General features: G+C 68.2%; 64 protein-coding genes and 1 tRNA gene (1 of these 65 cut by a window edge). 37 read left to right on the forward strand and 28 right to left on the reverse strand.

Translation table 11 applies throughout. From position 1 onward, the window contains the following. Positions 1 to 913: pitrilysin family protein (locus QZ814_RS13430; RefSeq protein ID WP_294333020.1), on the reverse strand; the 913-nt coding region annotated here is incomplete at its 3' end. Positions 914 to 1071: 158 nt separating this feature from the next. Between QZ814_RS13430 and QZ814_RS13435 the strand changes: the two genes are divergently transcribed. From QZ814_RS13435 to QZ814_RS13485, 11 genes are all read left to right on the forward strand, one after another. Continuing rightward, complete coding sequence (locus tag QZ814_RS13435; RefSeq protein WP_294333021.1) at positions 1072 to 2199, forward strand: glycoside hydrolase family 43 protein; 1128 nt, start codon at positions 1072 to 1074, stop codon at positions 2197 to 2199. Positions 2200 to 2281: 82 nt separating this feature from the next. Beyond that, positions 2282 to 2929, forward strand: a complete 648-nt coding sequence (locus QZ814_RS13440; protein ID WP_294333023.1) for a queuosine precursor transporter — start codon at positions 2282 to 2284, stop codon at positions 2927 to 2929. A gap of 20 nt (positions 2930 to 2949) precedes the next feature. After that, positions 2950 to 3849 (forward strand): acetylglutamate kinase, encoded by a 900-nt coding sequence (gene argB, locus QZ814_RS13445; RefSeq protein WP_294333026.1) that lies wholly within the window; start codon positions 2950 to 2952, stop codon positions 3847 to 3849. A 78-nt stretch (positions 3850 to 3927) separates the two neighbouring features. Continuing rightward, the gene (locus QZ814_RS13450; RefSeq protein ID WP_294333374.1) at positions 3928 to 4233 is read left to right on the forward strand and encodes a YggT family protein; all 306 of its coding nucleotides are present in this window, start codon (positions 3928 to 3930) and stop codon (positions 4231 to 4233) included. Next, positions 4234 to 4542, forward strand: coding sequence for a DUF167 family protein (locus tag QZ814_RS13455; RefSeq protein WP_294333028.1), 309 nt, complete (start codon positions 4234 to 4236; stop codon positions 4540 to 4542). Further along, the gene (gene folD, locus QZ814_RS13460) at positions 4532 to 5407 is read left to right on the forward strand and encodes a bifunctional methylenetetrahydrofolate dehydrogenase/methenyltetrahydrofolate cyclohydrolase FolD (RefSeq protein WP_294333029.1); all 876 of its coding nucleotides are present in this window, start codon (positions 4532 to 4534) and stop codon (positions 5405 to 5407) included. Before QZ814_RS13455 ends, folD begins: the two co-directional genes overlap by 11 nt. Next, entirely contained in the window at positions 5404 to 6027 is a 624-nt protein-coding gene (locus tag QZ814_RS13465; protein ID WP_294333032.1) for a MarC family protein, read from the forward strand. The genes folD and QZ814_RS13465 overlap by 4 nt, the downstream gene beginning before the upstream one ends. Before the next feature lie 303 nt (positions 6028 to 6330). Then, positions 6331 to 6669, forward strand: a complete 339-nt coding sequence (gene yajC / locus QZ814_RS13470) for a preprotein translocase subunit YajC (RefSeq protein ID WP_294333034.1) — start codon at positions 6331 to 6333, stop codon at positions 6667 to 6669. Next, positions 6669 to 8255, forward strand: coding sequence for a protein translocase subunit SecD (secD, locus tag QZ814_RS13475; RefSeq protein ID WP_294333036.1), 1587 nt, complete (start codon positions 6669 to 6671; stop codon positions 8253 to 8255). The genes yajC and secD overlap by 1 nt, the downstream gene beginning before the upstream one ends. Positions 8256 to 8267: 12 nt before the next feature. Further along, positions 8268 to 9236 carry a protein translocase subunit SecF gene (gene secF, locus QZ814_RS13480; RefSeq protein WP_294333039.1) on the forward strand — a complete coding sequence of 323 codons (969 nt, stop codon included), beginning with the start codon at positions 8268 to 8270 and terminating at the stop codon, positions 9234 to 9236. Between the two features lies 1 nt (position 9237). Next, positions 9238 to 9609 carry an Mth938-like domain-containing protein gene (locus tag QZ814_RS13485; protein WP_294333041.1) on the forward strand — a complete coding sequence of 124 codons (372 nt, stop codon included), beginning with the start codon at positions 9238 to 9240 and terminating at the stop codon, positions 9607 to 9609. A gap of 149 nt (positions 9610 to 9758) precedes the next feature. Here QZ814_RS13485 and QZ814_RS13490 read toward each other — a convergent pair whose 3' ends face one another. Beyond that, positions 9759 to 10970 (reverse strand): hypothetical protein, encoded by a 1212-nt coding sequence (locus tag QZ814_RS13490; RefSeq protein ID WP_294333043.1) that lies wholly within the window; start codon positions 10968 to 10970, stop codon positions 9759 to 9761. 337 nt (positions 10971 to 11307) lie between these two features. Then, complete coding sequence (gene tgt, locus QZ814_RS13495) at positions 11308 to 12432, reverse strand: tRNA guanosine(34) transglycosylase Tgt (RefSeq protein ID WP_294333046.1); 1125 nt, start codon at positions 12430 to 12432, stop codon at positions 11308 to 11310. A gap of 46 nt (positions 12433 to 12478) precedes the next feature. Here tgt and QZ814_RS13500 point away from each other — a divergent pair, with 46 nt between their 5' ends. Both QZ814_RS13500 and QZ814_RS13505 read left to right on the forward strand, forming a co-directional pair. Beyond that, positions 12479 to 13120: a cupin domain-containing protein gene (locus QZ814_RS13500; RefSeq protein ID WP_294333049.1), complete on the forward strand. Its 642-nt coding sequence runs from the start codon at positions 12479 to 12481 to the stop codon at positions 13118 to 13120. A gap of 11 nt (positions 13121 to 13131) precedes the next feature. Then, positions 13132 to 13293 carry a hypothetical protein gene (locus tag QZ814_RS13505; protein ID WP_294333052.1) on the forward strand — a complete coding sequence of 54 codons (162 nt, stop codon included), beginning with the start codon at positions 13132 to 13134 and terminating at the stop codon, positions 13291 to 13293. 136 nt (positions 13294 to 13429) lie between these two features. Here QZ814_RS13505 and QZ814_RS13510 read toward each other — a convergent pair whose 3' ends face one another. From QZ814_RS13510 to QZ814_RS13525, 4 genes are all read right to left on the reverse strand, one after another. Further along, positions 13430 to 14683, reverse strand: a complete 1254-nt coding sequence (locus QZ814_RS13510; RefSeq protein ID WP_294333054.1) for a nucleoside transporter C-terminal domain-containing protein — start codon at positions 14681 to 14683, stop codon at positions 13430 to 13432. A gap of 116 nt (positions 14684 to 14799) precedes the next feature. Next, positions 14800 to 15909: a hypothetical protein gene (locus tag QZ814_RS13515; protein WP_294333056.1), complete on the reverse strand. Its 1110-nt coding sequence runs from the start codon at positions 15907 to 15909 to the stop codon at positions 14800 to 14802. 114 nt (positions 15910 to 16023) lie between these two features. Next, a complete protein-coding gene (gene fixJ / locus QZ814_RS13520; RefSeq protein WP_294333057.1) occupies positions 16024 to 16638 on the reverse strand; it encodes a response regulator FixJ in 615 nt (204 codons plus the stop codon). Further along, a complete protein-coding gene (locus QZ814_RS13525; RefSeq protein WP_294333060.1) occupies positions 16635 to 18149 on the reverse strand; it encodes a PAS domain S-box protein in 1515 nt (504 codons plus the stop codon). The genes fixJ and QZ814_RS13525 overlap by 4 nt, the downstream gene beginning before the upstream one ends. A 64-nt stretch (positions 18150 to 18213) precedes the next feature. Between QZ814_RS13525 and QZ814_RS13530 the strand changes: the two genes are divergently transcribed. The 6 genes from QZ814_RS13530 to QZ814_RS13555 all read left to right on the forward strand — a co-directional run bounded on the left by QZ814_RS13530 (position 18214) and on the right by QZ814_RS13555 (position 23867). Then, positions 18214 to 18396 carry a hypothetical protein gene (locus QZ814_RS13530; protein ID WP_294333062.1) on the forward strand — a complete coding sequence of 61 codons (183 nt, stop codon included), beginning with the start codon at positions 18214 to 18216 and terminating at the stop codon, positions 18394 to 18396. A 62-nt stretch (positions 18397 to 18458) separates the two neighbouring features. Then, positions 18459 to 19349 (forward strand): ROK family protein, encoded by an 891-nt coding sequence (locus QZ814_RS13535; protein WP_294333063.1) that lies wholly within the window; start codon positions 18459 to 18461, stop codon positions 19347 to 19349. A gap of 58 nt (positions 19350 to 19407) precedes the next feature. Continuing rightward, positions 19408 to 19484: transfer RNA gene (locus QZ814_RS13540), tRNA-Pro, on the forward strand. A 103-nt stretch (positions 19485 to 19587) separates the two neighbouring features. Then, positions 19588 to 20154, forward strand: a complete 567-nt coding sequence (hslV, locus tag QZ814_RS13545) for an ATP-dependent protease subunit HslV (RefSeq protein ID WP_294333065.1) — start codon at positions 19588 to 19590, stop codon at positions 20152 to 20154. 128 nt (positions 20155 to 20282) lie between these two features. Next, positions 20283 to 21575, forward strand: coding sequence for an ATP-dependent protease ATPase subunit HslU (gene hslU, locus QZ814_RS13550; RefSeq protein ID WP_294333067.1), 1293 nt, complete (start codon positions 20283 to 20285; stop codon positions 21573 to 21575). A gap of 174 nt (positions 21576 to 21749) precedes the next feature. Continuing rightward, entirely contained in the window at positions 21750 to 23867 is a 2118-nt protein-coding gene (locus tag QZ814_RS13555) for a S9 family peptidase (protein ID WP_294333069.1), read from the forward strand. 151 nt (positions 23868 to 24018) lie between these two features. Here QZ814_RS13555 and QZ814_RS13560 read toward each other — a convergent pair whose 3' ends face one another. The 6 genes from QZ814_RS13560 to QZ814_RS13585 form a co-directional block, all read right to left on the reverse strand. After that, complete coding sequence (locus QZ814_RS13560; protein ID WP_294333071.1) at positions 24019 to 24420, reverse strand: hypothetical protein; 402 nt, start codon at positions 24418 to 24420, stop codon at positions 24019 to 24021. A 2-nt stretch (positions 24421 to 24422) separates the two neighbouring features. Then, positions 24423 to 24818, reverse strand: a complete 396-nt coding sequence (locus QZ814_RS13565; protein ID WP_294333074.1) for a hypothetical protein — start codon at positions 24816 to 24818, stop codon at positions 24423 to 24425. A gap of 42 nt (positions 24819 to 24860) precedes the next feature. After that, the gene (gene gloB / locus QZ814_RS13570; RefSeq protein WP_294333078.1) at positions 24861 to 25595 is read right to left on the reverse strand and encodes a hydroxyacylglutathione hydrolase; all 735 of its coding nucleotides are present in this window, start codon (positions 25593 to 25595) and stop codon (positions 24861 to 24863) included. Between the two features lie 4 nt (positions 25596 to 25599). Next, complete coding sequence (locus tag QZ814_RS13575) at positions 25600 to 26034, reverse strand: VOC family protein (RefSeq protein ID WP_294333081.1); 435 nt, start codon at positions 26032 to 26034, stop codon at positions 25600 to 25602. Between the two features lie 66 nt (positions 26035 to 26100). Then, on the reverse strand, positions 26101 to 26934 hold the full coding sequence (locus tag QZ814_RS13580) for a hypothetical protein (RefSeq protein ID WP_294333084.1): 834 nt from the start codon (positions 26932 to 26934) through the stop codon (positions 26101 to 26103). Then, positions 26910 to 27635 (reverse strand): alpha/beta hydrolase, encoded by a 726-nt coding sequence (locus QZ814_RS13585; RefSeq protein ID WP_294333086.1) that lies wholly within the window; start codon positions 27633 to 27635, stop codon positions 26910 to 26912. The genes QZ814_RS13580 and QZ814_RS13585 overlap by 25 nt, the downstream gene beginning before the upstream one ends. 106 nt (positions 27636 to 27741) lie before the next feature. Here QZ814_RS13585 and QZ814_RS13590 point away from each other — a divergent pair, with 106 nt between their 5' ends. Then, entirely contained in the window at positions 27742 to 27876 is a 135-nt protein-coding gene (locus QZ814_RS13590) for a hypothetical protein (RefSeq protein ID WP_294333088.1), read from the forward strand. Position 27877: 1 nt separating this feature from the next. On the opposite strand, the gene QZ814_RS13595 is transcribed toward QZ814_RS13590, so the two are convergent. The 3 genes from QZ814_RS13595 to QZ814_RS13605 are packed head-to-tail and all read right to left on the reverse strand — an operon-like array spanning position 27878 to position 30993. Continuing rightward, on the reverse strand, positions 27878 to 28939 hold the full coding sequence (locus tag QZ814_RS13595; RefSeq protein WP_294333091.1) for a M48 family metallopeptidase: 1062 nt from the start codon (positions 28937 to 28939) through the stop codon (positions 27878 to 27880). Between the two features lie 12 nt (positions 28940 to 28951). Next, entirely contained in the window at positions 28952 to 30037 is a 1086-nt protein-coding gene (locus tag QZ814_RS13600; protein WP_294333095.1) for a YjgN family protein, read from the reverse strand. Positions 30038 to 30096: 59 nt separating this feature from the next. After that, entirely contained in the window at positions 30097 to 30993 is an 897-nt protein-coding gene (locus QZ814_RS13605; protein ID WP_294333099.1) for a neutral zinc metallopeptidase, read from the reverse strand. Positions 30994 to 31106: 113 nt separating this feature from the next. On the opposite strand from QZ814_RS13605, the gene QZ814_RS13610 reads away from it, so the two are divergent. The 4 genes from QZ814_RS13610 (at position 31107) to QZ814_RS13625 (ending at position 35064) form a co-directional block, all read left to right on the forward strand. Next, positions 31107 to 32255, forward strand: coding sequence for a patatin-like phospholipase family protein (locus tag QZ814_RS13610; protein WP_294333101.1), 1149 nt, complete (start codon positions 31107 to 31109; stop codon positions 32253 to 32255). Positions 32256 to 32270: 15 nt separating this feature from the next. Continuing rightward, positions 32271 to 33056, forward strand: a complete 786-nt coding sequence (locus QZ814_RS13615; RefSeq protein ID WP_294333103.1) for a 3-hydroxybutyrate dehydrogenase — start codon at positions 32271 to 32273, stop codon at positions 33054 to 33056. Further along, entirely contained in the window at positions 33053 to 33679 is a 627-nt protein-coding gene (locus QZ814_RS13620; RefSeq protein WP_294333105.1) for a DUF4893 domain-containing protein, read from the forward strand. Before QZ814_RS13615 ends, QZ814_RS13620 begins: the two co-directional genes overlap by 4 nt. Positions 33680 to 33744: 65 nt before the next feature. Continuing rightward, complete coding sequence (locus tag QZ814_RS13625) at positions 33745 to 35064, forward strand: amidohydrolase (RefSeq protein ID WP_294333107.1); 1320 nt, start codon at positions 33745 to 33747, stop codon at positions 35062 to 35064. A gap of 161 nt (positions 35065 to 35225) precedes the next feature. Here QZ814_RS13625 and QZ814_RS13630 read toward each other — a convergent pair whose 3' ends face one another. After that, complete coding sequence (locus QZ814_RS13630; RefSeq protein WP_294333109.1) at positions 35226 to 35852, reverse strand: hypothetical protein; 627 nt, start codon at positions 35850 to 35852, stop codon at positions 35226 to 35228. A 144-nt stretch (positions 35853 to 35996) separates the two neighbouring features. On the opposite strand from QZ814_RS13630, the gene QZ814_RS13635 reads away from it, so the two are divergent. Further along, positions 35997 to 36155, forward strand: coding sequence for a hypothetical protein (locus QZ814_RS13635; protein ID WP_294333111.1), 159 nt, complete (start codon positions 35997 to 35999; stop codon positions 36153 to 36155). 387 nt (positions 36156 to 36542) lie between these two features. On the opposite strand, the gene QZ814_RS13640 is transcribed toward QZ814_RS13635, so the two are convergent. The 3 genes from QZ814_RS13640 to QZ814_RS13650 all read right to left on the reverse strand — a co-directional run bounded on the left by QZ814_RS13640 (position 36543) and on the right by QZ814_RS13650 (position 38548). Beyond that, positions 36543 to 36959 (reverse strand): globin, encoded by a 417-nt coding sequence (locus QZ814_RS13640; RefSeq protein WP_294333113.1) that lies wholly within the window; start codon positions 36957 to 36959, stop codon positions 36543 to 36545. 92 nt (positions 36960 to 37051) lie between these two features. After that, positions 37052 to 37720 (reverse strand): opacity protein, encoded by a 669-nt coding sequence (locus QZ814_RS13645; protein ID WP_294333115.1) that lies wholly within the window; start codon positions 37718 to 37720, stop codon positions 37052 to 37054. Between the two features lie 183 nt (positions 37721 to 37903). Further along, the gene (locus tag QZ814_RS13650) at positions 37904 to 38548 is read right to left on the reverse strand and encodes a DUF4893 domain-containing protein (RefSeq protein WP_294333118.1); all 645 of its coding nucleotides are present in this window, start codon (positions 38546 to 38548) and stop codon (positions 37904 to 37906) included. Positions 38549 to 38806: 258 nt separating this feature from the next. Here QZ814_RS13650 and QZ814_RS13655 point away from each other — a divergent pair, with 258 nt between their 5' ends. The 4 genes from QZ814_RS13655 to QZ814_RS13670 all read left to right on the forward strand — a co-directional run bounded on the left by QZ814_RS13655 (position 38807) and on the right by QZ814_RS13670 (position 42634). Then, complete coding sequence (locus tag QZ814_RS13655; protein WP_294333120.1) at positions 38807 to 39343, forward strand: superoxide dismutase family protein; 537 nt, start codon at positions 38807 to 38809, stop codon at positions 39341 to 39343. Between the two features lie 116 nt (positions 39344 to 39459). After that, the gene (locus tag QZ814_RS13660) at positions 39460 to 39930 is read left to right on the forward strand and encodes a low molecular weight protein-tyrosine-phosphatase (protein ID WP_294333123.1); all 471 of its coding nucleotides are present in this window, start codon (positions 39460 to 39462) and stop codon (positions 39928 to 39930) included. Between the two features lie 21 nt (positions 39931 to 39951). Then, positions 39952 to 41079 carry a zinc-binding dehydrogenase gene (locus QZ814_RS13665; protein ID WP_294333124.1) on the forward strand — a complete coding sequence of 376 codons (1128 nt, stop codon included), beginning with the start codon at positions 39952 to 39954 and terminating at the stop codon, positions 41077 to 41079. 244 nt (positions 41080 to 41323) lie between these two features. Then, on the forward strand, positions 41324 to 42634 hold the full coding sequence (locus QZ814_RS13670) for a methyl-accepting chemotaxis protein (protein WP_294333125.1): 1311 nt from the start codon (positions 41324 to 41326) through the stop codon (positions 42632 to 42634). 15 nt (positions 42635 to 42649) lie between these two features. Here QZ814_RS13670 and QZ814_RS13675 read toward each other — a convergent pair whose 3' ends face one another. Beyond that, complete coding sequence (locus QZ814_RS13675) at positions 42650 to 43120, reverse strand: DUF4188 domain-containing protein (RefSeq protein WP_294333126.1); 471 nt, start codon at positions 43118 to 43120, stop codon at positions 42650 to 42652. Between the two features lie 56 nt (positions 43121 to 43176). Here QZ814_RS13675 and QZ814_RS13680 point away from each other — a divergent pair, with 56 nt between their 5' ends. After that, the gene (locus QZ814_RS13680; RefSeq protein ID WP_294333127.1) at positions 43177 to 43737 is read left to right on the forward strand and encodes a TetR/AcrR family transcriptional regulator; all 561 of its coding nucleotides are present in this window, start codon (positions 43177 to 43179) and stop codon (positions 43735 to 43737) included. On the opposite strand, the gene thpR is transcribed toward QZ814_RS13680, so the two are convergent. Then, positions 43719 to 44255, reverse strand: coding sequence for an RNA 2',3'-cyclic phosphodiesterase (gene thpR / locus QZ814_RS13685; RefSeq protein WP_294333129.1), 537 nt, complete (start codon positions 44253 to 44255; stop codon positions 43719 to 43721). The two genes, QZ814_RS13680 and thpR, sit on opposite strands and share 19 nt — an antisense overlap. Before the next feature lie 160 nt (positions 44256 to 44415). On the opposite strand from thpR, the gene QZ814_RS13690 reads away from it, so the two are divergent. From QZ814_RS13690 to QZ814_RS13700, 3 genes are all read left to right on the forward strand, one after another. Beyond that, positions 44416 to 45183, forward strand: a complete 768-nt coding sequence (locus tag QZ814_RS13690) for a Bax inhibitor-1/YccA family protein (protein WP_294333131.1) — start codon at positions 44416 to 44418, stop codon at positions 45181 to 45183. A gap of 138 nt (positions 45184 to 45321) precedes the next feature. After that, positions 45322 to 45690 (forward strand): hypothetical protein, encoded by a 369-nt coding sequence (locus tag QZ814_RS13695; RefSeq protein ID WP_294333134.1) that lies wholly within the window; start codon positions 45322 to 45324, stop codon positions 45688 to 45690. Positions 45691 to 45701: 11 nt separating this feature from the next. Then, complete coding sequence (locus QZ814_RS13700) at positions 45702 to 46643, forward strand: cation diffusion facilitator family transporter (protein WP_294333137.1); 942 nt, start codon at positions 45702 to 45704, stop codon at positions 46641 to 46643. A gap of 39 nt (positions 46644 to 46682) precedes the next feature. Here QZ814_RS13700 and QZ814_RS13705 read toward each other — a convergent pair whose 3' ends face one another. Further along, positions 46683 to 47054, reverse strand: coding sequence for a response regulator (locus QZ814_RS13705; protein ID WP_294333139.1), 372 nt, complete (start codon positions 47052 to 47054; stop codon positions 46683 to 46685). A 136-nt stretch (positions 47055 to 47190) separates the two neighbouring features. Between QZ814_RS13705 and QZ814_RS13710 the strand changes: the two genes are divergently transcribed. Next, positions 47191 to 47376: a hypothetical protein gene (locus tag QZ814_RS13710; RefSeq protein WP_294333142.1), complete on the forward strand. Its 186-nt coding sequence runs from the start codon at positions 47191 to 47193 to the stop codon at positions 47374 to 47376. A 72-nt stretch (positions 47377 to 47448) separates the two neighbouring features. Here QZ814_RS13710 and QZ814_RS13715 read toward each other — a convergent pair whose 3' ends face one another. Together QZ814_RS13715 and QZ814_RS13720 are read right to left on the reverse strand one after the other, a co-directional pair. Further along, positions 47449 to 48159, reverse strand: a complete 711-nt coding sequence (locus tag QZ814_RS13715) for a hypothetical protein (protein ID WP_294333144.1) — start codon at positions 48157 to 48159, stop codon at positions 47449 to 47451. A 6-nt stretch (positions 48160 to 48165) separates the two neighbouring features. After that, entirely contained in the window at positions 48166 to 49374 is a 1209-nt protein-coding gene (locus tag QZ814_RS13720) for a toxic anion resistance protein (protein WP_294333147.1), read from the reverse strand. Between the two features lie 325 nt (positions 49375 to 49699). On the opposite strand from QZ814_RS13720, the gene typA reads away from it, so the two are divergent. Then, positions 49700 to 51541: a translational GTPase TypA gene (gene typA, locus QZ814_RS13725; RefSeq protein ID WP_294333150.1), complete on the forward strand. Its 1842-nt coding sequence runs from the start codon at positions 49700 to 49702 to the stop codon at positions 51539 to 51541. 199 nt (positions 51542 to 51740) lie between these two features. Here the strand turns inward: typA and QZ814_RS13730 are convergent, their stop codons facing one another. After that, positions 51741 to 52268, reverse strand: coding sequence for a rhodanese-like domain-containing protein (locus tag QZ814_RS13730; RefSeq protein ID WP_294333152.1), 528 nt, complete (start codon positions 52266 to 52268; stop codon positions 51741 to 51743). After that, positions 52265 to 52576: a metalloregulator ArsR/SmtB family transcription factor gene (locus QZ814_RS13735; RefSeq protein WP_294333155.1), complete on the reverse strand. Its 312-nt coding sequence runs from the start codon at positions 52574 to 52576 to the stop codon at positions 52265 to 52267. The genes QZ814_RS13730 and QZ814_RS13735 overlap by 4 nt, the downstream gene beginning before the upstream one ends. A gap of 65 nt (positions 52577 to 52641) precedes the next feature. On the opposite strand from QZ814_RS13735, the gene QZ814_RS13740 reads away from it, so the two are divergent. Beyond that, the gene (locus tag QZ814_RS13740; protein ID WP_294333158.1) at positions 52642 to 52986 is read left to right on the forward strand and encodes a carboxymuconolactone decarboxylase family protein; all 345 of its coding nucleotides are present in this window, start codon (positions 52642 to 52644) and stop codon (positions 52984 to 52986) included. Here the strand turns inward: QZ814_RS13740 and QZ814_RS13745 are convergent. Further along, a complete protein-coding gene (locus QZ814_RS13745) occupies positions 52968 to 53639 on the reverse strand; it encodes a glutathione S-transferase family protein (RefSeq protein ID WP_294333160.1) in 672 nt (223 codons plus the stop codon). The genes QZ814_RS13740 and QZ814_RS13745 overlap by 19 nt on opposite strands. A 116-nt stretch (positions 53640 to 53755) precedes the next feature. Between QZ814_RS13745 and QZ814_RS13750 the strand changes: the two genes are divergently transcribed. Continuing rightward, positions 53756 to 53845 carry the start of a hypothetical protein gene (locus tag QZ814_RS13750; protein WP_294333376.1) on the forward strand. Its footprint extends 528 nt past the window's final position, so only the first 90 of its 618 coding nucleotides appear in the window; it begins with the start codon at positions 53756 to 53758; its stop codon lies beyond the right edge, outside the window.

The following is a 53845-nucleotide window of genomic DNA, read 5'->3' on the forward strand; positions in this document are numbered from 1 at the left end:
CTGCACTGTCCTTGTCGTTCAGGCCCGGCACCGCCCAGTTGCGCGACAGCATCACCGCCGCGACGCGGTCCTTCAGCGTCACCGTCTTCGCCGCGGGCAGCGTGACCACCGGCGCGACCGGCAATTGGCTCTTGGGGCCCGGCTTGATAGCACCGAAATACTTTTCGACCAACGGCTTGGCGGTCGCGGCATCGATATCGCCCGACAGCACCAGCACCGCATTGTTCGGGCCGTAGTGGCTGCGGAACCAGTTCTTCACCGTCTCCAGGCTGGCGGCGTCGAGGTCCGCCATCGAACCGATCGTGTCGTGGCCGTATGGATGCGTCGTCGGGAACAGCCCCTCGGTCACCGCATAATCGAGCAGGCCATAGGGGCGGTTGTCGCCCTGGCGCTTTTCGTTCTGGACGACGCCGCGCTGCTCGTCGAGCACGCCTTGCGTGATCGCCGGGGTGAGCCAGCCCATCCGGTCGCTTTCGAGGAACAGCGCACGTTCGAGCGCCGGCTTGGGCACCGTCTCGAAATAATTGGTGCGATCGAAATAGGTGGTGCCGTTGAGGTCGGTTGCGCCGACCTGCTTCAGCGGCTCGAAGAAGTCGCCCGGCGCGTTCTGCGAGCCGTTGAACATCAGATGCTCGAACAGATGCGCGAACCCGGTCTTGCCGGCAGGCTCGTGCTTCGAGCCGACATCGTACCAGACCGACAGCGCGACGACCGGCGCCTTGCGATCGGTATGGACGATCACCCGCAGGCCGTTCGAAAGGGTGAACTGCTCATAGGGCAGCTTGACCTGATCGACGAGCGTGGCGAGCGGCGCCCGCGCGGTGGCGGCGGGCGCCTGCTGGGCGAAGGCGGGCAGGGCAGGCGCGGCCAGCGCGACGAGCGCGGTCGTGCAGAGCAAACGAATGGACGGCATCGAGAACGGATCCCCCGGACTAGTGACGCGGTATACCATAGCCGCGCGCGCCGGTCCGGCAAGCGGTGCCAAAGCCCTTGCCCCGGGCGCGCGGCGAATGGTAGCGCTACCGGAAGGCGGCATCGACTGCATCGACACAGAAAAGAGAGGATAGGCTGTTGCGTCTTTCGCTGGAATTTTCGACGGCTGTGGCCGCGCTGGCGCTGCTTGCGGGCTGTTCCACCGGTGGCCCCGCCAAGAACGAGACCGCCTCGAATGCGGCGGCGCAGGCCGATGCCGGCGGCGACGCCCGCAGCCCGGACGGCAAGCGCTATCTCGCCCAGCCGCTGGTCAAGGACCTGTTCTTCGCCGATCCGTCCGCGCACGTGTTCGACGGCAAGATCTATGTCTATCCCAGCCACGACGTCGACATGGGCATCCCCGACGACGATCTCGGCAGCCAATATGCGATGCACGACTATCAGGTGCTCAGCATGGATCGCCCCGGCGGGCCGGTGACGGTGCACCGGGTCGCGCTCGACCTGAAGCAGGTGCCCTGGGCGTCCGAAAAGGCCTGGGCGCCGGACGCGGCGTTCAAGAACGGCACCTATTATCTCTATTTCCCGGCCAAGGATAAGCAGGGCGTGTTCCGCATCGGCGTCGCCACGTCCACGTCGCCGGTCGGTCCGTTCAAGGCCGAGCCGCAGCCGATCCAGGGCAGCTATTCGATGGACCCGGCGGTCTTCACCGACGACGACGGGCAGAGCTATCTCTATCTCGGCGGCATCTGGGGCGGCCAGCTCCAGCGCTGGGCGACCGGCAAATACGATCCCAAGGCCGGCGATACCGATCTCAAGAAGGACGACCAGCCCGCGCTCACCGGCAAGGTCGCGCGTCTGGGGCCGGACATGAAGAGCCTCGCCGAGCCGCTCCGCGACGCGGTAATCCTCGACGAAAAGGGCAAGCCGATCCTCGGCGGCGACCATGATCGCCGCTTCTTCGAGGCGGCCTGGATGTTCAAGCGCGACGGCAAATATTATTACATGTACTCGACCGGCGACACGCACTTCCTCGCCTATGCCATCGGCAAGAGCCCCTATGGCCCGTTCACCTATACCGGGCGGATCCTCGAGCCGGTGCAGGGCTGGACCAGCCATGGCTCGGTGTTCGCATTCCAGGGCAAATGGTATCTGGCGTACCACGACACCCAGCTGACGAATAAGAACCACCTCCGCTCGGCCAAGATCACCGAACTGACCTTCCGCCCCGACGGGACGATCGTCACGCTCAAGCCGTTCAAGGACTGACGAGAGCGCCGCGCGGTCTGCGGGACAGCCCGTGGTCGCGCGGCATCTTCCACCGGCCGCGCTTTGGCGCTAGCACCCGGCGATGGATACCCCCAAGCTCGCCATCCCCCGTTCGCTGTTCGTCTATGCCATTCTCTATGGCGGCATGGTCTGCATGGCGGGCGTGCTGGGGGTGAAGCAGGTGGCGCTCGGGCCGCTCGCGGTGGAGGCGGGGATCTTCGCCTTCCTGCTGCTCGTCGTGCTGTCGAGCGCGGTCGCCGAGCTGCACGGCCAGGCGATCGCCACCGGACTGGTGCGGCTGGGCTTCGTGCCGCTGCTGATGTCCGCCGCGCTGATCCAGCTGGTGCTGATCCTGCCGACCGATCCGGGCATGTACCCGCCGGCCGTCGCCGCCTTCCCGATCGTGGTGGGGCAGGGGATGCGGATGATGCTGGCGGGGTTCATCTCCTACGGCACGTCGCAGACGCTCAACGTGTTCATCTTCAACAAGCTGCGCGGCCAGGCAGGCACCGGCGGGCTGGTCTGGTTCCGCGGCATGGTGGCGAGCGTGGTGTCGCAGATCGTCGACACCGTGCTGTTCATCAGCATCTCCTTCCTCGGCGAGCGGCCGATCCTCGAGCTGATGGCGGGGCAGATGCTCACCAAGGTGGTGCTGTCGATCGTGCTCGTGCCGTTCCTGATCACCGGCGCGGTGGCGCTGGGGCGCGCTCTCGATGGACGTAGGGCGTAAGCGGCACTAAAGGGCCGCGCATGACCGACCACGCTCCCCATCCCGCGCTGCTCGCCAAGGCCGAAACTCTCACCGAGGCGCTGCCCTATCTGCAGCGCTATGCCGGCGCCACCTTCGTCGTGAAATATGGCGGCCACGCCATGGGCGACCCCGAGCTGGCGCGCGATTTCGCCGAGGACGTGGTGCTGCTGAAGGCGGTGGGGATCAACCCGATCGTCGTCCATGGCGGCGGCCCGCAGATCGGCCGGATGCTCAAGCGGCTCGGCGTCGAGTCCACGTTCGTGGGTGGCCTGCGCGTCACCGACAAGGCGACCGCCGAGATCGCCGAGATGGTCCTGGCCGGCTCGATCAACAAGGAAATCGTCGCCTGGATCGCGGCGGCCGGCGGCAAGGCGGTGGGCATCTCGGGCAAGGATGCGGGCCTGGTCCGCGCCGAGAAGGTGCAGCGCAGCGAGGCCGATCTGCTCCAGGGGATCGAGCGGCATGTCGACCTCGGCTTCGTCGGCGAGCCGGTGGCGGTCGATATTTCCATCCTCCAGTCGCTGGCGGCCTCGGGCTTCATCCCCGTGGTCTCGCCGATCGCGCTGGGCGCGGACGGGCATACCTACAACATCAACGCCGATACCATGGCCGGCGCGATCGCCGGGGCGTGCGGCGCCAAGCGCTTCTTCCTGCTCACCGACGTGCCGGGCGTGCTCAGCAAGTCGGGCGACCTGCTCACCGATCTCGACGCGGCGCGCGTGCAGGCGCTGAAGGACGACGGCACGATCTCCGGCGGCATGATCCCCAAGGTGGAGACCTGCGTGAACGCGGTCGCGGCCGGCGTCGACGCGGCGGTGATCCTCGACGGGCGGATCCCGCACGGCATGCTGCTGGAAATCTTTACCCGCCAGGGCGTAGGCACGCTCGTCCATAGCTGAGCCATCGGCGGATTGTCCGCCGAGCGATCCATCCTATATCGCACCTGAAACGGTGTCGCGGAGAGTGAATTGACCCAGATTGGCCTGATGTTGCTGCAGATCGTGCAGGTAGTGCTGACCGTCGTCTGGTGGATTATCGTGGTCCAGGCGGTGCTCTCCTGGCTGATCGCGTTCAACGTCATCAACACCCACAGCGATTTCGTCCGCTCGGTGTGGACCGCGCTGCAGCGGATGACCGAGCCGCTCTACCGCCCGATCCGGCGCATCCTGCCCGATTTCGGCGCGCTCGACATCTCGCCGATGATCGTGCTGCTGATCCTCTACATTCTGATGAACATCGTGATCCCGCGCATCTACGTGATGGTCGCCGGCGCCGGGGTGTAAGTGCCTGCCTGGCGGCCCAGCGCCACGGGAATCGAGATTGCCGTGCGCGTGACGCCCCGGGCGTCGCGCGACGTGCTGGCGGCGGGCACGCAGGAGCATTTCGCCGCCCGCCTCGCCGCCCCGCCGGTGGAGGGCGCCGCCAATGCCGCGCTGGTGCCGCTGGTCGCCAAGACCTTCGGCGTGGCCAAGCGCGACGTGACGCTGATCGCGGGCGAGACCGCGCGGCTCAAGCGACTTTCGATCGCCGGAGACGGTGCGGCGCTGGAACAAATCGCCCGCAGCCTCTATGGCGAGGGGCATGACGGCTGAGATCATCGACGGCAAGGCATTTGCCGCGGGCCTGCGCGCCCGCATCGCATCCCTGGTTCCTGCATTCGAAGCGGCGGCGGGGCGCGTGCCCGGCCTCGCCGTGGTGCTGGTGGGCGAGGACCCCGCCTCCGCCGTCTATGTCCGCTCCAAGGGCAAGCAGACCCGCGAGGCCGGCATGGCGAGCTTCGAGCACAAGCTGCCCGCCGACACCACGCAGGCGGACCTGCTCGCGCTGGTCGACCGGCTCAATGCCGATGCCAGCGTCGACGGCATCCTCGTCCAGCTGCCGCTGCCCAGGCATATCGACGAGCAGGAAGTGCTGCTGCGCATCCATCCCGACAAGGACGTCGACGGCTTTCACCCGGTGAACGCCGGCCGCCTCGCCACCGGGCTGGACGGCTTCGTGCCCTGCACCCCGCTCGGTTGCCTGATGCTGCTCCAGGACAAGCTCGGCAGCCTGTCCGGCCTCGACGCGGTGGTGATCGGCCGTTCGAACATCGTCGGCAAGCCGATGGCGGCGCTGCTCACCAAGGCGAGCGCGACCGTGACGGTGGCGCATTCGCGCACCCGCAACCTGCCGCATTACCTCCGCCACGCCGACATCGTCGTGGCGGCCGTGGGTATTCCGCATTTCGTCAAGGGCGAGTGGCTCAAGCCCGGCGCGACGGTGATCGACGTCGGCATCAACCGCACCGAGAACGGGCTGGTCGGCGACGTCGACTTCGACAGCGCGGCGAGCGTCGCCGGCGCGATCACCCCGGTGCCGGGCGGCGTCGGCCCGATGACGATCGCCTGCCTGCTGCGCAACACTTTGGTCGCCGCGCACCGCAATGCCGGGGTGCCGCTCGAGGCAGACGCGATTTGATCGAGCTCTACGTCTCCTCGCTTGTCACCTTCTTCGTCATCATCGACCCGCCCGGCTGCGCGCCGATCTTTGCGGGGCTGACGGCGGGGACGAATTCGGTGCATCGCCGCGCGATGGCGGTGCGGGCGGTGATGGTCGCCTCGATCATCCTGCTCGGCTTCGCGCTGTTCGGCGAGGCGCTGCTCCACGCGCTGGGGATCAGCCTCAACGCCTTCCGCATCGCCGGCGGCATCATGCTGTTCCTGATCGCGCTGGAAATGGTGTTCGAGAAGCGCACCGAGCGCCGCGAGGACCGCGCCGAAAAGGTGAAGGCCGAGGATCCGGTCGACATCTCGATCTTCCCGATGGCGATGCCGATGATCGCCGGGCCGGGATCGATCGCCTCGGTGATGCTGCTGATGTCTAAGAGCAACGGCATCGAGCAATCGGCGACCGTGCTGGCGGCGATGTTCTCGATCCTGCTGCTCACCCTCGTTGCGCTGCTCGCGGCCGGCCCGATCATGCGGATCGTGGGGGCGAAGATCGAGGCGGTGGTTTCGCGCCTGCTCGGCGTGCTGCTCGCGGCGCTGGCGGTGCAGTTCGTGATCGACGGCATCCGCGCCGCGCTGGCGGCGGGGTAAGATCCGCTAGCGCGGTGAACACCCCTCACGCTGCCTCAAGCGTCACCCCGGCGAAGGCCGGGGTCCATTGGGGTCTCGTTATCCGCACGTGCTGATACGGAGCGGCGAATGGATCCCGGCTTCCGCCGGGATGACGGCAAAGGGCGTGAGCGCGCACCTTGGCGTACGCGTCGTACCCGCTGCCATCCAGCGGCGGGATTCGGCGCGCATCCCGGATGGTTGCGCCCCAACCCTGCGCATGGTAGCGCCCGCGGCTTGAATGGGACCATTCCGCGTCCCTATTTTCAGGCTTTTCGGGAACCCATGTTCGCCACTCCAGCATATGCACAGGCCGCAGGCGCGGCTGGCCAGGGTAGCACCCTCGCCGGGATCGTATCGGTTGCACCGCTCGTCCTGATCTTCGTCGTCTTCTACTTCCTGATGATCCGCCCGCAGCAGAAGCGCATGAAGACGCTGCAGGATTCGCTGAAGGCGGTGAAGAAGAACGACACCGTCGTCACCGCCGGCGGCCTGATCGGCAAGGTGAGCAAGGTCGACGAGACCGAGGTCGAGATCGAGCTCGCGCCGAACGTGAAGGTCCGCGCGGTCAAGTCGACGCTCGCCGAAGTGCGCCCGCACGGCGCCAAGCCCGCGAACGACTGATGCTGGATTTCCCGCGCTGGAAGGTCTGGTCGATCTCGCTCGGCCTCGCCATCATGGTCCTGCTCGCCGTGCCGAGCTTCGTGCCGGAGAACATCCGCAACACCTGGCCCAGCTGGGTGCCGAAGTTCGCCGTCAACAAGGGCCTCGACCTTGCCGGCGGCTCGTCGCTGCTGCTCGAGGGCGATGTCAGCGACGTGCAGCAGAGCAAGCTCGAGCAGATGCGCGAGCAGGTGCGCATGGCGATGCGCCGCGATCCGCGCGTGGAAATCGGCGACGTCTCGATCGCGGGCGGCAAGCTCAGCTTCATGGTCCGCGATCCCGGCAAGGTGGACGCGGCGCGCGAGAAGCTGTTGCCGATGACCAACGGCGTCGGCACTACCGGCCAGCGCGACTGGGAAATCCAGGTCGTCGATTCGACCCGCTTCGTGCTCACCCCCACCCAGGCGGGGCTGAACCAGCAGATCGAAACCGCGATGGGCGATGCCCGCGAAGTGGTCGACAAGCGCATCAACGCGCTCGGCACCCGCGAGCCGACCGTGATCCGCGAAGGCACCAACCGCATCGTCGTCCAGGTGCCGGGCCTGCAGGATCCCAGCCAGCTCAAGGAACTGCTCGGCAAGACCGCCAAGCTCGAGTTCAAGCTGGTCGACACCACCGTCACGCCGCAGCAGATCGCCAGCGGCGACATTCCCGTCACCTCGCAGGTGCTGCAGTACGAGAATGGCGCGCCGATCGTGGTCAATCGCACCGCGATGATCACCGGCGACATGCTGGTCGACGCCAAGCAGAGCTATGACGAGCAGGGCCGTCCCGACGTGACGATCCAGCTCGACGGCGCCGGCGCCAAGCGCTTCGCCCGGGTGACCCAGGAAAATACCGGCAAGCCGTTCGCGATCATCGTCGACAACAAGGTGATCTCGGCGCCGAACATCAACACGCCGATCCTTGGCGGCAGCGCCTCGATATCGGGTGGCTTCACCGTCGACAGCGCCAACCAGCTGGCGGTCGCGCTGCGCTCGGGCAAGCTGCCGATCAACCTCAAGGTCATCCAGGAATCGACCGTCAGCCCCGAACTGGGCGCCGATTCCATTCGCGCCGGCGTCACCGCGTCGATCATCGCGATCGTGGCGGTGGTGGCGTTCATGGTGCTCACCTATGGCCGCTTCGGCGTCTATGCGAACATCGCGGTGGTCATCAACGTGCTGATCATCCTGGCGCTGATGGGCCTGATCAGCGCGACGCTGACGCTGCCCGGCATCGCCGGATTCGTGCTGACCATCGGTACCGCGGTCGACGCCAACGTGCTGATCAACGAGCGCATCCGCGAGGAACGCCGCCGCGGCCGCAGCGTGATGCAGGCGGTGGAGCTGGGCTACAAGGAAGCCAGCCGCACCATCTTCGAAGCCAACGTCACCCACGCGATCGCCGGCCTGATCATGCTCGTGCTCGGCTCGGGCCCGATCCGCGGCTTCGCGGTGGTGCTGCTGTTCGGTATCGCCAGCTCCGTCTTCACCGCCGTGGTGTTCACGCGCATGCTCGTCACGCTCTGGTTGCGCAAGAAGCGCCCGAGCGAGATCCACATTTAAGGAAGCGCCGACATGCGGCTCCTCAAGATCGTTCCCGACAACACCAATATCGGCTTCGTCCGCGTCCGGTTCATCGCCTTCGCGATCACCGCGCTGCTGACGATCGCCGCGATCGGTCTGGTCGCGGCGCACGGCCTCAACTTCGGCGTCGACTTTGTCGGCGGCGTGTCGATCGAAGAGAAGTTCACCACGGTGCCCCCCACCGACGAACTGCGCTCGACGATCACCGCGCTCGGCTATGGCGAATCGACCATCCAGGGCACGGGCAAGAACACCGTGACCATCCGCCTGCCGGTGCCGCATTCGAACGACCCGGCGGCCACCAACACCATGGTGGAAAAGGTGAAGGGCGCGCTGGCGGCCAAGTTCCCGGGTGCGACCTTCTCCACCTATTCCACCGTCTCGGGCAAGGTATCGGGCGAGCTGATCCGTAACGGCGTGCTCGCCGTGCTGCTCGCGATCATCGGCATCGCGATCTTCTCGTGGCTGCGCTACGAATGGCAGTTCGGCGTCTCCACGGCCGTCGCCATCCTCCACGACGTGCTGATGACGCTGGGCTTCTTCGCGGTGACCGGCATGGTGTTCGACCTGAACATCGTAGCAGCCGTGCTGACGATCATCGGCTATTCGATCAACGACAAGATGGTGATCGACGACCGCATCCGCGAGAACATGCGCAAGTACCGCAAGATGGGGATGAGCGAGCTGATCGACCTGTCGGTCAACGAGACGCTGCCGCGTACCGTGATGACCTCGCTCACCATCCTGATCGCGCTCGCCTCGCTGCTGGTGTTCGGCGGCGAAGTGCTGCGCGGCTTCACCGCGGCGATGATGCTCGGCATCGTCGTCGGTACCTATTCGTCGATCTACGTCTCGTCCTCGCTGCTGATCACGCTGGGCCTCAAGCCGGGCGTGAAGCCGGAAAAGGCGGACTCGATCGCGAACAATGCCGAGCGCGTGGGTCCGCGCGAGCGCCCTTAAGATGAAGATCGAACGGCGCAGCGCCGAGGGGCCGCTGATCTCCGGATTTTCCGGCGGCGGCTTCCGCGTCGACGAGAATGTCTATCACGGCCTGATCATCACGCCGCAGCGTGCCGATGGCTGGTCGCCGCCCTCGGTCGCCGCGCTGACCGAGGCGGACCTGGCGCCGGCCCTGGCGCTGGATCCGCAGCCGGAATTCCTGCTGCTCGGCACCGGCGCGACGCTGGTGCGGCCGCCACTTGCGCTGGTGAAGGCGCTCGAGAAGCGCGGCATCGGCATCGAGGCGATGGACAGCCGCGCGGCGGCACGCGCCTGGGGCGTGCTCCGCGCCGAGCTGCGCTGGGTCGCCGGCGCGCTCTACCCGTTAAGCTGAGCCTCGCCACCTCTTAGCCGTCACCCCGCCCCCTAAGCCGTCACCCCAGCGAACGCTGGGGTCTCTCATGGCTGGGCGATACCGAACAGCGCATCTGCGGGAGATGCCAGCGTTTGCTGGCATGACGGGATGGGGGCGTCGATCCTCCCTCAAACCGAGGCTGTTCTATCGACCCCGAACAGCGCGGGCAGCGTCTGTGTGAGCCAGCCGAGCGCGCCTTCCCACCGGTCCGGATCGACCGGCCGCGCGATCCGCGCGAGCACATCGGCCTGCGGGCCGGTCGCATCGAACGCGTCGTTGAGCAGGCACTGAGCGAACCAGAGCTGCGCATCCCCGGCCGCCGGGGCGCGGGCGGTACCCGCGGTGACGGCATCGAGGAACGCCGGCAGCTCGGCATAGGCGTTGAGCCAGCCGCCGGTCGCAAAGCGGGTCTGGCGGAGCATCGGGACGCCGAAAAAGGCGGCCAGCGCGAAGGTCTTCGAATCGCCGAGCAGCATGCCGTCGGCATGGCGCGCGATCGCCAGCGTCGCCGGATGCGCGCCGATGCCCGGCGGCAGCAGCACCGCATTGGGGCAGGCGGCGATCGTGCCCAGCAGCGCATCGGCATCGACATGCAGGTCGTTGAGCGGATGGTTGGTCACCGCCAGCGTGGCGCGGTCCCCCACCTGCTCGGAAACCGCGCGGACCAGCGCCGAATTGGGCTTCGGCCCCACCCGGTGCATCGCCAGGAAATTGTCCTCGGTCTCGCATTCCAGCGGCAGCAGCAGCACCGGGCGGTCCTGCGGGATGCCGAGCCGGTCGAACAGCGCCGCGCGCTCGCCGGACGGCGGGGCGAGGCGCTGCTGGAGCCGGTCCCAGGCGGGGGCGATCAGTGCGCGCAGCCGGTCCTGCTGGTCCGGATCGAGCGCGGCCGGCAGGCCGTAATCGTGGGGCCGCTCGGCCAGCAGGATCCAGCGGGGCGGCGGCGCGAAGGGCTCGAACCGCCCCTCCATCAGCAGCCGCACGATGCCGGGGAAGCGGGCGGCGGTTGCGTAATCGGCGGTGCGGCACAGCACGACATCGGGTGCGAGGCTGTGGACGAAGCCGATCAGCCCCTCGGCATCCTCGGGCACGGTGCGGGTGCTCGGATGATCGGGGCCGTCCATGAGGTACCAGCGCACGTGCGGCAGGTCGGTGCAGCGCGCCAGCTCCTCGGGCCCGAGCCCGGTGCCGCACCAGGGCGCGGGCGCGAGGACGTGAACCTCGTGGCCCTCCTCGGCGAGGCGGCGGAGCAGCGGCTCGACGATCTGGACGAACCACCAGTTCGTCACCATCGGCAGGTAGAACAGCACCCGCTGCGGTCGGTCGAGGGAAAGCGGCAAGCGAGGCTCCGGGCGACGATGGTCCTTCCCGGATTATAGGATGGGCGAAGGGGCGGGCGGGGCAGGGCGGCAAGTTTTGCCTAGTGGGAGCGAGCTAGGCCGCGTCTGTTGCGCGAGGTGAACGGCTGACATCGGGTGGTTCGTTGCCGATATCGAGGCGGCAATTCTACCAAGCGTCACCCCAGCGAAAGCTGGGGTCTCTCGGGGGCTTGGCCAGAACAGGACGGCACTGCTGCGGGAGATGCCAGCGTCCGCTGGCATGACGATCATGGGGTGAGGGGCCGTCCACGCAGCTTGGTGGAACGCCCAGCGTTTGCGTCCGGCCCGTCCCTTATCCCTACTTCGCCTGATACTTCGCCCGGAAATCATTCGCGAACGCCGTGAGCCGCTGCTCCTCGATCGCCGCGCGCAGGTCGGCCATCAGGGTCTGGTAGAACCAGAGATTATGCTCGGTCATCAGCATCGCGCCGAGGATCTCGCCGGCGCGGACGAGGTGGTGGAGATAGGCGCGGCTCCAGGTGCCGCAGACCGGGCAGGGGCAGGCGGGGTCGAGCGGGTCCTGGTCCTCGGCGAACTTGGCGTTGCGGATGTTGATCGGGCCGGCCCGCGTGAACGCCTGGCCGGTGCGGCCCGAGCGGGTGGGCAGCACGCAATCGAACATGTCGATACCGCGCTCGACCGCGCCGACGATATCGTCGGGCTTGCCGACGCCCATCAGGTAGCGCGGTTTGGTCTCGTCGAGCTGGCCCGGCGCATAGTCGAGCACGCCGAACATCGCCTCCTGACCCTCGCCCACCGCGAGGCCGCCGACCGCATAGCCGTCGAAGCCGATATCCTTCAGCGCGTCGGCGCTGGCCTTGCGCAGCCCTTCGTCGAGCGCGCCCTGCTGGATGCCGAACAGCGCGGCGCGGGCGGCATGCTCCTCGCCCGAATCGAAGCCGGCGCGGCTGCGCTTCGCCCAGCGCATCGAGCGCTCCATCGCCTTGGCCTGCACCTCGCGGGTCGAGGTGGTCGGCACCAGCTCGTCGAACGCCATGACGATGTCGGACCCCAGCAGTCGCTGGATTTCCATCGAGCGTTCGGGGCTCATCATGTGGCGCGAGCCGTCGAGGTGCGAGGCGAAGGCGACGCCTTCCTCGCTGCGCTTGGTCAGCTCGGACAGGCTCATCACCTGATAGCCGCCCGAATCAGTGAGGATCGGGCGATCCCAGCCCATGAACTTGTGCAGGCCGCCCAGCCGCGCGACACGCTCGGCGGTGGGGCGCAGCATCAGGTGATAGGTGTTGCCGAGCAGGATGTCGGCGCCGGACGCGCGCACGTCCTGCGGCTTCACCGCCTTCACCGTGGCGGCGGTGCCGACCGGCATGAAGGCAGGCGTGCGGATCTCGCCGCGCTGCATCGCGATGGTGCCGCGACGCGCCTTGCCGTCGGTGGCGTGGATGGTGAACTGGAAACGGGGCATGGAGCGCTATTGGCGCGTTTGGGGCCGGAATCCAAGGGAGGGCCGTGTGGCGGAACAGGACGACGAACTGCGCGCGATGGCAACGCACCGCGGGCTGAAGCTGGTCAAGTCTCGGCGGCGCAAGGCCGGCGGCGACTTCGGGCTGTACGGGCTCAAGGATGCGAGCGGGGCGGAGGTGTTCGGCTTCGGCGCGGAGGGGCTCACCGCGGATGCGGAGGCGATCCGCGATTTCTTGCGCGGCGGCATGCGGAACGACTGGAGTACGTCGGTGGAAACCACACCCGGCCCGAAGCGGGTGTCGAAGCCGAAGCCTGCACCCAAGCCAAAGCCTGCGCCGCCGCCGCCGTCCAGGCCGCGCTTCCAGCCGGCGGTCGCCAATCTGCTGCGCGACCTGCCCGAGGCGAAGGCAGACGAGGCATTCGACGATCTGCTCCAGCGCCCCGGCATCCGCATCGAGCGCATCGTCTCGCGCGGCCAGGCGACGCCCGAAGACGCGCCGATGGTGCAGGGCTGGGACGAATGGGTGGTGCTGCTCGAAGGCGCGGCCGGGATCCGGATCGAGGATTCGGCCGAGGTGCGGCTGGGCCCGGGCGACCATCTGCTGATCAAGGCCGGGCAGAAACATTGGGTGACATGGACCGCGCGCGACCGGCCGAGCGTTTGGCTGGCCGTACATCTGGGCGAATAGGAGCAGGACCCATGGCCGAACCCACCCATCCCGGCGACGAAGCCGCCCCCGGTACGCCGGGTACCGGCGAGAACTGGTGCCGCACCTGCGGCGGATCGGGCCGGATCGAAACGGGCGCGTGCCCGGATTGCGGCGGGACCGGCAAGGTCGTGGAGGGGATCGGCGGGGCCTGAGCGTCGAACCGCGCTCCTGTGTTCCTAGTGCCCCTGCGAAAGCAGGGGCCCAGGGTCGCGGGCGACTCGCTTTCCTACCCTGGGCTCCTGCTTTCGCAGGAGCCCTAGGAGGGCAGTGGCGACCTTCCCTGCCGGTTTACGGCAGCAACAGACCCGCCAGCGCCGCCGACATCAGGTTGGCCAGGCTGCCCGCGATCAGCGCTTTCACGCCCAGCCGTGCGATCACCGGGCGCTGGTTGGGCGCGAGGCTGCCGGTGGTGGCCATCTGGATCGCGATCGAGCTGAAATTGGCGAAACCGCACAGCGCGAAGGTGATGATCGCGCGCGAACGCGGGGCCAGGTCGGTCACCTTGCCCAGCTCGATGAAGCCGACGAACTCGTTGAGCACCACCTTGGTGCCGAACAGGCTGCCGGCGGTGAGCGATTCGTGCCAGGAAATGCCGAGCAGGTACATGACCGGCGCGAAGATCGTGCCGATGATCGCCTGGAAGCTGAGGCTCGGATAGCCGAACCAGCCGCCGACCATGCCGAGCAGCCCGTTCGCCAGCGCGACGAGTGCGACGAAGGCGAGCACCATCGCGCCGACGGCCACGGCGATCTTCACGCCGGTCGACGCGCCGTTGGCCGCCGCCATGATGATGTTGGCGGCGCGTTCTTCCTGGAGGTCGCCCTCGGCGACGCGGATCACCTCGTCCTCGCCGGACATCGGCGCGTCGAGCGCGGTGGGCTCGTCCGGCATGATGATCTTGGCCATCATCAGCCCGCCCGGCGCGGCCATGAACGAGGCGGCGAGGAGGTAGGGCAGCGAGGCCGGGCCGAGCAGACTGGCATAGGCGGCGAGGATCGTCCCTGCGACGCCCGACATGCCGACGCTCATCACCGCGAACACCTGCGAAGGCGAGAGGCGGGCGAGATAGGGGCGGATCACCAGCGGCGCCTCGCTCTGGCCGACGAAGATGTTCGCCGCCGCGCACAGCGATTCGACCTTGCTGACCCCGGTCACCTTCTCGATCGCGCCGCCGATCCAGCGCACCACCTGCTGCATGATGCCGACATGGTAGAGGATCGAGACGAGCGCGGCGAAGAAGATGATCACCGGCAGCGCGGCGATGGCGAGGCTCTGGCCGCCCAGCTCCGGCTTGGCGAGGTTGCCGAACAGCAGGCTGGTGCCGGCGCTGGCATAGCCGAGCAGCGCCGAGACGCCGTTCGCCATGCTGTGCAGCGCCACCTGGCCCCACGCGGTGCGCAGGACAATGATCGCCATGCCGGCCTGGAGCAGGAAGGCGGGCCCGACGATGCGCAGGCGGATCGCGCGACGGTTGCTCGAAAGCAGGAAAGCGATCGCCAAAATCGCCAGCACCCCGAAAATGCCGATCGGGAAATGAGTCATTCTGAAGTCGTACGTCCCCACGCCGGCGGTATCCCGGCCAGCAAACCCATCGACCATACACGGGATGGCGCCACTTGCCAGCCGCTAGCGTGTATGGCGGCGGGACAGGGGGCGGGTCAGCTGTGGGTAACCAGCCGTTTCAGCATCGCATCGGCGGTCGCCTGGGAAAGCGGGGTCACCGTGGGATTGTAGGTCGCGCTCGACTTCACCGTCTTGGCATATTCGTGCGGACGCCCGGCATAGGCGCGCACTTCGCGGCGCAGCTGCTCCATCGTCCCGAACGCCTCGGCCGCGTGCGCCATCGACAGGCCGTGGTCGATCGCGTTGAGATATTGCGCGAACTGGGTGCGATCGGTGGCGCTGAGGTTCGACATTACGAAGAAATGGGTGAGCAGCCAGGCGTGATAGGGCGTCCAGTCCATCCGCTTCGACGGCGCGTGGAGATAGCTGCCGGTGATCACCGCCCTCGTATCCAGCCGGCCATAGGCGCGCAGCATCGGCGTGAGGTTGGCCGGCTGCTCGCCATATTCGATCGAGCCGTCATGCTTGAACACGACGGTCGAGAAGATCGCGCCGATCCCGTCGAAATACCAGCGCGGATAGGCGTTGGGCACATAGTGCAGCATCAGATGCTGGGCATAGGCGCCGTAGAGGATCGACTCCCAGCTGCGGGATACCGGCGGGTGGTTGAGCGGCTTGCCGATGCAATCCGAGGCTGCGTCCGATTCGCCGTCATTGTCGGCCGCGCCGGTGTCACCGCAATCGGCGGCGTTGGCCTTGGCGGTGTCCGTGTCGATCACCTGATCGGCCCGCGCGATCGCCAGCACCGCGCCGCTCGGGCGCGGGTCGTAGAAGCGCTGGCCGACGAACGGCTTGGCGAAGGGCCCCTCGTCCGCGCCGATGTTGCGCAGGCCGCTGTCGCGCAGGTCCTTGGCGGTGCTGAACAGCACGATCTCGATCCGCGGCGGCTCGGCGGTGCGGCTGCGCACGCGGTAGAGCCGGTCGAGCAGCGCGTGGAGCTTCTCGAGGTTGGTGGCGATGCGCCGCAACTGGCCCTCATCGCCTTCGGAATAGACGACGACGTCGTCCGCTTCGGCCCGCTTCCAGCGGCTCATCGGCTCGCCCGGCTTGTCGGTCGTGCCGGTCACGACGATCGGCGTGCTGTCCTGCCCGGCAGGCGCGGTCTGCGCCCAGGCCCCCAGCGCACCGCCGATCACGCCGGACACGCACAACATCACTCCACAAACGGACCGAATCCGCATGCTCCGCATCCCCCAACCCAGACGCGCTCCGCTACCACGAGCGCGCGCGGTCGCGCCAGAACCCTTTCGGCGGGTCCGTCAGCCGTCCAGACCCGCGGCAAAGGCCAGCCGCAGCGCCTCGGAAAGGCTGCGCGCCTCGAGCTTGGCCATGGCGTTGGCGCGGTGCACCTCCACCGTGCGCGGCGAGATGCCGAGATCATAGGCGATCGTCTTGTTCGGATGCCCGCGCACCAGCCCGCGCAGCACGTCCTGTTCGCGCGGCGAGAGCAGGCCGATGCGCCGCTCCGCATCGGCCTGGGTGGCGTCGGCGGCGTCGCCTTCCTCGATCCGTTCGAACCCGCGCTCGAGTGCCTCCAGCAGCGCGTCGCGATCGAACGGCTTTTCGAGAAAGTCGATCGCACCGCCCTTCATCGCGGCCACCGCGGTGCCGACATCGCCGTGCCCGGTGAGCACGATCACCGGCAGCTTCACGCCGCGCTTGCCGAGTTCGGCCTGCACCTCGATGCCGTCCATCTCGGGCATGCGCACGTCGAGCAGGATACAGCCCGGCCTGGCATCCTGCACCTTCTCCAGGAAGGCGACGCCGGAGGGATAGGTGTCGACGTCATAGCCCGAGGTGCGCAGCAGGAAACTGGTCGATCGGCGGACCGACTCCTCGTCGTCGACCAGGTGGACGCGCTTGCGCTCGCTCATGCAGGCTCCTCGTTTGCGGACATCAGGGTGAAGTTGAAGATCGTTCCGCCCTCGGCGCGGGGCTCGGCCCAGATCCGGCCGCCATGCGCCTCGACGATGGTGCGGCAGATCGACAGGCCCAGCCCCATGCCGCGTTCCTTGGTGGTCGCAAAGGCCTGGAACAGCCGGGGCGCCTGTTCGGGGGCGATGCCGGGGCCGGTATCGGCCACCCAGACGCGCACCAGGTTGCGCGGCGCCAGTTCCGATCCGATCGTGATCTCGCGCACCGGGCTCGCCGCCATCGCCTCGATCGCGTTGCGGATCAGGTTGACCAGCACCTGCTGGATCTGCACCCGGTCGCACAGCACCTGCGTCGCGTGCGGATCGAGCGCGTAGAAGGCGCGCACGCCCAGCTCGCGCGATCCGGTGAGCGCCAGGCGGCTGGCCTCGTCGATCAGCCGGGGCAGGTCGACCAGCCCCATGTCCGCCTCGCCCCGCGCGACGAATTCGCGCAGGCGGCGCACGATGTTGCCGGCCCGCAGCGCCTCCTTGACCGATTCCTCCATCGCCTCCTGGATCATCGCCTGATCCTCGGGATCGCCGCTGTCGCGGTCCATCAGCGTGCGGCCCGCCTCCAGATAGTTGGCGATGGCGGTGAGCGGCTGGTTGAGCTCATGCGCCAGCGTCGAGGCCATGGTGCCCATGGCGGAGAGCCGCGAGACGTGGATAAGCTCCGACTGGAGCTCCTTCAGCTGCAGCTCGGCGCGCTGCTCGTCGGTCAGGTCGCGGATGAAGCCGGTGAAGATGCGGTGGCCGTCGCTGCTCGCTTCGCCGACCTGCAGCTCCATCGGGAAATCGGTGCCGTCGCGCCGCTGGCCGACGACGATGCGGCCGATGCCGATCACCCGGCGCTCGCCGGTGGTGAGGTAGCGGGCGAGATAGCTGTCGTGCAGCTGCGCGTCGGGCGCGGGCATCAGCATGCTGACATTGCGGCCGATCACGTCCGCTTCCTTCCATCCGAACAGCCGCTCGGCCGCCGCGCTGAACGAGAGGATCACGCCCTTGTCGTCGATCACCACCATTGCCGAGGGCACGGTGGCGAGGATCGAGCGCAGGTGGAGCGCACTGCCTGCCAGCGCGGTCTGCGACGCCTTCAGGTCGGTGATGTCGCGGAACACCTCGGCATAGCCGTGCAAGGTGCCGTCGGCGGCGACCAGCGCGCTGAGCTGGACCTCGGCCAGATACTCGCTGCCGTCGCGGCGGATGCGCCAGCCTTCCTCGATCAGCCGGCCGGCGGCACGGGCGCGGGCCAGATCGCGCGCGGGCTTGCCGGCGGCGGTTTCGGCAGGGGGATAGTGCAGCGCGAAATGGGCACCGTGCAGCTCGGCCGAGGTCCACCCGTCGAGCAGTTCCACCCCGCGACTCCAGCTGGCGATCCGGCCCTCGGCATCGAGCAGCAACACGCCACGATCGCTCGCCGCTTCGAACAGAAGCGCCATCGCGATCGGGTCGTGGCTCGGACGGTTCGCCATAAAGTCCGTTACTTGTCCTGTATCCCTGAGAGGCGCGAGCGCGTGCGACGGGGTACGCTAGGGTTTGATCATCGTCAAAGTAAAGGGACGCGTCTTCCGCGATGCTGCCGCCTTCCAGATGGAGGCGAAGATGCTCGACGTCATCGGCAGCAATTATCTCTACATGGTGGCGGGTGCGATGGGGGTGTTCACCCTTGCGCTCGCGTTCGTCAGCCTCAGCGAGTACATGCATCCGCGCGATCGTTGATTTCGTGCGCTGCGGCCTGCACGGACTTCCCGAACGGCGCGCGGCGCGCTAGCGCGGGCGGCATGACTGCAAACCTTTCGATCGCCGGCCTCGAGCTGGGCGGAACCAAATGTGTGGCAACGCTGGGCAGCGGGCCGGAGGATGTGCGCGAGCGGCATGTCGTGCCGACCACCGACCCCGCGACGACGCTGGCGGCGATCGAGGCGGTGCTCGACGGCTGGGCGTTCGACGCGATCGGCATCGCCAGTTTCGGGCCGATCGAGCTCAACCCTGCACGGCCCAATTTCGGGTCGATCATCGCGACCACCAAGCCCGGCTGGAACGACACCGATCTCACCCGGCGGCTTTCCGCCCGCTATGCCAAGCCGCTGGCGATCCAGACCGACGTCAACGGCGCGGCGCTGGCCGAAGCGCGCTGGGGCGCCTCGGCCGGGCTGTCGACCCATGCCTATATCACCATCGGTACCGGCGTGGGCGTGGGCCTCGTCGCCAATGGCCGCCCCATCATGGGCTATGCGCATGGCGAGGCGGGGCACATGCGCTCGGCCCGCGCGCCCGGCGACAGCTTCGCCGGCTGGTGCCCGTACCATGGCGACTGTGCCGAGGGGCTGCTCTCCGGCCCGGCACTGGCGGCGCGATTCGGGCGGCCGGGGCAGGACGTTGCCGACGATGCGCCCGAATGGGACTATTTCGCGCATGACCTGGCGGCGCTGCTCCACAACCTGATCGTGTCGCTCGCCCCCGAGCGGATCGCGATCGGCGGCGGCGTGATGACCAAGCGCCCGCAGCTGTTCGGCGCGGTGCGCGAAAAGGTCGCGGCGATGATCAACGGCTATGGCGCGCTGGCCGGCTATTGCGCCGAGCTCGACACCCGGGTCGGCCCGCCGGGGCTCGGTGACATGGCCGGCCCGCTGGGCGCGATCGCGATGGGGCTGGAAGCGCTCGATCGGTGATTCGGGCGTTTGGGGGTTGCGTCCTGCGCCCAAGCGGCATACAGGGCGCACCCTCGGTCGGGGCGTAGCGCAGCCTGGTAGCGCATCACACTGGGGGTGTGGGGGTCGCAGGTTCGAATCCTGTCGCCCCGACCAAGCCACACCCAAGATATCCTGCAATCGTCGGATCGTTGCGCAGACGCGACCTTAGGGGAACTCCCCCTTTGCACGCCCGCACCCGCCACCCATATGCGCGTCCATGAGTGACAAGAACACCGCGTGGCACGGCACGACGATCCTCTCCGTGCGCAAATCCGGCAAGGTAGTCATCGCAGGCGACGGCCAGGTTTCGGCCGGCAACACCGTGATGAAGCCCAACGCCCGCAAGGTCCGCCCCCTGGGCGACGGCAAGGTGATCGCGGGCTTCGCCGGCGCCACCGCCGATGCCTTCACCCTGTTCGAGCGGCTCGAGGCCAAGCTGGAGCGCCACCACGGCCAGTTGCTGCGCGCGGCGGTGGAACTCGCCAAGGACTGGCGGACCGACAAATATCTCCGCAATCTGGAGGCGATGCTGCTCGTCGCCGACAAGGACGTGACGCTGGTGATCACCGGCAATGGCGACGTGCTCGAGCCCGAGGCGCACGAGCACGGCACCGTCGCGGCGATCGGATCGGGCGGCAATTTCGCGCTCTCCGCGGCGCGCGCGCTGATCGAGTATGAGCCTGATGCCGAGGTCGTCGCCCGCAAGGCCATGGCGATCGCCGGCGAGCTGTGCGTCTACACCAACGACCGGCTGACCGTGGAGACGCTGGACGCGGCGAACTGACTGCTTCTCCCCTCCCGCGTGCGGGAGGGGTCGGGGGTGGGCGCCCGCTCTCCTCCAAAGACATCGCTCGCGGATCGCGGGCGCCCACCCCTAGCCCCTCCCGCAAGCGGGAGGGGAACGAGTAGACCATGAACCAGAACCTCACCCCCAAGACGATCGTCGCCGCGCTCGACGCCCACATCATCGGCCAGAAGGACGCCAAGAAGGCGGTGGCCGTGGCGCTGCGCAACCGCTGGCGCCGGCAGCAGCTCTCGGCCGACCTCCGCGACGAGGTGACGCCGAAGAACATCCTGATGATCGGGCCCACCGGCTGCGGCAAGACCGAGATCAGCCGCCGCCTCGCCAAGCTGGCCGATGCGCCGTTCGTGAAGGTGGAAGCGACCAAGTTCACCGAGGTCGGCTATGTCGGCCGCGATGTCGAGCAGATCGCCCGCGACCTCGTCGAAGAGGCGATCCGGCTCGAGAAGGAGCGCCGTCGCTCGGCGGTGAAGGACAAGGCCGAGGAAGCGGCGATGGGCCGGCTGCTCGATGCGCTGACCGGCAAGGATTCGAGCACCGCGACGCGCGAGGCGTTCAAGCAGCGCTTCAACGAGGGGCTGCTCGACAATACCGAGATCGAGATCGAGGTCGAGCAGGCGCCGCAGATGCCGTTCGACATCCCCGGCGGCGCGCCGCAGATGATCAACCTGTCGGAGATGATGAAGGGCCTGACCGGCACGCCGCTCAAGCGCCGCAAATTGAACGTCCGCTCCGCATGGGAAAAGCTTGTCGAGGAAGAGGCCGACAAGCGCCTCGACCAGGACGAGGTTAGCCGCGTGGCGCTCGCAGATGCCGAGGCGAACGGGATCGTCTTCCTCGACGAGATCGACAAGATCGCGGTCTCCGACGTGCGCGGCGGATCGGTGAGCCGCGAGGGCGTGCAGCGCGACCTGCTGCCGTTGATCGAGGGCACCACCGTCGCCACCAAATACGGGCCGATGAAGACCGACCATATCCTGTTCATCGCGAGCGGCGCGTTCCATGTCGCGAAGCCCAGCGACCTGCTGCCCGAGCTGCAGGGCCGCCTGCCGATCCGGGTAGAGCTCAAGGCGCTGACCGAGGAGGATTTCGTCGCGATCCTTTCGGACACCAAGGCGAGCCTGGTGCGGCAATACGCCGCGTTGCTCGGCACCGAGGGCGTCTCGATCGACTTCACCGAGGACGGCATCCGCGCGGTGGCGAAGATCGCCGCCGAGGTGAATGCCGAGGTCGAGAATATCGGCGCCCGCAGGCTGCAGACGGTGATGGAGAAGCTGCTCGAGGAAGTCAGCTTCGAGGCCGAGGACCGCTCGGGCAGCGCCGTGGTGATCGACGCGGCCTATGTCGACCAGCAGCTGGCGAGCGTCGCGCGGAATACCGATCTGAGTCGGTACGTGCTGTAGTCGACGTCTAAGCCCCTCCTCCTTGGAGGAGGGGTTGGGGTGGAGGGATTCCAGAACGCCGGTTGGTCTCTGCGAGACCCCGCCCCACCCCAACCCCTCCCCTGAAGGGGAGGGCTTGAAGTGCTCCTACGATCTGGCACGTTCCCCGGCATCGACTCGATCCGGGGGAAGTCCATGAAGAAGCTCGCCATCGCCACGCTGCTGGCCGGTGCCGCCGCCGCGCCGCTGCTCGCCCAGACTGCGGCGCCCACGCCGCCGGTCGCCGCGAAGAAGCCCTATAGCGTCAAGGCCCCCTTCGGCGCGACGCGCGAGGATCCCTATTACTGGCTGCGCGACGATACGCGGAAGAACCCTGAGATGCTCGGCTATCTCGCCGCCGAGAACGCCTATGCCGACGCGGTGCTGGCCCCCACCAAGCCCAAGGCGGAGGCGCTGTACCGGGAGATCGTCGGCCACATCAAACAGGACGACGCGAGCGTCCCCTACGCCAAGCACGGCTATGTCTATTACACCCGCTTCGATACCGGTGCCGACTATGCGGTGGTCGCGCGCCGCAAGGGCAGCATGACGGCGCCCGAGCAGGTGCTGTTCGACGAGCCGGCGATGGCCAAGGGCAAGGGCTTCTTCCAGATCGGCAACTGGCGGGTGAGCCCCGAAAATACCCGCATCGCCTGGGCCGAGGATACGGTCGGCCGGCGGCAATATGTGCTGAAGGTGAAGAACATCGCCACCGGCGCGGTGCTCGCCGATACGGTCAGCAACATCGAGCCGGATCTGGTCTGGTCGGCCGACGGCAAGACCCTCTTCTATGTCGAGAAGGACCCCGTCACGCTGCTCGGCACGCGGGTGAAGGCGCATGTGCTGGGCACGCCCGCCTCGGCCGACCGGCTCGTCTATACCGAGAAGGACGACACCTTCTACATGAGCATCGGCGCGACCACCGACGAGCGCTATATCTGCATCCACCTCCATTCGACGGTGAGCGACGAGCAGCGCTGCGCCCCCGCCGCCAACCCGGTGGACTTCAAGCCGGTGGCGCCGCGCGAGCGGGACTTACTCTACAGCGCCGATCACCTGGGCGGCCGCTGGATCGTCCGCACCAACTGGCAGGCGCCGAACTACCGCATCATGGTGGTGCCGGACGGGAAGGCCGCGGCGGGTCGCGCTGCCTGGACCGATCTGGTGCCGACCAGCGACCAGGTGTTCATCGAAGGCTTCCAGCCCTTCGACAAGTTCCTCGCCATCGAGGAGCGTTCGGACGGGAACAAGCGGCTGCGGATGCTAACGCCTGCCGGCAAGAGCAGCTTCGTCAGCGCCGACGAGCCCGCCTATGTGATGAACCTCGACGTCAACGAGGATCCGGCCAGCCCGGTACTCCGCTACACCTATGGCTCGCTGGTGACGCCCACGACCACCTATGAGGTCGACGCCGCGACCGGCAAGCGCACCGTGCTCAAGGTCCAGCCGGTGCCGGGCTATGACCCGTCCAAATACGTGACGGAACGCGTCTGGGCGACGGCGCGCGACGGCACCCGGGTGCCGGTGAGCCTCGTCTACGCCAAGGGCTTCCAGAAGAACGGCACCGCCGCGCTCTACCAATATGCCTATGGCAGCTACGGCTATTCCACCGATCCCAGCTTCCGGCCGACGCTGCCCAGCCTGCTCGATCGCGGCATGGTCTATGCCATCGCGCACATCCGCGGCGGGCAGGAAATGGGCCGTCACTGGTATGACGACGGCAAGATCTTCCACAAGAAGAACAGCTTCACCGACTTCATCGACGTCACCCGCTTCCTGGTCGCGCAGGGCTATGCCGCCAAGGGCCGGGTGGCGGCGGAAGGCGGCAGCGCAGGCGGGCTGCTGATGGGCGCGGTCGCCAACATGGCGCCGCAGGACTATCGCGTGATCGTGGCGCAGGTGCCGTTCGTCGACGTGGTGACGACGATGCTCGACACCTCGATTCCGCTGACCACCGGCGAGTTCGACGAATGGGGCAACCCGGCCGAGAAGCGCTATTACGATTACATGCTCAGCTACTCGCCCTACGATAACGTGGCGGCGCAGGCCTATCCGGCGCTCTATGTCGGCACCGGGCTGTGGGACAGCCAGGTGCAATATTACGAGCCGACCAAATGGGTGGCCAAGCTCCGCGCGACCAAGACCGACCAGAACCCGCTGGTGTTCCGCGTCAACATGGAAGCCGGCCATGGCGGCAAGTCGGGCCGGTTCGAGCGCTACAAGCAGAATGCGGAGTACCTCGCCTTCGCGCTGGACCAGCTGAAGGTGCAGTGAAACTTGGGAAATCCTCCCCTGAAAGGGGAGGTGTCGCGCAGCGACGGAGGGGTGTCGACGCTGGGGGCGCAGGCCGCCGCTCGACCGGTTACACCCCTCCGTCAGCCCTGCGGGCTGCCACCTCCCCTTGCAGGGGAGGATCGAGGACAGGTCAGCCCTTCGGCCGGGTGTACGGCGTGAACTGGCCGAGGCGGCAATAGCCGCTGGGGATGCTCGTGCCGGGCGTCAGCACGCGGAACTGGTCGTTGCGGCAAAGCTGGCTGCCGCGCATCTCGACGATCACCGTCGTCAGCGGCGCCAGCGACGGGCATTCGGAAACCAGGTCGTTGCGATAGAGCCGGGATCCTTGCCGATAGATCAGCGTGCGGCTGTCGATGATCTGGGGGCCGTCGGTCATGCCGGGGTTGATGCAGTCCTGCGGCTTGCCGGGCACGCGGTCGCCCAGCGTGCTGGCCAGTTCCTTGCGCCCCTCCGCGTCGCGCTGCGCCTGATAGGCGGCATTCTGCGCGCAGCCGGCGAGCAGCAGCGCGGCGAGCGTGAAAGCGATGCGCATCCTCAACCTCCTGATTTCGAATAGGGTATGAACGGGCCGAGCGCGCAGCTGCCGCTCAACCGGCCGTTCAGCGCCTCGCGGGTCTGCACCTGATCGCCTTCGCATGGGTCACCGCGCAGGCTGCGGACGATGACGATGTCGCCCCGGGCGAGGCCGGGACATTCTCCAACCACGCGGTTCAGATATTTGCGCGTCCGCCCGCCGACATAGAGCACCGCATCGGGTACGCCGTGCACTTCCGAGAAGCGCTCGCGCACGAGGCAGCGCATCGGTGCGCCCGGCGTGAGCCCGTGCAGGCTTTTTTCCAGCGCGATGGCGGCGGGGTCGGGGCGGCGCTGGTCGGCACTGGCGGTCCCTGCCAGCGCAAGGACCAGAACGGGAACTGTATAGCGGATCATCGGCTGTGTCCTTCTGCCGTCTGCCCCGCCGAGCATAACGCATCAGCCGGCAAAAGCATCCTTGGCGGCGCGGCGCTCAGCGAGAATTTCCGCGCTGCTCGCGCGCAGGAAGGGGTTGGTCGCGCGTTCCTCGGCGATGGTGGTCGGCACCGTCGCCTCGCCGGCCGTGCGGAGCCGCTCCACGGCCGCGAGTCGGGCGGCGGTCGCTGCGTTGTCGGGTTCCGCCGCCACCGCATAGCGCGCGTTGCCGAGGGTATATTCGTGCGCGCAATAGACCTGGGTTTCGCCCGGCAGCGCCTCGAACCGGCGCATCGCGGCGAACATCTGTTCGGCGGTGCCCTCGAACAGACGGCCGCAGCCCATCACGAACAGGGTATCGCCGACGAAGACCAGGGCCTCCTCGGCGAAGTGAAAGGCGATGTGGCCGGCGGTATGGGCGGGCACCTCCAGCACCGTGGCGGCATGCGCCCCGATCGCCACCGTGTCGCCTTCGCCGACGAGCCGGTCGGCGGTGGGGATCTTCGCCGCCTCCGCCGCCGGGGCGACCACGGTGCAGCCGGTCGCGGCCTTGAGCGCCGCATTGCCGCCGGTGTGATCGGGGTGCCAGTGGGTGTTCCAGATCGCGCTGAGCTGCCAGCCCTGTTCGGCCAGTGCCGCCAGCACCGGATCGGCCGCGCCCGGATCGACCACGATCGTCTCGGCCAAGACGGGGTCATGGACGAGCCAGATGTAATTGTCCTGAAAGGCGGGGACGCGGACGATCCGGAGCGTGGTCATGGCCTCACCATTCGCCCGTGTTCGGCATCGAGGCCCAGGGCTCCTGCGGGGGCAGGCTGCCCTTCTGGAGCAGCTCGATCGAGATCGCATCGGGGGTGCGAACGAACGCCATATGGCCGTCGCGGGGCGGGCGGTTGATCGTCACGCCCGCATCCTGCAGCCGCTGGCAGGTTACGTAGATATCGTCGACCTGGAAGGCGAGGTGGCCGAAGTTGCGGCCGCCCGTATAAGTCTCGGGATCCCAATTGTGGGTCAGTTCCACCTCGGCGCGGCCGCGGCCGGTCGCGGGATCGATATCCTCCTCGCTCGCCAGATAGATCAGCGTGAAGCGGCCCTTCTCGCTGGTGATGCGATGGGTTTCCTTGAGACCGAGCAGGTCGAAAAAGGCGATCGTCGCGTCGGGATCGGTGACGCGGATCATCGTGTGGAGAAACTTCATGGGGGTGCGCTCCCTGGAGTGGCCTTGGTCGCCAGATAGGGGCGCGGGCGGGCGCCCGCCACCCGGCTATTTGGCCGGGGGCGGATCGAACTGGGCGAGCGCCACCCGCGCGGCGGTCGCCTGCGGGCTGCTCGGCGCGGCGGCGATCACCTTGTTCCAGGCGGTCTTGGCCGCAGCCTCGTCGCCGCTCGCCGCGGCGATGTTGCCCGCCTCGAGCTGGACGGCGGCGTCGTCGCCCGCACGCTTGATCGCCTCGGCGATGTCCTTCTGCGCGCGCGGCAGATCGGCCATGCGCCGGGCCAGCGTCGCGGAGAGCAGCCAGGCGAGCGGATCGTCGCCGGCCTTGGCGATCGCCACGTCGATATCGGCCCGGGCGCCGGCATTCTCGCCCGAGGCGACGGCGGCGCGGGCGCGATCGAGATAGGCTTCGCCGAGCGACAGCCCCTTCAGCGCCCCGGTGGCGAGCGCGGCGTTGAAGCTGGCGCGGGCCTTGGGCGGCTTCTTGGCGGCGAGCCAGGCATTGCCCGCCTGGGTCCAGTAGGTAGCGGCGCGGGCGCCGTCCTTGGCGGTTTCCGCGTCGCCGGCGGCTTCCTCGAAGGCGGCGGCAGCCGACTCCCAGCGCGCCTGGTTGGCATAGGCGACGGCGAGGCACTGGCGCGCGAACATGCCGCCCTTGTCGGCACGCCACTTCACCGCCTCGTCGATCGCGGCGGTGGGGTCGCCGGTGGCAAGATCCATGCACTTGGTGAAGCGCGGCGGCTCACCGGGCGGGGCAGCGGCGGCGGCATCGGCCTTGGCGGCGGCCGCCCTGGCGCGCTCGGCATCGCGCAGTACCGGGCCGGCCTTGGGTGCGATGGCAGTGGTCTGCTGGGCGATCAGCAGGAGGAAGGGGATGAGCATTCGGTCAGGATGTCCTCGGTGGCACGGCGCAGCAGGCGCATATCGCCCTCGCGCGACAGGCGGTGATTACCGTCCTTGACGATCCATGTCTGGACGTTTTCTGAACGGATGGCGGCGGCAAGGCGCAGCGCCAGTTCCCACGGCACTTCCTCGTCCTGCTGGCCCTGGAGCAGGCGGACGGGGCCGTCAAAGGCGATCGGCGCATCGAGCATGCGATTGGCCTCGCCCGATTCCCAGAAGGCGCGGGTGGTGACCATCGGTTCGTCGGAATAGGCGCTGGGCTGTTCGAGCCGGCCTTGCTCACCGAGGATCCGCTTCTCCTCCTCGGTGAAGCCCCAGTCGGTGAAGTCGGGCGCGGCGGCGATGCCGACCATGCCAACGACCCGCTCGGGCCGCGCCTTGGCCACCAGCAGCATCAGCCAGCCACCCATCGACGAGCCGACCAGCACCACCGGACCCTCGACCAGCGTATCGATCAGCGAGAGCGCATCGTCGCGCCAGTCCGCGAGCGTGTAGTCCTCGAACGCACCGGGGCTTGTCCCGCAGCCGCGATAGTCGAAGCGCAGGAACGCCTGGCCGCGCGCCTGCGCCCAGGCCTCGAGCGCCAGGACCTTGGATCCCTGCATGTCGGAGCGATAGCCGGGCAGGAAGACGATGGTCGGCGATGCGCCGGGGCTGTGGTGATGGGCAAGGCGGGTCATGGTGGCGGTGTAGCGGCTTGCCCGCGCCGCGACCAGCGACGGAACCGATTACTGCGATCGGGATTGATGGTGGGACATTGCCAGCGAACAGGAGCAGGATCGCCGCATGAGTACGGTAGAAAAAGCCATCGCCCTGCCGGTTCGCCGGTTCGTCCCCAGCCCGCAGCTCGTCTTCGGCGCAGCGATCGCCGTGTCCGGCCTGTCGGTCGCGGCGGGCAAGCTGCTGGGATTGCTGGTCTAGTCTAGCGCACCGTCGCGCGAGCGGCGGTGGCGCTGCACATCGTGCGCAGCGCCTGCCACTGCGCCGGCGTCATCGCCGGCGTGTAGGCGACACCGGGCTTCACGCTCGCGGCGAAATGCTGCTCGCGCGACGACGACATCGGGTGCGACGACAGATAGTTGAGCAGACGGCCGGCATTGCCGGGGACCTCGTCCTCCTTGGCCAGCCGCGCGAACAGTGCGGCGGTCGGGCGGGGCGAGATGTTGGCGGCGGTCAGCTGGCCGATCGCATAGTCGTCCGCGCCGGCTTCCGCCTTGCGCGAATAGCGCGCGTTGAGCAGCGCATTGCCATAGCCGCCGACATTGCGATCGAACCCGCCGAGCAGCAGGTTCAGGCCATATTGGCGGATCAGCGATTCCATTCCGTCGCGGTGGGCGACGTGGCCGAGTTCGTGGCCGAGCACCCCGGCGACCTCGTCCGGCGACTTCGCGCTCTGGATCAGCCCGTCGAACAGCACCACCTGCCCGCCGGGCAGGGCGACCGCGTTGATCATCGGCGCCTGGACGACATGGATCGTCACCCCGTCCTTCTGGTGCAGCCGGGTGGCGAGCGCCTTCAGCGCCGCCTCGCCCTGCGGCGTGGTGCAGGCCGAGCCGCCGAGATTGCCGACGATCAGCCGGCCCATCCGCTGCTCCACCGATTGCGGGATCATCCGCGCGATCAGCGGCGGCAGCTTGAGCGTGAACCCCACCGCCAGCGCGGCGAGGATGGCGAGCACGCCGGCCGAGCGCCACAGCCCGAAGCGATCGATCCAGGCGCCGTAGCGGGCGGGCTTGGGCAGGTGCACCGCGATCTCGGAGGGCGGGAATTCGAGGAAGGTGATCCGCCAGCCCGGCCGCCCCTTCAGCCCGAAGGCGCGCTCGTGGTGCGAGGTGCCGTGCGGGGTGAGATCGGCGAAGGCATAGGGGCCGGGTTCGGCCCCATCGCCTTCCAGCCGGAAGTGCCGCTCGTCCGCCGCGGGGAGGATCGCCGGCATGCGGCGTTCGCCGCTCTTGCCGTCATAATGCCAGACGCGCGTTTCCACCGTCCGCTCTCCTTAGAACGCGCCCATGTCGAAGCTGTCGAACAGCCCCTCGCCCTGGCCGGGCGCGCGCGTGGTGGATTGGGTGAACTGGTCGAGCTCGAGCGTGCCATAGGCGCGCAGGTGACGGACGAAGAACGCCCAGTTGCGATAGGCGATGAAGACCGCGCCGACGCCCAGCGTGCACACGACCAGCGCGGCGGTGCCGAAGATCAGCTTCAGCCATTCCTTGGTGCTGGCGGTGAACTCGAACTCGAGGTCCCCGAGCGACAACCCGCTGATCACCTTGCGGAAATAGGCGGCATAGAAGGCGGTGGCGACGAGCCCCAGCAGCACGAAGAACGCGAGATAGAGCAGCACGGCGAAGATCGCGAAGCCGACAATCGGTGTGGGGGACTGGTTGTGGACGCTGACCGCGGTCGCGATTCCCAAGGAAGCCACCACACCCAGTACCAGCGCGATCGGCAGCAGGTAGAACAGCAGGTAGCGCCCCATCAGCCCGTCGGTGTTCGCGCGCGAAACGAACCGGAAAGGACCGAAGCTCATCGCGTTCCAGCGCTTGTTCCACAGCGTGACCAGCGACCAGGGGACGAGCAGGCCGAAGGCGATGCCGCCCAGCATCGTCCGCCACAGATAGGACAGGCCGTAGCGAAAGCCCTGATCGTCGCTGCCGCCGCGGATGCCGTGCCAATAGGTGCGGCTCAGCCGGTAGCGCAGCGCCCGGAAGATCGCGACTCCGCCCAGGCCGAGCAGCACGACGTAGAAAAGCATCGCCAGGAAGAAGACGGCGAGATGCGCCTGCATGGTGCCCTGCGCCGCGAGCACGCCCATCAGCAGCTGGATGCCGCCCAGCGGCAGGAACAGCAGCACCATGACCAGCACATAGCCGATCAGCAGCTCCAGCCCGGTGCCGGTCCATTCCAGCTGGTCGTCGATGAAGCGGGTATGGCTCCACAGATATTGCCGGGTGCGGGTGCGGGCCCAGAAATTGTAGATGCCCAGCGTGACGATCGTCAGCAGCAGGTTGGTGAATGCGATCGGCGCATAGTCGCGCCACGAGCCGGTGAATTCGAACGCCCCGCGCTCGCCATGCTGATCCATACCTGCGTCCCCCTTGGCCGCCCATCCAATAGCGGCCAGGGGTTTACGTCAAGTAAGGATCACTGCACCGCTTTGAACGTATCGCACTGGCGCGGGTCGCCGGTGTCGAGCCCGCGCTTCAGCCAGGCCATGCGCTGCGCCGAGGTGCCGTGGGTGAAGCTGTCCGGCACCACCGTGCCCTGGGCTTCCTTCTGCAGCGTGTCGTCGCCGATCGCGTTCGCTGCCGTCATGCCTTCCTCGATGTCGCCGGGCTCGAGCCGGTCGCGGTTGCGCGCGGCCCACACGCCGGCATAGCAATCCGCCTGGAGCTCCAGCTTCACCGACAGGCGGTTGCCCTCGGTCTTGGAGCCGCGGGCCTGGGCCTGCGAGACCTCGGTCGAAGTGCCGAGCAGGTCCTGGACATGGTGCCCCATCTCGTGCGCGATCACGTAATCACGCGCGAAATCGCCCTTGGCGCCGAAGCGGTTCTGCAGCTCGTCGAAAAAGGCGGTGTCGATATACACGCCCTTGTCGCTCGGGCAGTAGAAGGGGCCGACCGCCGAGGTCGCCGCGCCGCAGCCGGTATTGGCGCCGCCCTGGAAGAAGTTGATCGTCGCGGGGCGATAATCGTCGCGGCCCATTTCCTGGAAGATCTTCGCCCAGGTGAGATCGGTGCTGCGCATCACCCGACACGCCTCCAGCCGGCGTTCGTTGACGCGGCAGACCTGCTGGCCGGACTGGCCCGCGGTGGGCGAGCGCCCGGCGCTGCCGCCGCCGCTCTGCCCCAGCATGCCGCCGCCGCCGCCCAGGCCGAACATCACCAGCGCGATGATGCCGATCAGCACGATCCCGCCGCAACCCATGCCGCGGCCGAGGAACATCGGCAGCAGCCCGAGCAGCGGGAAGCCGCCGCCCCCGCCGCCGCCCGAGCCCAGGTCGCGGGCATTGTCGGTAGGATCCAGATCGTCGAGCCGCATCGGGCCTCCCCTTCGTTTGTCAGCCGTCACAATGCGTCAGGCCGGCTTGCGTTGCACGGCCCATATCAAGCTTCGTATTGCTCCGCAGCATGGGATGGGCCACATCGTGCGCCATGGCCGATGCTGAGTCTCGCCCGCACCGCCGCCGCCATGCCGCACCAGGCATGCCGTTGCCGGATACCGTCGCGTTGGTGCTGCAGGGTGGGGGCGCGCTCGGCAGCTTCCAGGCCGGGGTGATCGAGGAACTCGCCAGCGCTCAGATCGAGGTCGACTGGGTCGCCGGCATCTCGATCGGCGCGGTCAACGCCGCCCTGTTCGCCGGCAATCCGCCCGAGAAGCGACTGGGGGCGATCCGCGCCTTCTGGGAGCAGGTAACCTCGGCGCTGCCCGATTTCTCGCTGCCGATGAACGACCAGTTGCGTGAGATCAGCCATGAATGGTCGGCGAGCGCGGTGATGTTCGGCGGCGTGCCGGGCTTTTTCCGCCCGCGCCCGATCCCGCCGGCCTTCGCGGTGCCGGGCACGCCCGAGGCGCTGAGCTTCTACGATACCAGCCCCTTGCTCGAGACGCTCGATCGGCTGATCGACTGGGACCTGCTCAACAACGGGCCGGTTCGGCTTTCGGTGGGCGCGGTCAATCTGCACAGCGGCAACTTCCGCTATTTCGACACGCGCGACGAACGCATCGACGCGCGGCACATCATGGCGTCTGGTGCGTTGCCGCCGGGGCTGCCGCCGGTCGAGATCGACGGTTGCTGGTATTGGGACGGGGGACTCGTCTCGAATACCCCGCTTACCCATGTCCTCGATCGGCAGGAGGCCGAGATGCTCGTCTTCCAGGTCGACCTGTTCCCCGCCGAGAACGCGCTGCCGCGCACGATCATGGACGTGCTGGGCCGCGAGAAGGAAATCCGCTTCTCCAGCCGCACCCGCGCGATTTCGGACGAGCGGATGCGGCTGCGCAAGGCGCGCGAGACGGTGAAGGCGCTGCTCGACAAGCTGCCCGAGCACATCGCCGACGAGCCCGAGGTGAAGGCGGTGCGCGACCTGGTGACCGAATATCCGGTCAACGTCGTGCAGCTGATCTACCGCGCCAAGCTGTGGGAAGGCGGCTCGCGCGACTATGAATTCTCCGCGCGGACGATGCACGAGCATTGGGAGGCCGGCCGCATGGCCGTGGCCGAGAGCATGGCCAACAGCCGGCTCGTCGCGCAGAACATCCTCGACGGCAAGACCGCCGCCTTCGATCTCACCCAGCGTTAACAAGGGAGTATGCCGATGTTCCTCAAGGGCAAGTCCGCGATCGTTACCGGCTCCACCTCGGGCATCGGCCTGGCCTATGCCAAGGCGCTCGCCGCCGAGGGGGCGAACGTGCTGATCAACGGCTTCGGCGATGCCGATGCGATCGAGAAGGAGCGGGCGGCGCTCGCCGAGACCAGCGGCGGCAAGGCGCTGTACGACGCCGCCGACATGACCAAGCCCGAGGCGATCGCCGCGATGGTGGCGCGCGCCGAGAGCGAGTTCGGTGCGGTCGACATCGTGATCTCGAACGCCGGCATCCAGCATGTCGCGCCGATCGACGAATTCCCGATCGAGAAGTGGGACGCGATTCTCGCGATCAACCTCAGCTCGACCTTCCACCTGATGCGCGCGGCGATTCCGGGCATGAAGGCGCGCAAATGGGGCCGGATCATCTCGACCGCCTCCGCGCACAGCCTGGTCGCCAGCCCGAACAAGGCAGCCTATGTCGCCGCCAAGCACGGCCTTGCCGGCCTCACCAAGACGGCGGCGCTGGAAGTGGCGACGCACGGCATCACGGTGAACTGCATCTCGCCGGGCTATGTCTGGACGCCGCTGGTCGAGAACCAGATTCCCGACACGATGAAGACGCGGGGGCTGACCCGCGAGCAGGTGATCAACGACGTGCTGCTCGATGCCCAGCCGACCAAGGAGTTCGTGCTGCCCGAGCAGGTGGCGGCGCTCGCCCTGTTCCTGTGCCGCGACGAGGCCGCGCAGATCACCGGATCGAACTATTCGATCGACGGCGGCTGGACCGCCGAATGATGCTGCGCACGGGTGTCGTCCTCGGTCTCGGCGCGGCGCTGGCGGGATGCAGCATTTACCGCGAGGCGACCACGCCGGGCATGGACATCAGCCACAACTGGCGCCGCACCGCGACCGATGCCGATCGCGAGAAGCTGCGCAACTGGCGCAAGGCGTGGAGCGAGGCGCTGCCCCTCGCCCGTGCCGCCGATGCCAAGCGGATCGACGGCGACCCCGAACTGTTCGACCCCGATCGGGCGCAGGCGGACGCGATGCCGCCCGCCGGCGCCTATCGCTGCCGCACGTACAAGCTGGGGGGCGGCGGCACCGCGGTCAGCGCGATCGTCGCCTATGACTGGCGGCCCTGCTCGATCGTCGAGGACGGCCAGGTCCGCCATTTCCGGATCGAGGGCGGGGTCCAGCGGCCCGACGGCAATCTGTTCCCCGACGTGAAGGCACGCGTGACCTTCATCGGCACGCTGGAAGTGGGGGACGACGCCGCACCGCTCCGCTACGGGCTCGACAACAAGCGCAACCTGATCGGCTATGCCGAGCGGATCGGCGAGAAGCGCTGGCGGCTGGTGCTGCCGTTCCCGGGCTTCGAATCGAAGCTGGACGTGATCGAGATCGTGCCCGCGGCGTAACCAGCATGGTTTGACAGCGGCGCCGGCAGGCGAGACACTCCCCGCATGACCGACAAGGGGGTGCCATGTTCACGTCTTTCCTGCTGGCCGGGGCAATGAGCCTCGGTACGCCCGCCGCTGCTGCTGCCGGCGCCGATCCGGTGCGCGAGGCGACGGCCAGGGCGATGCCGCAGCTGATGGCGCTCTACCGCGACCTCCACGCCAATCCCGAGCTCAGCCTGCACGAGGTGAAGACGGCCGCCAAGCTTGCCGCCGCGGCGCGCGAGGCGGGCTATGAGGTCACCGAGAAGGTGGGCGGCACCGGCGTCGTCGCGGTACTGCGCAACGGCGCGGGGCCGGTGCTGCTGATCCGCGCCGACATGGACGGGCTGCCGGTGGTCGAGAATACCGGGCTGCCCTTCGCCTCCAAGGTACGCGCGACGACCGACGAGGGCATCGAGAGCGGCGTGATGCATGCCTGCGGCCACGACACCCACATGGCGAGCTGGGTCGGCACGCTGCGCAACCTGGCGGCGATGAGGAACCAGTGGCACGGCACCGTCGTGATGATCGCCCAGCCCGCCGAGGAGCGCGGGCGCGGCGCCAAGGCCATGCTCGACGACGGGCTGTTCACCCGCTTCCCGCGGCCCGCCTACGCCATCGCCTTCCACGACAGCGCCAGCCTGCCCGCCGGGCAGATCGGCAGCACGCCGGGCTATGCGCTGGCCAATGTCGATTCGGTCGACCTGGTGGTGAAGGGCGTGGGGGGGCATGGCGCCTATCCGCACACCACCAAGGATCCGATCGTGCTCGCCGCGCGGATCGTCACCACGCTGCAGACGCTGGTCTCGCGCGAGATGGACCCGCAGCAGCCGGCGGTGGTGACGGTGGGGGCGATTCATGGCGGATCGAAGCACAACATCATCGGCAACGACGTGACGATGCTGCTCACCGTTCGCAGCTTCACGCCGGAGTCGCGCAAGCAGCTGCTCGACGGCATCGCCCGCATCGCCCGCGGCGAGGCGATCGCGGCCGGCGTGCCCGAGGATCGCATGCCGGTGGTGACGGTGAAGGACGAATATACGCCCGCCACCTTCAACACCCAGCCGCTCGCCGGGCGGCTGCAAGGGCTGTTCACCGCGCGCTTCGGCAAGGACCGGGTGGTCGAGCCCAAGGCGGTGATGGGTGGCGAGGATTTCAGCCGCTACTGGCTGGCCGACCAGCGCATCCAGAGCACGATCTTCTGGGTCGGCGGCGTGCCGCAGGCCAAGTGGGACGCGGCGCAGGGCGGCAAGGCGATGCTGCCCTCGCTCCACAGCGCCGAATGGGCGCCCGATGCCGAAGCGGTGGTCAGCACCGCGACCGAGGCGCTGACTGCGGCGGCGCTGGATATCCTGAAGCGGTAGGGAAGGGGCTCTTCAATCCTCCCCCGCCAGGGGGAGGTGGCGCGCGAAGCGCGACGGAGGGGGCGGACGCACGCCGCTCGAGAGGGCCTGGCATCCTCCCCCTCCGAGCCGCTGCGCGGCCCACCTCCCCCTGGCGGGGGAGGATTAACCTGCGGAACCCCTCAGAGCTTGCCGAACACCGCCTCATAGCCGGCGACGTCGCCGGCCGCGAGCAAGCGGGCCTGCTCGATCCAGCGGTCGCGGGTCATGCGGCCCTGGAAATTGCCGAGCTGCGCATCGAGCGCCTGTGCGGCCGCCGGGTCGAGCGCGGCGAGCTGGGCGAGGCGGGTGATGCCGAGCTCGTTGAGCCGCGCCGCGAGCTTCGGCCCTACGCCCTTCAGCCGGGTGAGGTCATCGGCCCCGCCCTCGGCGACAGGCGCGGGCTCGGCATTGGTATCGGCAGCGAGCGCCGCAGTCGCTGCGGCGACGGGCGCGGCGGCGGGGATCGGCTCGTCGTCGAGGCGGGTGGGGTCGGCGACCACCGGCGCACTGGGCGGCGGCGCCTCGGGCGCGCTCGGCGGCGGCGTCAGCGTCGCGATCGGTTCGGGGGCATCGGCGACCTTGAGTTCGCCGCGTTCCTCCAGCTCCGTACGGGCGTGGCGACGCTTGGCCGCAAGCCGCGCACCCCAGATCAGCACGAACAGCGCCAGCGCGACGCCCAGCGCGATCAGCACGAAGGAGGTGGTCAGCCAGCCGTTCGCGCTGTTGGCGGCCACGGCGCCATAGCCTTGGGAAACCTGATCATTCATGCTCGCCGCTCCAACACTTCGGTTGCACGCCTCTTCCCTTAGCGTGCCCAGCGGGTTCGTCCAGACGCGCCGGCGGGTATGGGAGAGGTGTGGCCCGGCAACGACGGCGTCGACGGCGCTGCCACAGGCCGCAACGACGATTAGTTGGACGGCTTCGCGGATGCAGCCGACAACGGCAGCAACGGCAGCAACGGCAACGGCAGCAGCAACAGCAAAGGCAACGGCGGCTACGGCAACGGCGGCGACGACAAGGGCAACGATCGACAGCCGCCCCAACGGTCGACGCCTACGGTCGACGCCTAAGGTCGACGGCTAGGGCCGATCGGTAAACCTGCGGCAACCGAGGCGAAGGCATGGCGCGCCGCCGGTTGGGGGCGCCACGGAGACGGGGCCCCGCCGGTACCGCTCCTGGGCGCATGGCCAAGCCCTCGCGTGAACCAGGGTGCGGCTCCAGATCCCGTCTGCGCGCAAACGCGGAGGAGAGTTGCGGGTCTGCCGGAGCACCACCCCCGACAGACCCGTCCCCCGCGCTTGCGCGCTGCGGGTTTTGCGGGAGGGGGTTAAGGCCCGCGCCACCCGTTCTTAGCCGAAGCGCTCGCGCCCGGCGCTGTTGGCTGGGTCGCGTCTTCGTGCACCGGTGGTTCTAGCCTAGTCGGCGCGGCTTTGGGCGCGGACCTCGTCCGAAGCGGATCAACCCGCGGCGGCCTCGGCCGCGGTGCGGGCCTGCACCGCCATGGCGCGGCACATGCGGTGCAGCGCCTCGCTCATCTGGCGGGCCGTCTCGGGGTCCAGCCCCGGATCGGCGCCGATCGCGCGGTCCATCGCGTGCGCCCATTGCGCCGCGGTATGGCCGGTGACCTTGAGCTGGCGATGAAAGCCCATGATGCACATGCCGGGCCGTGCCTCGAACCAGTCGCGCGGGCCGCCGAGCCAGGCGACCAGGAAGCGGGTGAGCGAATGGCGCAGCGCGGTCAGGTCCGGCTGGTGCATCGCGTGGAGGGCGGCATAGGCCGGGTCCTGCTCGACCAGGTCGTAGAAGCGGTCGACGATGGCGCGGACAGGCGCTTCGCCGCCAAGACGATCAAAGGGCAGGGAGGATTCGGACATGGGATGCGCCTGTAGCGCAAATCCGCAGCGGGCGCGTTGACGCGAATCAACGGCGATGCCGCCCTCCCGGTCGGGGAGGGCGGCAGGCTGGATCAGAAGTGCGCGATCACACCCGCCATCGGGCGGAAGCTCTTCGCGTCGTTGAACGTGTTCATTTCCAGGCGCAGGCGCAGGCCGCTGCGGCCGGTGATGCCGCCCAGGCCGATGTCCTTCGGGCCGACCTCGACGCCGATGCCGTAGGTGACGGCGTTATAGTCGCGGCGGGTATCGGCAACCTTGTCGAAGTTCACCCACTGATAGCCGACCTTGCCGTAGATCAGGCCGCTGTCACCGGCGCGGAACCCGAAACGGCCGGCGACGCCATATTCCCAGTCGATGTCGCCGCTCACGCCCTTGGCGACGTTACCTTCGGCGCCGACGAAGACCGGGCCCAGCGGCACGTTGACGCCGGCGACGCCCTGCACCAGCGCGCCGTCGAGGCGATACTTGTTCGGCGGGATCGGGATGCCGGCATTGGACTGGCGGTCGAACCGCTCCCAGCCGCCGAGCACGCCGACATAGGGCTCGATGCCGAATGCCTTGGAACCGTCCGGCGAACGCGGGGTCTCGCTGTCCTGCGCGGCGGTCGGGGTGCTCGTGGTGGTGGTGTCGGCCGACGTGGTCGCCGCGGTGCCGGAACCGGTGGTCATGTCCTGCGCGAAGGCGGGGACGGCGAAAGGAAGCGCGGCAGCGGCTGCCGCGACGGCGATGATCGTACGCATGGGGGAAAAACCTCTACGCTGGTGAAACACACATCCCTGCAGCGGCCCGCGGCGACAGGCGGGCGGCTGGAGATGGGCGGGTAATGCACCGGCGTGGGACATGGTTGCGTCGTCCCGCAGCTTTCGCTGTCGAGTGTTGCACTGCGGCAACGGTTTCTGTCCCCCGGATGAACGGGCAGCGGCTCAGCTCTTGGGTTGTCCTTCGGGCGGGACCGGCGTCAGTTCGTAGAGGTCGACGCTGCCCGGCACCGGCCCCGGTACCGCCAGCCGCCAGCGAAACGCCCCGAACCGCTCGACCATGCCGACGACGTCGCGCGCGCCGGGATTGCCGTAGCCGATGTCGTTCGCGCCCGCCTTGGCCTGGCGGGCGCCGAGGAACACGTAGCGCCTGCCGTCCGGGAACACATAGCCGGCGACGATGTCCGTTCCGGTCTGCTTGGCGAGGCCCAGCGGCGCGTCGTCGGCCTCTTCGGACGCCGCCGAGATGAAGCAGAAGCCGGCGGGGCTCGGCTGCACCAGTGCGCGGCCGGCGGGACCGGGCTTCAGGTGCAGCGTGCGGCAGCGATAGGAACCGGGCGGCAGCGCCGGGTGCGGCTGCCCGGCATCGGGATCGAGGACGGCACCCTGCAGCTTGCGGACCGGCGCACGCAGGCCTTCATAGAGCTGCCGCCAGTCGTCGGGCAGGCTCTCCAGCCGCGGCAGGTCGGCTTCGGCGATGCGGGTCCGCCACAAGGGTGGCGGCGGCGCGGCCTCGACGATGGCGGTGGGATGCGCACCCGAGTCCGCGCTGCCGGCATGGCACGCGGCCATCACGGGCAAGACGAGCATCGCGCAGGCGAGCCGGTACATTGATGATGATCCCCTGTGATCCGGGCGCGCGGCCCTGCCGCTACGTCCCCGCACCAGATTTCGTAAAGGAAGATGAATGAAAAGTAAAAATTGCGGCGATCCGCGCCTGGATGCGGCGAAGCGAGCCGTGCATGCCGTCCAGTTCCCGGCCGTCCCAGGGTTGCGCGCGCTTGCCCCTTGGAACAAGCACGGCAAAGGCCCATTACGCTGCGCAACGACACGGTGTGGAGACTGGCTATGAAGGCTTGGGGATTCGCGGCGGGCGTGGCGGGCGCCGCGCTGCTGCTCGGCGGCTGCGCCACCAAGGCGCGCAACGATCGCTACATGGCCGGGCATTTCCGCGCCCAGGCCGAATTGCACGACGCGACCGGCAAGGTGGTGGGCACCGCCGTCGCCGAGCAGGTGGAAGGCACCATCCGCGTGCTGGTCGACGTGACCGGGCTGACGCCGGGGCCCCACGGCGTGCATGTCCATACCGTCGGCACCTGCACACCCCCCGATTTCGCCAGTGCCGGCGGCCATTGGAACCCGGGTGCGACCAAGCACGGCAAGGAAAACCCGATGGGTCCGCATGCCGGCGACCTGCCGAACGTGAAGGTGGACGAGAAGGGGCACGGCCATGTCACCTTCACGCTGAGCGGCGGCACCTTCGATCAGCTGATGGACCAGGACGGCGCGGCGCTCGTCGTCCATGCCGGCGAGGACGACTACAAGACCGATCCGGCTGGCAACAGCGGCGGCCGGATCGCCTGTGGCGTGTTCCAGACCGCCTGACGGCGGTTTCAGGCTGCGGGCCCACCGGATCGGCAACTAGCCCCATCCGGTGGGACGCAGCCGTTGCCAGCGCGGTGCGGACGGCGTACCCGTTTTACGAAAGGAGCGCGCGTACGATGGCCGAACCGGCATTCCTGTTCGTCTGCCTGGGCAATATCTGCCGCTCGCCGCTGGCCGAGGCGGCGTTCCGTGCGGCGGCGGACGCCGCCGGGATCTCGGTGATCGCCGACTCGGCCGGCACCGGCGGCTGGCATGCCGGCGAGAAGCCCGATCGGCGCTCGATCGCGGTGGCGGCGCAGCACGGCATCGACATTTCGGGCCAGCGCGCGCGGCAGGTGACGCGCGACGATTTCGACCGCTTCGACCACATCCTCGCGCTCGATCCGCAGAATCTCGCCGATCTGCGCCGCATCGCGCCGGCCAACGGCCGCGCCCGGCTGCGGCTGCTGCTCGATGCGGTGCCCGGCTGGGAAGGCCGCGCGGTCGACGACCCCTATTATGGCGGCCCCGAAGGCTTCGACCGCACCTGGGACGAAGTGCGCGCCGCCGCCGACCGGCTGGTCCAGGAACTCGTACAGACCCGTTGAACGAACCAGAGGAGAGGAACCATGGCCCTTAGCGGACGCGAACTGCGCTCGACGCTCACCGAAGACGGCACGCTGCGGCTGTCGCTGGAGCAGGTCGACTATGCCGATCCCGCCCCGGACGAGGTGACCGTCCGCATCGAGGCGGCGCCGATCAACCCCAGCGATCTGGGCCTGCTGCTCGGCCCGGCGCAGGTGGACACGCTGCGCGCGGAAGGCACGGCGGACGCGCCGGTGCTGGCCTTCGATGTGCCCAAGGGGCGGCTGGCGAGCATGAAGGCGCGGCTCGGCCAGTCGATGCCGGTCGGCAACGAGGGCGCGGGCACGGTGGTCGCCGCCGGTGCCGAGGCGCAGGGCCTGCTCGGCAAGCGCGTCGCGATGATCGGCGGCGCGATGTTCGCCGACTATCGCACGCTCAAGGCGCGCGACGTGGTGCCGCTGCCCGAGGGCACCAGCGCGGCCGCAGGGGCGGCGATCTTCGTCAACCCGATGACCGCGCTCGGCTTTGTCGAGACGATGAAGCGCGAGGGCCACAGCGCGATCGTCCACACCGCCGCCGCTTCGAACCTCGGCCAGATGCTGCAGAAGATCTGCCTCGCCGACGGCATCCCGCTGGTCAACATCGTCCGCTCCGAGGAACAGGCGGCGATCCTGAAGGGCATCGGCGCCACCCATGTGGTCAACAGCCGCGACGAGGATTTTCGTGCCCGGCTGACCGATGCGGTAGCAGAAACCGGCGCGACGATCGCCTTCGATGCGATCGGCGGAGGCACGCTCGGCAGCGACGTCCTGCAGGCGATGGAAGCGGCCGCCGTGCGCCGGATGACCGAATATAGCCGCTATGGCTCCGATCAGTTCAAGCAGCTCTATATCTACGGCGCGCTCGATCTGGCGCCGACCACGCTCAACCGGCTGTCCTTCGGCTTCCAGTGGAGTGTGTCGGGCTGGCTGCTGCTGCCGTTCTTCCGCAAGGCCGGGATGGAGACGCTGGCGGCGATGCGCGCGCGTGTTCTGGCCGAGCTGACCACGACGTTCGCCAGCCGCTACACCCGCACGATCGGACTTTCCGAAGCGCTGAACGCCGATGTGTTGCGGGCATATGAACGCAAGGCGACCGGAGAGAAATTCCTGATCGATCCGGGGCTTGGCTGAGTCATCCGGGGCGGCTGCGTACCAATACCGATGGCCGTTCGACCATATTGTTTCCATAATTTGTCAAAATGGACCAATCGTTCTCACGTCGTCCTACAATGCGCTTGGGTGAGCTAAGAGGGCGGAAGACGCTACTGCGTCGTTGCGCCCCGCACTGAGGGACGACGCAATGCTGCATTGGTTTGAAGTAAAGGCTCCTATTCGTGAGAAGCTGAAAGTTGCCTTTGGGGCGATGCTCGGGATCATGACCGTTCTGGCGGTTCTGAACCTGGTGCTGCCGCATTGGGTGATGCTCGGGCTGAACGTGTTGGTGATCGCGGTTGCCTTCGGGGTCACCCGGATGTTCCGGCGCATGATCGCCGACCCCTATGTCGCGACCGTCGTGCGCATGGAGGGGCTCGCCGCCGGGGATCTCCAGGCGCCGATCGCCCATACCGACTATGAGGACTGTGTCGGTCGCATTTCGCGCGCGATGCTCGTGTTCCGCGATGCCGCCGTCGCCCAGAAGGAAGCGGCAGAGCAGCAGGCGGAGGTGGTGCGCGAGCTCGGCCAGTCGCTGGAGCGGCTTGCCCGCGGTGACCTCACCGCCGACGTGACGGCCGACTTCGCCGGCACCAACGCCGTGCTCAAGACCAATTTCAACGAGGCCCTGGCCGCGCTGCGCGAGCTCGTCCGCTCGGTCACCCTGTCGGCCGAGACGATCAGCACCGGCTCGCGCGAGATCGCCAGCGCCTCGGAAGATCTGTCCCGCCGTACCGAGAGCGCGGCGGCAAGCCTGCAGCAGACCGTGCACTCGATCAGCGAGATGGACCAGCGCCTGCGCAGCACCGCCGGCAGCGCCAGCCAGACCGTGTCGCGCGCCGACGGCGCGATCGCCTCGGTCCAGGCGGGCCGCGACGTCGCCGACGAGGCCGTCTCCGCGATGGGCCGGGTTTCGGAAAGCGCCAAGGGCATCGACGCGGTCATCGAAGGCCTCGACAAGATCGCCTTCCAGACCCGCGTTCTCGCGATGAACGCCGCCGTCGAGGCGGGCCGGGCCGGAGAAGCCGGGCGTGGCTTCGCCGTGGTCGCCGATCTGGTGTCCGCGCTGGCGATGCGTGCCGAGGAAGAGGCCGGCCGCGCCCGCGACCAGCTGACCACCACCCAGGCCGACGTTACCGCCGCCGTGGGGATGGTGCAGCGCGTCGACGAAGCCTTTGCCGCGATCGCCACCGATGTGCGCGAAGTGCACGACCTGCTCGGCAACATGGCGACGGCCAACCAGGCCCAGGCCTCGTCGATCGGCGAGATCAGCACTGCGGTGACCGTGATGGACCAGGCGACCCAGCAGAATGCCGCGATGGTCGAGCAGACCTCGGCCGCCGCGCGCAACCTCAGTGGCGAGGTCGAGGCGCTCAAGCGTCAGGCCCAGGCCTTCACCGTCGATGGTGGCCACAATGCACGGATGAGCCTGCCGCTGCGCCGCCCGGACTTCTCCACCCGCCCGTCGGCGACGCCGCGTGCGCGGCCCGCACCGGCGCCGGCCATGGCGGACGGGGACTGGGCGTCGTTCTGACGACGCCCAACCGCTTCACCCCGCGGCGCCGGCATGCGCCTGAAAGCGCTCGCGGCTCGACAGCAGCGTCCCCACCGGCTCGGCGATCGGCGCGAACATGCCGAGGCCGAGCCGCTGGCCGGGCAGGTTGACGTACACCGCCTCGATGCCGCGGGCGCTATAGGCCTCGTGCCAGAAGCCGGCGCCCTGCGGGTCCTTGAGAAAGTCGCGCCACCAATGGCTGTGCGGCGCGCTGCGGGTGAAGGCCTCGAGGCTGGGCAGGTCGCGCCAATATTGGCGGAAGCCGACATGGTTCCAGCCGAACAGCATGCCGTCCTCTGCCAGCAGCCCGTCGGGCGGGTCCTTGCGGATATCGGCCAGGCCCTTGCCGATGCGCATCATCGCCGGCAGCGCGCGCAGCCGGCGCAGCTTGAAGCCCAGAATAACGACGATCAGTTCGGGATAGGCAGCGAGATCGACCGTCTCGCGGCGCGGTTTGGCTTGCATGGCGAGTCTCCTTGTTTACACTGTACACGTTAGGTCAAGTTTACGGTGTAAACAAGATGGAAGTTGCAGAGGGCGGTTTGCGCCCGCGATTGGTCGAGGCGGCGATCGCGCTGCTGGACCGCGAGGGCGAGGGCGGCATGACGCTGCGCGCGCTCGCCAAGGCGACCGGCGTATCGGCGATGGCGCCCTATCGGCACTTTCCGGACAAGGCGGCGCTGCTGGGCGCGGTGGCCGAGGCGGGGTTCGCCGAACTGGCCGCCGCCCTTGCCGAGGCGGATCGGACGACGCCGGACAAGGCGGCGCTGGTCGCGCAGGGGCTGGCCTATTTCCGCTTCGCCCAGGCCCGGCCGGCGCTGTTCCGCCTGATGTTCGGCGGAACGCCGGTGTGCGATGCGCCGCCCAAGCAATATGGCGAGGCCTTCGGCATCCTGTCGCGGCGGGTTGCCAGCCTGGCGGCGGGCGACCCGGGCCCGGCGACCCTGGCGGCCTGGGGCGTGGTACACGGCCTCGCCACCCTGGCGCTCGACGGCAAGCTGCCGGCAGAGGACGGTGTCGTCACCGCCGCGGTGGGGCTGGTCGCCGACGGGATCGCCGGCGCTCAGCCGCGCAAGGGATAGCGCTCGATCGCTTCATAGCTGGCGCCATCGCGGCCGAGATGGCTTTCGAACAGCAGGAAATTGTCGACCGCGAAGGGGGCGCTGGCGAGCCCGGCATGGGCTTCGAGGAAGCGGGCATTGGTGCCGGCCGCCACGTTCATGCGGGCAAGGGTGATGTGCGGCAGATAGGCGCGGCGTTCGGGGGCGAGGCCGATCCGTACCAGCGCCTGGTCGATCTTCTGGTGGAGCTGGGTCACCGCCTCCTGGGGGCGCAGGCCGGCCCAGACCGCGTTGGGGCGGCCGCGGGAGTCGAATTCGCCGACGCCGGCGATCGCCACCTCGAAGGGCGCGAAGCGGACGCTGCCGAGCGCGACCGCGATATCCTCCGCCACCGGCCGTTCCACCTCGCCGATATAGCGCAAGGTGCAGTGGAGCTGGTCGTCGCGCTGCCAGCGCGCGCCGGCAATGCCCCCGGCCAGCGCCAGCAGCGGGGCGCGAATGGCGGCGGGCGGGCGGAAGCCGACGAACAGACGATGCATCCCGTTCCTCTAGCGAATGGCCCAATCGGTTCAAAGGGTGCGCGAAGTTGATCTGGGCTCTGTATCGAAACGTTGCTAGACCGGGTTTCGCTTGAAAAGGCCCGCTCCGGGGCCGATATTCCAGCCATCCGGCATCGCGCCGGTCAAAGGAGTTTTTCGAATGGCTAACTGGTCCGATCCCCGCACGAGCGAGTCGCCCTTCGCGACCGTGAGTGCACGCGCCGCGGCGCATGACGCGGGGCTCCGGTCGTACATGCTGTCGGTCTACAACTACATGCTCTCCGGCGTGCTGCTGACCGGCATCGTCGCGCTGGCGTTCGGCAAGGTCGCATCGTTGCAGGCGCTGCTGTTCCAGGTGGTGGAAACCGCCCGCGGCCTGTCGCTGCAGCCGACGCTGCTCGGCTGGGTCGTGATGATCTCGCCGCTGGCGATCGTGTTCGCGATGAGCTTCGGCCAGAGCCGCATGTCGGAGGGCACGCTGAAGGCGCTGTTCTTCGCCTATGCCGGCCTGCTGGGCGCGTCGCTGTCGACGATTTTCATCACCTATACCGATCTGTCGATCGCGCAGGTGTTCTTCGGCACCGCCGCGGGCTTCGGTGCGCTGAGCCTCTATGGCTACACCACCAAGAAGGACCTGTCGGGCTTCGGCACTTTCCTGCTCATCGGCCTGGTGGGCATCCTGGTGGCGTCGATCGTCAACATCTTCCTGCAGTCGGGCACGATGAGCCTGGTGATCAGCGCCGTCGGCGTGCTGATCTTCGCGGGCCTCACCGCCTACGACACGCAGAAGATCAAGAGCATCTACAGCTATGTCGCGGGCACCCGCGAGCAGGGCAAGGTCGCGATCATGGGGGCGCTGAACCTCTATCTCGACTTCATCAACATGTTCCTGTTCCTGCTGCGCCTGTTCGGCAGCTCGCGCGACTGATCTTCCGCGCGAAGCGAAGCAACCAGAGCCCGGTGGAGCGATCCGCCGGGCCTTTTGTTTTGCGCGGGTTGCACGGGGCGACGGAACGCGACTCCCGCCATGTCCGTTTAATCGCGGTAACGCACAGGAGAGTGCAGCATGACCAGCAATCCCCTCGACCCCGCGATGGACCGGATGTCGGTCGCTCCGGATCCCCGGGCCGACGACGATGCCGCCAAGGGCCCCGTCCACTCCGCCGATGCCGGCACCGATGGTTCGATCGAGGAGCGTCTTGCCCGCGATCCGGCGAGCAAGGATGCGCGTCTCGATCGCGCGCTGGACGAGTCGATGGACGCCTCGGATCCGCCCGCCTCGACCCAGCCGATCCACAACCACCAGATCCCCGAAAGTTCGGGCTATGACGCCAAGGCCGAGGCCGAACGCGCCGAACGACAGCATGCCGAAGCCGAGGACAAGCCCGATCGCGGGCTGGTCGACAAGGCGCTCCACAAGCTCGGCCTCGACTGAGGCAGGCCCGGATGGCGGCGTCCCCCGCGTCGGGCTGGCGCGCCAATATCGTTCTCTACGCGGCACTCGCCGCCAATATCGGGATCGCCGTCGCGAAATTCGTCGCGGCGGCGATTACCGCGTCGTCCTCGATGGTGACCGAAGGCGTGCACAGCCTGGTGGACAGCCTCAACCAGATCCTGCTGCTCTACGGGCAGCGCCGCGCGAAGCGGCCGCCCGATGCCGAACACCCGTTCGGCTATGGCCGCGAGCTCTATTTCTGGGCGTTCGTCGTCGCGATCCTGATCTTCGGGCTGGGCGCGGGCGTTTCGGTCTATGAAGGCTATCTCCACATCCTCGACCCGGAGCCGCTGCGCGATCCCTTGGTCAATTACATCGTGCTCGGCATCGCCACCGCGATGGAAGGGACCAGCTGGGTGGTCGCGATCCGCGAGTTCCGCGCGAGCAAGGGCGATTGCGGCTGGTGGACGGCGATCCGCGAGTCGAAGGATCCCGCCGGCTTCATCGTGCTGTTCGAGGATTCGGCGGCGCTGGCGGGGCTGGTGGTCGCCGCGATCGGCATATGGGCGAGCCATGCCTGGGGCGACCCGCGGATCGACGGCATGGCCTCGATCGTAATCGGCCTGATCCTGGCGGCGGTCGCCACGCTGCTCGCGCGCGAGGCCAAGGGGCTGCTGATCGGCGAGCGCGCCAACCCCGAGCTGATCGCCCAGGTCCGAACGATGCTCGAGGCCGAGCCGCAGATCACCGCCGTCAACCATGTGCGCACGATCCACACCGCGCCCGACCGCGTGTTCGTGGCGATCAGTGCCGATTTCGACGATGCGCTGGCGATGGGCGCGGCGGAGACGCTGATCGAGCGGATCGAAGCGAAGCTGAAGGCGGCGCTCCCCCAGCTCAGCTCGATCTACATCCGCCCGGAAAAGCGCGAAGACGCCGCGGTGGTGGCCTAGCTCGATCCGCGACCTGGCGGTGGAGGGCTGCGCGCGACGTTACCCGCCCAGCGCGTCGAGCAATTCGTGTGTGCGCAGCGGCTTTTCGAGCAGTGCGGCATAGCCGGTCGCTTCTGCCTGCGCGGTCAGCGCCGGGCTCGGATAGCCGGTCATCAGCACCGCGCGACCGGTCCAGCCCCGCGTCTTCAGCGCGCGCAGCAGTGCGATGCCGTCGCCGTCCGGCAGGTAATAGTCGGCGACCAGATAGTCCGCCGTCATCGCGGCGGGATCGGCGAGCGAGGCCTTGGCCACGCTGTGCGCCCGCACCTGATAGCCCTGGCCGTGCAGCAGCAGCTGGGTCGACCGGCGCACGCCGTCATCGTCTTCGACGAGCAACACGCTGGGGCGTCGGGCGGGGGGCGGAGTGGTCATCGAGCGGGCCTGATCGCGCTGCGTGGCATGTGCCGCCGCAGGCGTCTCTACGCAAACCTCCTAGGGTCGCAGCGCGGGCGCTGCTGGCCCAAGGGGCGGTTGCGGGCACCCCGGCGATGCGGCACCTTAGGCCACGATGTTCTTCGACGAGAATCGCGTCTGGCCCCGGCCGGAACCGCAGCCCCCGACGCCGGCGCCGCCGGGCCGGCGCGAGCGGTTTCTGACGCGGATGTTCCTGTTCTACGCGCTGGTGCTGCTGCTGCTGCCGGTCAGCGCGGGCGGGATCGCCGACCTGATCCGCTATCTGCTGGGCCTGCACTGAGAGGCTGCGACAACGACGTCATGCCAGCCAACGCGGCGTGACGGACTCGGTGGGCGTTCCACCAGGCCGGGCTCAGCCCAGTTCATCGTCCTTGTACTTGATCTGCAGGAAGTTGCCGCGGGTCGCCAGCGCGTCGAGATCGCCCTGGGCAAGCTGGGCGGTCATCTCGGCGATCTGCTCGTCGATCACCTGCAGGCCCTGCGCCAGCTGCTGGTCCGGGGTCATGCCGTTGCGCGGCACGGTCCGCAGCGGCTCCGGCACGCGGCCATAGCCGTTGACCAGTTCGGGCAGCTGCTCCCCGATCAGCTTGCGCACTTCGTTGGCGGCGGGCGAGGCCTCGTCCAGCCGGGCGAGCTGCGGCGACAGCGTTTCCAGTTTCACCCCGATCGAATCGACCAGCGTGCGCGCCGGCGCGGGCAGCGCCAGCCGCTGCGTCTCCAGCCAGCGTTCGGTGGTGGCGGGCAGCGCCTTCAAGGGCACCTGCACGAGCTGCTCGACGCGCGGTGCGCTGGTCACCGGCAGCGAGGCGAAGACGAAGGTCGCCAGGATCAGCAGCGCCATCACCGCCAACGCGCCGAACATGCCGAGCGGCACGAACAGGCCGATCACGATCGCGGCAAGGACGATCACCGCGTCCGCCGCCGCGATCCGGCCGAGCCGCGCGAGAATCTCCGCCTCGCGCCGCTTGCGGGTGCGGGTGGCGAGCGCGCCTTCGGTGCGGGCGCGCGAACGCTCGATCAGTTCCTCGCCGCGGGCGAGCAGGCGGTCCACGTCACTCGGCATCGCGGCTTACATCGCCTCCAGCTTGAAGCCGTCGCTCGGGCCACCGAGCCGGTTCTGCTCGGCCCCCTCGGCGCGGGCGATATAGCCCTTCGACTTCTCGACTTCGTTCGACAGGGTGGTGACCGTGGTCTTCATGCTGTCGAGCGCCTTGAGCTTGAAGGTGTCGATCGCATCCATCGTGTCGTAGATGTTCTGGAAGGCGCGCTGCAGCGTCTCGACGGGAATCGTCGCGCTCGCCGCCTGTTCGTGGATCGCGGCGGTCTGGCTCTTGAGCAGCTGGCCGGTCGATTCGATCAGGTTGGCGGTGGTGGTGTTCAGCGCGGTGATCTGATCGAGCACCAGCTTCTGGTTGTTGAGTGCCTGCGCGACCGTCACCGCCGTGCGCAGTGCCGAGACGGTGGTGGTCGAGGCGCGGTCGACACCCTTGATCAGCTCGACATTGTTCTTCTTGACCAGATCGAGCGCGAGATAGCCCTGCACCGTCACCGCCATCTGGGTGAGCAGGTCCTGGGTGCGCTGGCGGACATAGAAGAGCGCGGTCTCGCGGATCGCCTTGGCCTTGGCGGGGTCGGTATGATCCAGCTCGTTGGCCTTGTCCTCGAGCTTCGTGTCCATCGCCTTGGACAGATAGATCATCTGCTCCAGCCGACCCATCGCGTTCCACAGATTGGCGCGCTCGGTGGCGATCGCGGCATTGTCCTGCAGCAGCTCGTCCTTGCCGTTGGCGAGGCTCTTGAGCACCGCGTTGATGTGGCTCTGCGACGACTGGTATTTGCGGAAATAGTTGGTCAGCCCGCCGCCGCCGCCGAAAATCTTCGACAAAAAGCCGTCCTTGCCGCCGATCAGCTTGCCGTTGCGCGAGGGGTCGAGCTCTTCCACCGTCTTGCGCAGCGCGAGCAGGTCGGCGCCGACACCGCCGTCGCTGCCCATCGCGCGCACCGGGCGATCGAGGAAGCGATTGGACTGGCCTGCTGCGTCGCGGATTTCCTTCTGCCCCATCGCCGCGATCGCATCGACGCGCTTGCCGAATTCGGGCGAGTTCACGTCCTGCGCGATCAGATCGTCGATGAAGCCGTCGACGCGCTTGTCGAGTTCGGACTTCTTGGTGTCTTCAACCGGCACCAGCCCGGCGGCCTTTTCGGGCGCCACGGCGGGCACGGGATCCGGGGGCGTGAGCACCAGACCCTGTTCTGCGGTTTCCGTCACAGTCGCCATCGTCGCTCTCTCTTCCCAATTCCGTGGGGATAACCATGCAGGCGAAGCACGTATCCCGCAAGTGTGTCATGTAGATAGCACAGTTCGGAATGCAACTTGACCGGCGTCCGTGCGCAGCATTGTGCTGCCCCGTGGCAATGGGAGAGCGGGGATGCAGCGGCGCGGCGCGTGAAGGTTCGGCGCGTTCGGTGCGAATCACGGTGCACCGAATCCTGTAGCGGGAAAGTCCGGAGGCAGACCGGCGGCGTGGGGGGCCTTCCCGCGACGCACCATTTCGGCTATGGGCCCGCCCGTACGCGCGCTTCCGCGCCAATCAGGAAATCGCATGAACCTCCGTAACGTGGCGATCATCGCACACGTCGACCATGGCAAGACCACCCTCGTCGACCAGCTCTTCCGCCAGTCCGGCACCTTCCGCGACAACCAGCGCGTCGAAGAGCGTGCGATGGACTCGAACGACCTCGAAAAGGAGCGCGGGATCACGATTCTCGCCAAGCCGACGTCGGTCGACTGGTCGCCCGACGGCACGGAAGAGAACAGCATCCGCATCAACATCGTCGACACGCCCGGCCACGCCGACTTCGGCGGCGAGGTGGAGCGCATCCTGAGCATGGTCGACGGCGTGATCCTGCTGGTCGATTCGTCCGAAGGCGCGATGCCGCAGACCAAGTTTGTGACCGGCAAGGCGCTCAAGCTGGGCCTGCGTCCGATCGTGGTCGTCAACAAGATCGACCGCGCCGATTCGCGCGTGCAGGAAGTGCTCGACGAAGTGTTCGACCTGTTCGTGACGCTCGAAGCGACCGACGAGCAGCTCGACTTCCCGGTGCTCTATGCCTCGGGCCGCAACGGCTATGCCTCGACCGATCCGGACGCGCGCGAAGGCACGCTGACCCCGCTGTTCCAGAAGATCGTCGACCATGTCCCGCCGCCGCAGGTGGACGAAGAGGCCGAGTTCAAGTTCCTGGTCACCCTGCTCGACCGCGACAACTTCCTCGGCCGCATCCTCACCGGCCGCGTCGAGAGCGGCACGGTGCGCCTCAACCAGCCGATCCACGCGCTGGATAACGACGGCAACATCGTCGAGACCGGCCGCGCCTCCAAGATCATGTCGTTCCGCGGCCTCGACCGCGTGCCGGTAGAAGAAGCGCGCGCGGGCGACATCATCAGCCTTGCCGGCCTCGCCGTCGCCACCGTGTCGAACACCATCGCCGACACCTCGGTGAGCGAGCCGCTGCACGCGCAGCCGATCGATCCGCCGACGCTATCGATGCGCTTCGCCGTCAACGACTCGCCGATGGCGGGCCGCGAGGGCAGCAAGGTGACCAGCCGCATGATCCGCGACCGCCTGTTCCGCGAGGCGGAATCGAACGTCGCGATCAAGATCACCGAGAGCGACGAAAAGGACAGCTTCGAAGTCGCCGGCCGTGGCGAACTCCAGCTCGGCGTGCTGATCGAGACGATGCGCCGCGAGGGCTTCGAGCTCGGCATCAGCCGTCCGCGCGTGCTGTTCCGCGACGGCGAGAACGGCCGCGAGGAGCCGTACGAAACCGTCGTGATCGACGTGGACGAGGAATTCTCGGGCACGGTCGTCGACAAGATGAACCAGCGCAAGGCCGAGATGACCGACATGCGTCCGTCGGGTGGCGGCAAGACCCGCATCACCTTCTCGGCACCGTCGCGCGGCCTGATCGGCTATCACGGCGAGTTCCTGTCGGACACCCGCGGCACCGGCATCATGAACCGCCTGTTCGAGAAGTACGGGCCGTACAAGGGCAAGATCGAAGGCCGCAAGAACGGCGTGCTGATCTCCAACGGCGCCGGCGAAGCCCAGGGCTATGCGCTGGGTCCGCTCGAAGAGCGCGGCATCCTGTTCGTCGGTCACGGTGAGGCCCTGTACGAGGGCATGATCATCGGCGAGAACGCCAAGACGGAAGACCTCGAGGTCAACCCGATGAAGGCGAAGCAGCTGACCAACTTCCGCGCTTCGGGCGGCAAGGACGATGCGATCCGCCTGACGCCGCCGAAGAAGATGACGCTGGAACAGGCCATCGCCTACATCGACGACGACGAGATGGTGGAAGTGACCCCGAAGAACATCCGCCTGCGCAAGCGCTTCCTCGACCCGAACGAGCGCAAGCGCGCCAGCCGGGCGAAGTCGGCCGCGTAAGCGCTCCCTTCCCGACGAAGAAAAGGCCCTTGCCGGCGACGGCGGGGGCCTTTTTCGTTGGGGTCGTTCGCCGCCCGCTGAGCCGTCCTCCCGGCGGAAGCCGGGATCCATTGCCAGGACGTCCGGGATCGAGCCGGAACGGAGACCCCAATCAACCCCGGCTTTCGCCGGGATGACGGCGTTGGAGGAGCAGGCTGCCTCAGGCCGCCACGCGGTTCCACGGCATGCGCTGCAGCGCCATCCCCAGCCCGCACCAGCCGCTGACGCCGGCAAAGGCCAGCATGAAGCCGAAGAACCCCGCCGCATAGAAGCCCGGCGTGAAGCCCATCAGCCCGGCCAGCGTGCCGGCGAACACCAGCAGCCCGACGATCATCTGCACCTGGCGGAAGATGGAGACGCGCGGGGCACCGGCGCCCGCCAGCGGTAGCCCGGCGGCGCTCCAGGCTTCGATCCCGCCGTCTAGATTGCGCACCCGATCGCCGACGACCTGCTCGGCAAGCGCACAGGCCCGGCCGCCGCGCGCGCCCTTCTGGCACTGGAAGATCAGCAGTCGGTCGCCTGGTAGATCGGCATCGGCCAGCAGCGCCGGAAGCGCGCCCAGCGGCATCGAGGCGGCATAGGGGATGTGGCTGGCGCGGAACTCGTCGGGTTCGCGCACGTCGATCAGCAGGGCGGTGCCGTCGGCGAGCAGGCGGTGCGCTTCCAGTGCGTCGATCGTGGCGGTCATTGGTCTTCCTTTCCGCAGAAATGGGCGTGGAGCACCGCCATCAGGTCGCGGGCGGCGGGATGGGTGATCGAATAGAAAAGCGTGCGATGCTCGCGCCGGGCGGCGACGATGCCCTCGTCCTTCAGCTTGCCCAGATGCTGCGACATCGAGGTCGGCGCGATGCCGGTCGCCGCGATCAGCGCGCCGACGCTCTGCTCGCCTTCGACCAGCGCGCACAGGATCAGCAGTCGGTGCGGATTGGCGAGGCCGGAGAGCAAGGCGGCGGCGCCGGCGGCCTTGGGCGCCATCGCCTCCATCAGGGGATTCACGAGGGGACTTGTGTTCACTTCATGAATATATCAATTCATGAGTAAACGAATCAAGAGGGAATCCCATGACCAAGGACTATCGCGCGCTCACCCAGGACATTTCCGCCTATTCGGCGCAGCTGCGAAAGCTGGCGCCCGAAACGATGGCGGGCTTTCATGCGATGGCGAAGGCCGCGGGGGGCGAGGGCGCGGTCGACGCCAAGACCAAGGAGCTGATCGCGCTGGCGATCGGCGTCACCCAGCGCTGCGACGGCTGTATCGGCTTCCACGCCAAGGCGCTGGTCGGCATGGGCGCGCGCCGCGCCGAGGTCGCCGAGGTGCTGGGCATGTGCGTGTACATGGGCGGCGGCCCGGCGCTGATGTATGCCGCCGATGCGCTGCGCGCCTATGATCAGTTCGCGGAGGGGTGAGGCTCGGTTTTTGCAGCGGCCTCGAACACGGCCCGTTGCGCGGCGAATGCCCGCTGGAACGCAGGCCGTGCCTCGCCGCGCCCGATATAGGCCAGCAGTCGCGGCTGGTCGGGCAGCATCGTCGAGCGGCTCAACCGGCGCAGCACGCTGATCATCAGCAGGTCGGCGGCGCTGAAATCGCCTTCCAACCACTCGGCTCCACCCAATCGCGCGGCCAACTGGGCGAGGCGGGTGCGGACGCGGTCTTCCAGCATCGACTGGCGGGCCGCAAACCAGGGCGCATCGCGTTCCAGCATCCGCGCCATCGCCCATTCGACGATCGGCGGCTCGACCGTGCTCACCGCTCCGAACATCCAGGCGACGGCCCGGGCGCGGGCTGTCGGATCCTCCGGGAGCAGTCCGGCATGGCGCTTGGCGAGATGGTGGACGATTGCGCCGGACTCGAACAGCGTCAGTCCGTCCTCCTCGAAGCTGGGGATCTGGCCGAAGGGCTGGCGGGCGAGATGCTCGGGCGCCTTCATCGCGGCGAAGGAGATGAGGCGCACCTTGTAGGCGAGGCCCAGTTCCTCCAGCGCCCAGCGCACCGGCATGTCGCGCGCGAGGCCGCGGCCGCGGTCCGGGGAGGCTTCGAAGGCGGTGAGGGTGATCGGCACGGGCGGTGCTCCATGGGGGGCCTGGCGAGGCTAGCGCAGCGCCTTGATATGCGGAACCGGCTTCCGCTCTGGCTTCGGCCATGGTCTAACGGCGCATCCTGTCAGGAGGGTGCGTGATGTTGCTGGCTGCGTTGTTGTTTTGGATGCCGCTCCAGGACCGGGCCGCCGCGCCTGCGACCAGTGCCACGGCGGCTGCGCCCGAGCAG

Source organism: uncultured Sphingomonas sp. (genome assembly GCF_913777625.1).
Taxonomy (GTDB): Bacteria; Pseudomonadota; Alphaproteobacteria; order Sphingomonadales; family Sphingomonadaceae; genus Sphingomonas.

Coding starts and splice junctions, on each gene's coding strand:
- QZ814_RS13440 (WP_294333023.1), top strand. CDS start 2,282: ATGGATACCCCCAAGCTCGCCATCCCCCGTTCGCTGTTCGTCTATGCC.
- argB (WP_294333026.1), top strand. CDS start 2,950: ATGACCGACCACGCTCCCCATCCCGCGCTGCTCGCCAAGGCCGAAACT.
- folD (WP_294333029.1), top strand. CDS start 4,532: ATGACGGCTGAGATCATCGACGGCAAGGCATTTGCCGCGGGCCTGCGC.
- yajC (WP_294333034.1), top strand. CDS start 6,331: ATGTTCGCCACTCCAGCATATGCACAGGCCGCAGGCGCGGCTGGCCAG.
- secD (WP_294333036.1), top strand. CDS start 6,669: ATGCTGGATTTCCCGCGCTGGAAGGTCTGGTCGATCTCGCTCGGCCTC.
- secF (WP_294333039.1), top strand. CDS start 8,268: ATGCGGCTCCTCAAGATCGTTCCCGACAACACCAATATCGGCTTCGTC.
- QZ814_RS13485 (WP_294333041.1), top strand. CDS start 9,238: ATGAAGATCGAACGGCGCAGCGCCGAGGGGCCGCTGATCTCCGGATTT.
- tgt (WP_294333046.1), bottom strand. CDS start 12,432: ATGCCCCGTTTCCAGTTCACCATCCACGCCACCGACGGCAAGGCGCGT.
- QZ814_RS13505 (WP_294333052.1), top strand. CDS start 13,132: ATGGCCGAACCCACCCATCCCGGCGACGAAGCCGCCCCCGGTACGCCG.
- QZ814_RS13510 (WP_294333054.1), bottom strand. CDS start 14,683: ATGACTCATTTCCCGATCGGCATTTTCGGGGTGCTGGCGATTTTGGCG.
- fixJ (WP_294333057.1), bottom strand. CDS start 16,638: ATGAGCGAGCGCAAGCGCGTCCACCTGGTCGACGACGAGGAGTCGGTC.
- QZ814_RS13525 (WP_294333060.1), bottom strand. CDS start 18,149: ATGGCGAACCGTCCGAGCCACGACCCGATCGCGATGGCGCTTCTGTTC.
- QZ814_RS13535 (WP_294333063.1), top strand. CDS start 18,459: ATGACTGCAAACCTTTCGATCGCCGGCCTCGAGCTGGGCGGAACCAAA.
- hslV (WP_294333065.1), top strand. CDS start 19,588: ATGAGTGACAAGAACACCGCGTGGCACGGCACGACGATCCTCTCCGTG.
- hslU (WP_294333067.1), top strand. CDS start 20,283: ATGAACCAGAACCTCACCCCCAAGACGATCGTCGCCGCGCTCGACGCC.
- QZ814_RS13555 (WP_294333069.1), top strand. CDS start 21,750: ATGAAGAAGCTCGCCATCGCCACGCTGCTGGCCGGTGCCGCCGCCGCG.
- QZ814_RS13560 (WP_294333071.1), bottom strand. CDS start 24,420: ATGCGCATCGCTTTCACGCTCGCCGCGCTGCTGCTCGCCGGCTGCGCG.
- QZ814_RS13565 (WP_294333074.1), bottom strand. CDS start 24,818: ATGATCCGCTATACAGTTCCCGTTCTGGTCCTTGCGCTGGCAGGGACC.
- gloB (WP_294333078.1), bottom strand. CDS start 25,595: ATGACCACGCTCCGGATCGTCCGCGTCCCCGCCTTTCAGGACAATTAC.
- QZ814_RS13575 (WP_294333081.1), bottom strand. CDS start 26,034: ATGAAGTTTCTCCACACGATGATCCGCGTCACCGATCCCGACGCGACG.
- QZ814_RS13580 (WP_294333084.1), bottom strand. CDS start 26,934: ATGCTCATCCCCTTCCTCCTGCTGATCGCCCAGCAGACCACTGCCATC.
- QZ814_RS13585 (WP_294333086.1), bottom strand. CDS start 27,635: ATGACCCGCCTTGCCCATCACCACAGCCCCGGCGCATCGCCGACCATC.
- QZ814_RS13590 (WP_294333088.1), top strand. CDS start 27,742: ATGAGTACGGTAGAAAAAGCCATCGCCCTGCCGGTTCGCCGGTTCGTC.
- QZ814_RS13600 (WP_294333095.1), bottom strand. CDS start 30,037: ATGGATCAGCATGGCGAGCGCGGGGCGTTCGAATTCACCGGCTCGTGG.
- QZ814_RS13605 (WP_294333099.1), bottom strand. CDS start 30,993: ATGCGGCTCGACGATCTGGATCCTACCGACAATGCCCGCGACCTGGGC.
- QZ814_RS13610 (WP_294333101.1), top strand. CDS start 31,107: ATGGCCGATGCTGAGTCTCGCCCGCACCGCCGCCGCCATGCCGCACCA.
- QZ814_RS13615 (WP_294333103.1), top strand. CDS start 32,271: ATGTTCCTCAAGGGCAAGTCCGCGATCGTTACCGGCTCCACCTCGGGC.
- QZ814_RS13620 (WP_294333105.1), top strand. CDS start 33,053: ATGATGCTGCGCACGGGTGTCGTCCTCGGTCTCGGCGCGGCGCTGGCG.
- QZ814_RS13625 (WP_294333107.1), top strand. CDS start 33,745: ATGTTCACGTCTTTCCTGCTGGCCGGGGCAATGAGCCTCGGTACGCCC.
- QZ814_RS13630 (WP_294333109.1), bottom strand. CDS start 35,852: ATGAATGATCAGGTTTCCCAAGGCTATGGCGCCGTGGCCGCCAACAGC.
- QZ814_RS13640 (WP_294333113.1), bottom strand. CDS start 36,959: ATGTCCGAATCCTCCCTGCCCTTTGATCGTCTTGGCGGCGAAGCGCCT.
- QZ814_RS13645 (WP_294333115.1), bottom strand. CDS start 37,720: ATGCGTACGATCATCGCCGTCGCGGCAGCCGCTGCCGCGCTTCCTTTC.
- QZ814_RS13650 (WP_294333118.1), bottom strand. CDS start 38,548: ATGCTCGTCTTGCCCGTGATGGCCGCGTGCCATGCCGGCAGCGCGGAC.
- QZ814_RS13655 (WP_294333120.1), top strand. CDS start 38,807: ATGAAGGCTTGGGGATTCGCGGCGGGCGTGGCGGGCGCCGCGCTGCTG.
- QZ814_RS13660 (WP_294333123.1), top strand. CDS start 39,460: ATGGCCGAACCGGCATTCCTGTTCGTCTGCCTGGGCAATATCTGCCGC.
- QZ814_RS13665 (WP_294333124.1), top strand. CDS start 39,952: ATGGCCCTTAGCGGACGCGAACTGCGCTCGACGCTCACCGAAGACGGC.
- QZ814_RS13670 (WP_294333125.1), top strand. CDS start 41,324: ATGACCGTTCTGGCGGTTCTGAACCTGGTGCTGCCGCATTGGGTGATG.
- QZ814_RS13675 (WP_294333126.1), bottom strand. CDS start 43,120: ATGCAAGCCAAACCGCGCCGCGAGACGGTCGATCTCGCTGCCTATCCC.
- QZ814_RS13680 (WP_294333127.1), top strand. CDS start 43,177: ATGGAAGTTGCAGAGGGCGGTTTGCGCCCGCGATTGGTCGAGGCGGCG.
- thpR (WP_294333129.1), bottom strand. CDS start 44,255: ATGCATCGTCTGTTCGTCGGCTTCCGCCCGCCCGCCGCCATTCGCGCC.
- QZ814_RS13690 (WP_294333131.1), top strand. CDS start 44,416: ATGGCTAACTGGTCCGATCCCCGCACGAGCGAGTCGCCCTTCGCGACC.
- QZ814_RS13695 (WP_294333134.1), top strand. CDS start 45,322: ATGACCAGCAATCCCCTCGACCCCGCGATGGACCGGATGTCGGTCGCT.
- QZ814_RS13700 (WP_294333137.1), top strand. CDS start 45,702: ATGGCGGCGTCCCCCGCGTCGGGCTGGCGCGCCAATATCGTTCTCTAC.
- QZ814_RS13705 (WP_294333139.1), bottom strand. CDS start 47,054: ATGACCACTCCGCCCCCCGCCCGACGCCCCAGCGTGTTGCTCGTCGAA.
- QZ814_RS13710 (WP_294333142.1), top strand. CDS start 47,191: ATGTTCTTCGACGAGAATCGCGTCTGGCCCCGGCCGGAACCGCAGCCC.
- QZ814_RS13715 (WP_294333144.1), bottom strand. CDS start 48,159: ATGCCGAGTGACGTGGACCGCCTGCTCGCCCGCGGCGAGGAACTGATC.
- QZ814_RS13720 (WP_294333147.1), bottom strand. CDS start 49,374: ATGGCGACTGTGACGGAAACCGCAGAACAGGGTCTGGTGCTCACGCCC.
- typA (WP_294333150.1), top strand. CDS start 49,700: ATGAACCTCCGTAACGTGGCGATCATCGCACACGTCGACCATGGCAAG.
- QZ814_RS13730 (WP_294333152.1), bottom strand. CDS start 52,268: ATGACCGCCACGATCGACGCACTGGAAGCGCACCGCCTGCTCGCCGAC.
- QZ814_RS13740 (WP_294333158.1), top strand. CDS start 52,642: ATGACCAAGGACTATCGCGCGCTCACCCAGGACATTTCCGCCTATTCG.